36 protein-coding genes, 1 tRNA gene and 1 other annotated feature (1 of these 38 only partly in view) are annotated in these 42,521 nt (G+C 39.7%); of the genes, 33 read left to right on the top strand and 4 right to left on the bottom strand.

Annotation, left to right across the window (positions count from 1 at the left end; genetic code table 11):
• The 3 genes from NHH16_RS07835 to NHH16_RS07825 all read right to left on the bottom strand — a co-directional run.
• Window positions 1-722: IS66 family transposase (locus tag NHH16_RS07835; protein WP_262069034.1), on the bottom strand; the 722-nt coding region annotated here is incomplete at its 3' end.
• Between the two features lie 272 nt (window positions 723-994).
• The gene (tnpB, locus tag NHH16_RS07830) at window positions 995-1,357 is read right to left on the bottom strand and encodes an IS66 family insertion sequence element accessory protein TnpB (RefSeq protein WP_262069033.1); all 363 of its coding nucleotides are present in this window, start codon (window positions 1,355-1,357) and stop codon (window positions 995-997) included.
• Window positions 1,350-1,730, bottom strand: a complete 381-nt coding sequence (locus NHH16_RS07825) for an IS66 family insertion sequence element accessory protein TnpB (protein WP_262069032.1) — start codon at window positions 1,728-1,730, stop codon at window positions 1,350-1,352. The genes tnpB and NHH16_RS07825 overlap by 8 nt, the downstream gene beginning before the upstream one ends.
• A gap of 396 nt (window positions 1,731-2,126) precedes the next feature.
• Here NHH16_RS07825 and NHH16_RS07820 point away from each other — a divergent pair, with 396 nt between their 5' ends.
• The 3 genes from NHH16_RS07820 to NHH16_RS07810 all read left to right on the top strand — a co-directional run bounded on the left by NHH16_RS07820 (window position 2,127) and on the right by NHH16_RS07810 (window position 8,239).
• Window positions 2,127-3,344: an S-layer homology domain-containing protein gene (locus NHH16_RS07820; protein ID WP_262069031.1), complete on the top strand. Its 1,218-nt coding sequence runs from the start codon at window positions 2,127-2,129 to the stop codon at window positions 3,342-3,344.
• Window positions 3,345-3,530: 186 nt separating this feature from the next.
• A complete protein-coding gene (locus NHH16_RS07815) occupies window positions 3,531-6,761 on the top strand; it encodes an alpha/beta fold hydrolase (RefSeq protein WP_262069037.1) in 3,231 nt (1,076 codons plus the stop codon).
• Window positions 6,762-6,787: 26 nt separating this feature from the next.
• A complete protein-coding gene (locus NHH16_RS07810; protein ID WP_262069030.1) occupies window positions 6,788-8,239 on the top strand; it encodes a CAP and S-layer homology domain-containing protein in 1,452 nt (483 codons plus the stop codon).
• A 67-nt stretch (window positions 8,240-8,306) separates the two neighbouring features.
• Here the strand turns inward: NHH16_RS07810 and NHH16_RS07805 are convergent, their stop codons facing one another.
• On the bottom strand, window positions 8,307-8,753 hold the full coding sequence (locus NHH16_RS07805) for a GatB/YqeY domain-containing protein (protein ID WP_262069029.1): 447 nt from the start codon (window positions 8,751-8,753) through the stop codon (window positions 8,307-8,309).
• A 117-nt stretch (window positions 8,754-8,870) separates the two neighbouring features.
• Between NHH16_RS07805 and scfA the strand changes: the two genes are divergently transcribed.
• From scfA to ilvN, 30 genes are all read left to right on the top strand, one after another.
• Complete coding sequence (gene scfA, locus NHH16_RS07800; protein ID WP_262069028.1) at window positions 8,871-9,014, top strand: six-cysteine ranthipeptide SCIFF; 144 nt, start codon at window positions 8,871-8,873, stop codon at window positions 9,012-9,014.
• 79 nt (window positions 9,015-9,093) lie between these two features.
• A complete protein-coding gene (gene scfB, locus NHH16_RS07795) occupies window positions 9,094-10,470 on the top strand; it encodes a thioether cross-link-forming SCIFF peptide maturase (RefSeq protein WP_262069027.1) in 1,377 nt (458 codons plus the stop codon).
• Between the two features lie 16 nt (window positions 10,471-10,486).
• Window positions 10,487-12,628 (top strand): protein translocase subunit SecD, encoded by a 2,142-nt coding sequence (gene secD / locus NHH16_RS07790; RefSeq protein WP_262069026.1) that lies wholly within the window; start codon window positions 10,487-10,489, stop codon window positions 12,626-12,628.
• Between the two features lie 148 nt (window positions 12,629-12,776).
• Entirely contained in the window at window positions 12,777-13,301 is a 525-nt protein-coding gene (locus tag NHH16_RS07785) for an adenine phosphoribosyltransferase (RefSeq protein WP_262069025.1), read from the top strand.
• A 25-nt stretch (window positions 13,302-13,326) separates the two neighbouring features.
• Window positions 13,327-15,672 (top strand): RelA/SpoT family protein, encoded by a 2,346-nt coding sequence (locus tag NHH16_RS07780; protein WP_262069024.1) that lies wholly within the window; start codon window positions 13,327-13,329, stop codon window positions 15,670-15,672.
• Window positions 15,672-16,301 (top strand): MBL fold metallo-hydrolase, encoded by a 630-nt coding sequence (locus tag NHH16_RS07775; RefSeq protein ID WP_262069023.1) that lies wholly within the window; start codon window positions 15,672-15,674, stop codon window positions 16,299-16,301. The genes NHH16_RS07780 and NHH16_RS07775 overlap by 1 nt, the downstream gene beginning before the upstream one ends.
• 1 nt (window position 16,302) lies before the next feature.
• Complete coding sequence (gene hemZ / locus NHH16_RS07770) at window positions 16,303-17,661, top strand: coproporphyrinogen dehydrogenase HemZ (protein ID WP_262069022.1); 1,359 nt, start codon at window positions 16,303-16,305, stop codon at window positions 17,659-17,661.
• The gene (gene hisS, locus NHH16_RS07765; RefSeq protein WP_262069021.1) at window positions 17,652-18,917 is read left to right on the top strand and encodes a histidine--tRNA ligase; all 1,266 of its coding nucleotides are present in this window, start codon (window positions 17,652-17,654) and stop codon (window positions 18,915-18,917) included. The genes hemZ and hisS overlap by 10 nt, the downstream gene beginning before the upstream one ends.
• Window positions 18,918-18,931: 14 nt before the next feature.
• Window positions 18,932-20,716 (top strand): aspartate--tRNA ligase, encoded by a 1,785-nt coding sequence (gene aspS, locus NHH16_RS07760; RefSeq protein ID WP_262069020.1) that lies wholly within the window; start codon window positions 18,932-18,934, stop codon window positions 20,714-20,716.
• 22 nt (window positions 20,717-20,738) lie between these two features.
• On the top strand, window positions 20,739-22,664 hold the full coding sequence (locus NHH16_RS07755; RefSeq protein ID WP_262069019.1) for an LTA synthase family protein: 1,926 nt from the start codon (window positions 20,739-20,741) through the stop codon (window positions 22,662-22,664).
• Window positions 22,665-22,759: 95 nt separating this feature from the next.
• Window positions 22,760-22,832: transfer RNA gene (locus NHH16_RS07750), tRNA-Gly, on the top strand.
• A gap of 78 nt (window positions 22,833-22,910) precedes the next feature.
• Entirely contained in the window at window positions 22,911-24,305 is a 1,395-nt protein-coding gene (locus tag NHH16_RS07745; protein WP_262069018.1) for an MATE family efflux transporter, read from the top strand.
• Window positions 24,262-24,696, top strand: a complete 435-nt coding sequence (locus NHH16_RS07740; protein WP_262069017.1) for a MarR family winged helix-turn-helix transcriptional regulator — start codon at window positions 24,262-24,264, stop codon at window positions 24,694-24,696. The genes NHH16_RS07745 and NHH16_RS07740 overlap by 44 nt, the downstream gene beginning before the upstream one ends.
• Before the next feature lie 120 nt (window positions 24,697-24,816).
• The gene (locus NHH16_RS07735; protein WP_262069016.1) at window positions 24,817-25,413 is read left to right on the top strand and encodes a DUF3793 family protein; all 597 of its coding nucleotides are present in this window, start codon (window positions 24,817-24,819) and stop codon (window positions 25,411-25,413) included.
• A gap of 12 nt (window positions 25,414-25,425) precedes the next feature.
• Entirely contained in the window at window positions 25,426-25,854 is a 429-nt protein-coding gene (locus NHH16_RS07730) for a flavodoxin (protein ID WP_262069015.1), read from the top strand.
• Complete coding sequence (locus NHH16_RS07725; protein WP_262069014.1) at window positions 25,851-26,132, top strand: DUF2325 domain-containing protein; 282 nt, start codon at window positions 25,851-25,853, stop codon at window positions 26,130-26,132. The genes NHH16_RS07730 and NHH16_RS07725 overlap by 4 nt, the downstream gene beginning before the upstream one ends.
• Window positions 26,133-26,268: 136 nt before the next feature.
• Complete coding sequence (locus NHH16_RS07720; RefSeq protein ID WP_262069013.1) at window positions 26,269-28,308, top strand: transglutaminase domain-containing protein; 2,040 nt, start codon at window positions 26,269-26,271, stop codon at window positions 28,306-28,308.
• 17 nt (window positions 28,309-28,325) lie between these two features.
• The gene (locus NHH16_RS07715; protein ID WP_262069012.1) at window positions 28,326-29,717 is read left to right on the top strand and encodes an MBOAT family O-acyltransferase; all 1,392 of its coding nucleotides are present in this window, start codon (window positions 28,326-28,328) and stop codon (window positions 29,715-29,717) included.
• 20 nt (window positions 29,718-29,737) lie between these two features.
• A complete protein-coding gene (locus NHH16_RS07710) occupies window positions 29,738-31,126 on the top strand; it encodes an alginate O-acetyltransferase AlgX-related protein (RefSeq protein WP_262069011.1) in 1,389 nt (462 codons plus the stop codon).
• A gap of 6 nt (window positions 31,127-31,132) precedes the next feature.
• Window positions 31,133-31,894 (top strand): hypothetical protein, encoded by a 762-nt coding sequence (locus NHH16_RS07705; RefSeq protein ID WP_262069010.1) that lies wholly within the window; start codon window positions 31,133-31,135, stop codon window positions 31,892-31,894.
• A gap of 18 nt (window positions 31,895-31,912) precedes the next feature.
• On the top strand, window positions 31,913-33,013 hold the full coding sequence (locus NHH16_RS07700) for a DegT/DnrJ/EryC1/StrS family aminotransferase (protein WP_262069009.1): 1,101 nt from the start codon (window positions 31,913-31,915) through the stop codon (window positions 33,011-33,013).
• A 15-nt stretch (window positions 33,014-33,028) separates the two neighbouring features.
• Window positions 33,029-34,081, top strand: a complete 1,053-nt coding sequence (locus tag NHH16_RS07695) for an acyltransferase family protein (RefSeq protein ID WP_262069008.1) — start codon at window positions 33,029-33,031, stop codon at window positions 34,079-34,081.
• Window positions 34,078-34,926, top strand: a complete 849-nt coding sequence (thyA, locus tag NHH16_RS07690) for a thymidylate synthase (RefSeq protein ID WP_262069007.1) — start codon at window positions 34,078-34,080, stop codon at window positions 34,924-34,926. The genes NHH16_RS07695 and thyA overlap by 4 nt, the downstream gene beginning before the upstream one ends.
• Window positions 34,927-34,940: 14 nt before the next feature.
• A complete protein-coding gene (locus tag NHH16_RS07685; RefSeq protein WP_262069006.1) occupies window positions 34,941-35,429 on the top strand; it encodes a dihydrofolate reductase in 489 nt (162 codons plus the stop codon).
• Window positions 35,429-36,613 (top strand): glycosyltransferase family 4 protein, encoded by a 1,185-nt coding sequence (locus NHH16_RS07680; protein WP_262069005.1) that lies wholly within the window; start codon window positions 35,429-35,431, stop codon window positions 36,611-36,613. The genes NHH16_RS07685 and NHH16_RS07680 overlap by 1 nt, the downstream gene beginning before the upstream one ends.
• A gap of 42 nt (window positions 36,614-36,655) precedes the next feature.
• Window positions 36,656-37,957, top strand: a complete 1,302-nt coding sequence (locus tag NHH16_RS07675; protein WP_262069004.1) for an ATP-grasp domain-containing protein — start codon at window positions 36,656-36,658, stop codon at window positions 37,955-37,957.
• A 12-nt stretch (window positions 37,958-37,969) separates the two neighbouring features.
• Window positions 37,970-39,226, top strand: a complete 1,257-nt coding sequence (locus tag NHH16_RS07670; protein WP_262069003.1) for a polysaccharide pyruvyl transferase family protein — start codon at window positions 37,970-37,972, stop codon at window positions 39,224-39,226.
• A complete protein-coding gene (locus tag NHH16_RS07665; protein ID WP_262069002.1) occupies window positions 39,219-40,103 on the top strand; it encodes a glycosyltransferase in 885 nt (294 codons plus the stop codon). Before NHH16_RS07670 ends, NHH16_RS07665 begins: the two co-directional genes overlap by 8 nt.
• 93 nt (window positions 40,104-40,196) lie before the next feature.
• Window positions 40,197-40,447, top strand: a binding site (T-box leader).
• Window positions 40,448-40,519: 72 nt separating this feature from the next.
• A complete protein-coding gene (gene ilvB, locus NHH16_RS07660) occupies window positions 40,520-42,229 on the top strand; it encodes a biosynthetic-type acetolactate synthase large subunit (protein ID WP_262069001.1) in 1,710 nt (569 codons plus the stop codon).
• Window positions 42,230-42,243: 14 nt separating this feature from the next.
• A protein-coding gene (gene ilvN / locus NHH16_RS07655; RefSeq protein ID WP_262069000.1) for an acetolactate synthase small subunit crosses the window boundary here: on the top strand, window positions 42,244-42,521 show its 5' portion. It continues 238 nt past the right edge of the window; 278 of the gene's 516 nt are visible here — the first part of the coding sequence; the start codon lies at window positions 42,244-42,246; the stop codon falls past the right edge of the window.

Here is a 42,521-nt window from a genome sequence, read left to right as displayed (position 1 = left end):
TCATAAATGATCGCTAGATAACGTTCGCCACAATGAATCGTCCAGTTCGCCATGTTTTGTCTAGTAATAGGCAGACCGTAACGTTCGAACTCTTTCTCCATACGAGCAAAGGGTGCGCCGTTGACGTATTTGCCATTCATAATGGCTGCCTCAAGAGATGGCGAGACAAGGCTATTCCGCAAGAGATAGCCGGGATGATCCGCTTTGACCATCTTGTCCGTTTTCTTACTGGCATACACGGCCACATGATGCTCTTCTACCTCGACCTTTGCTGGAGTGAACTTATAGCGGCTATAGACTTCATCTGGAAGTTGTTTCCAGGAGTCTTCACCGAAGGCTTCTCTCAATTCTTCTTCCGTCATCTTGTGTTCAACTAAAACCTTGGGAAGATTTTTGAGATCTTCCGCTCGCTTACCAACACGTTTCTTTGATCTGGTTTTGGTAGCCGATTGTTCCTTAGCTTCTTCATCAGCGAGAACCTCCGCTTCATTGAAGAAAAGGACAATCTCACCATTGATTTCAGTGAATGATAGCTGATTCGAATCCGTCAACTTTTCGGACGAGGAGCCAAACTTTTTATTATTTAATACCGCCACCTGTTCAATCAAAATCTGTAGCTTATTGTCGATTTCTTTCAGTTGGTCTTGTTGGACGAGAAAGAGTTGAACAAGGGTTGCTTTATCGAAGTTATTTAGTTGTTCTTCTGTATAATTCATCGCCATAACAGACCGCCTTTCCTACTAATTATTATAGCAAGAATGAACAAGTTTGGCGAATTTAAAGCTAGCGAGAATTCGGCATAATGCCTATAAATACAAGGGTTTGTAGACTTGTTCACGGCTCTTAAAATAGAAACTAGAACTTTTATTAAATAAGATGTTTGAACGGGTATAGGCTGAATAACGCTTGCGATAGTCCGCCATTTATAGCTGTTTTTAGCATTTTTATAGGCAGAGAAAACCCACTGTATTTTCTCTGTTTTATACAAAGAATTTTACAAGATATACTCTGGCGGATCCACCCTTTGAATCATTTTCTTCGGTGTGATCGTAAGTCCGGCCATGAGCCATTCGAATTGTTGTTGAGAGAGTTGTTTTACTTCATCGGCATTACGAGGCCAGACAAACCTGCTACCAGCAAGTCGCTTAACCAAGAGTAGCCAACCATCACCTTCCCAGACAAGACCCTTAATTCTATCTGCTCTGCGGCCGCAGAAGAGATAAAGGACATCCGGTCTGAATAGTTCGTTGCCGCTTTTAGATTTGACTAGTGCAGCTAAATTTTCCATACCGTATCGAAGATCCGTTCTGCCGCAAACAATATAAATTTCTTTAAAGCAGGTAGCATTATTAAGCATTGGCAATCACCCTAAGAACTCTATCTAAAAGCTCCATAGAGGTAGAACCATTCACTTTCAGCGAAAAAGCGCCTACGGAAAGTTCAAGATTCTGACTTTCTACTGGTTCTGAATTATCATGTACTGTTGTGATTGCAGTTTTAGCAATCGGTACTTGCACAATAGATGTTTGCTCTTCGGCATCGATACCATTTGCCAGATAAGCTTGTCGTACTTTCTTTAGTCGATAGTAATAATTTGCCTTTGTAATTCCGTTAGCGTCGCACCAATCCTCAACGGTCACCTTATAAGGGCGATTGTTACAATCTTTAATCTGCTCGGCCCATTCCTGCAAACGGTATTGGCGAGCAATCATTGCTTCTGATTTTAACATAGACTGTTCTCCTTGTAGTCGGTCTAAAAAGTTAAGTTTCAACTATTTAGACTTAGTATTAAAAGTTCAGTCTATTGTCTCAAATATATACAAAACTGGCTAGGTACCGACTATGGAGCATTTACATTTAATCCGACTGTAAGGGCTGAAGAAGACGTTGCAATCGCGGACGAGAAGACGTGGATTACGTTAGAAGTAGAGGGCTCAAGCACAGGTGCTGTCATTGTTTATAGTGAGGAAAATGGAAACAACCAAGATTATGCGGGGCGAATTAGCTATGATAAAGAGACAGGGGTATTATCTATCTCGAATTATCAGGACGGAGGAATTTTAGGACTTCGTATGGGAAAGTCGGATAGACCGATGCGGGTTGAATTTTCAGGAGAGAACTCGTTCATGACGATTAATTGTATTGGCAACTGGCGCGATGTGGAAGATTATGCTTCTTACATTTTTAGTGGGGAAGGAAGCGTTAATTGTCACAATATTCAAATTGCCTACAAGACTTTTTTTGAAATTGAATCAGGAGTTTATAATATAGAAACAGATTCTTCTATACCCTCTCCGGCCTATATAGGAATAAGCACAGCGGCAGACACGAAATATTATCAGCGCGTCTGTATTCGAGGAGGTGAGGTAAATATAAAAAATACAGCGCCGATTGTTCCAGAATATGAAGCTGAGCACATCTATGTGGGAATAAATATTTGGAATGGAGATATTATCATTGATAATGCAACTATTAATATAGATCTTGGAAAGAACTCTAGGGCTTATGGAATTGTTGCCGGCGTTACGTGGGATTGGGGATTTGAGGAAACGAGTTGTGGCGGTGTGAGCATATATAATTCTGATCTGAATATTTCTATTCAGGGGGAAAATGCAGAGTATGCTCTTGTCTGCAAAGAACCCCAAGTAGCGGAGAACTTATTTTGCTATGTGGGAAATATAGAAGCGAATAAGAGGATCGTTGCAGATAAGCTTTTCGAAACGTATCCAAATACAAGTGCATGGAAAGGATGCTCCTATTCAAAGCTTGACATTAGAAAACTACCAAAAGATGGAGATATAGCTTTTGTTGATGTACGACCTGATGATTGGTATTATGGAGCAGTAAAAAATGTATATCAAAGAAGGGTTATGACAGGTCTTGATAATAATTATTTTGGTCCAACTGAAGACCTTGTTAGAGCCCAATTTGCGGCCCTTCTTTATAAGTTAGAAGGCAGTCCCAGCGTGGAGTATGATAACCGCTTTAGCGATGTAGCTGATGGGCAGTGGTATACAAAGCCGATTTTATGGGCGGCTCAGAATGGTATCGTTAATGGTTATCAAGATGGTAGGTTTGGCGTTGGTGATAGTATAAATAGAGAACAGATTGCGACAATGCTGTATAGCTATTCTAAGTTTAAAGGGTATGATTTAAGTCAAAGCGGAGACTTATCAGTATTCCCTGATAATAGTAAGGTTTCTGTATATGCGAAAAAGTCACTTCAATGGGCGGTGGGTGTTGGCTTTATTTCAGGAACGAATGGTAAGTTAGACCCGCAAGGTAGCGCTGTAAGGGCTCAATGTGCAGCTATTATGATGCGGTATTTAAATGCATATGAGTAAAAGAGGTGAAGAAGAAGTTTGTAGGATTATTACGAAGGTTCTTTTGTGTAATCTCACAAAACGGGGGGGGATCCCCAAAATGGCTAAAAGAAGCAAATAGTAAAAAAGTTATATTGATATCAAAATATCATATGGTAAAGTTTATCAAAATAATTATTAGAAAAGTAGGAGGACAATGGGTTGAAAGTGCATAAGAAAGTTTTTTCTGGAATGTCAGCAATTATTCTGATAACGATTCTACTAACTACATCTTTTTTATCGGTGTTAGCGGAGGAGACGCCTGAAGAGGGCGTAGAAGTTAACATAATCGATGAAACTGAATTAGAAGAAAATTTAGCATCAGGTGACACGTTGGCAAATGATGTGGACAGCGAATTAAGTAATGGTGGTGATGAAATAAGTACTGAGGAAGAGTTAGGTGATGCTGAAAATGAGTTAGATATTGTTGCGGATGAGAATACGCAAGAGCAAGAAGGGAATGCAGATGAAGCACAAATGGAGCAAGCGGAAAGGACACAAACTAAAATCGCGAATATGGTTTCGGAAATTAGATACATATACTTCGGCTCATGGCCACAAAAAATAGTTTCAGATGATGAGATTGAGAGAAGACTAGATTCAGCGGAGTTTGACGAAAATGGATTGACTATTCTAGATGGTGTTAAATATTGGGATAGTGGGAGGAGCTACTATAAATGTACGCCAATAAAGTGGAGAGTTTTACAAGAGAAGGAAGGCGCGTTCACTCTTTTGGCGGATAAAATTTTAGATACATGTGCGTATCATAAAGATGGACTTGTTGGAAAAAATACAAAATGGGAAAATTCAGATGTAAGAGCCCATTTGAACGGCCCATTTTATAACAAAGCATTTTCTGAAGATGAAAAAAATGATATTAAAATTTCGTATGTGTCTAATGCTCGTGTGTCAGACCATGGACTCAATGGAGGAGCCGACACAGAAGATAAGGTGTATTTATTGTCATGGGATGAACTAAAGAGCGTTGAATTGGGCTTCCCTGTAACCGAGGAAATCACGATAGATAGAGAGGCTAAATATTTACCATATTTAGGTTCAGGGTTTACGACTTCTTGGGTAGGAGACACTTCGCAAATTAATAGCGAGAAGGGCACAGCTTATTATTGGACCAGATCTCCGGAGGTATTAAGCTATGGTTACCTAGAACCAGGGTTTGTTTCAGCAAATGGGTCACTTTCACATGGCGGGAGTTTGATGAACGGAAGAGTATATTGTACTTGGAAGTTAGGATTAAGACCTGTGATTCAGTTGCCTATTGAGTCCGAATTATGGTCCGATACGGATCCAGAATTGAAGAAGGGTAAAATTCCGATTGTGGTTGTTCCGGGCGTTATGGGAAGTAACCTTTTTACTAAGAACGGTGATAAACTGTGGGACCCTAAGGGACTACAGCTTTTTTCGGCGGGAAAGCTTGATTTAAAGACCAATCCTATTCTCTATACTAGAGGTAATGCCAAAGATATGCTACTGACACCAGATGCAGATAGAGAATATGGTGCCCTAAATACTTACAAAGGTTTGATTGACGCACTTTGTAAAGAATTTCCGGATAGGAAAATTTATATATCTTCCTATGATTTTAGACAAAGTAATGAGGTTTCTGCAAACAACCTGGCTAGAGATATATCGCTTATACTAGAACAAAATAACGCTGATAAGGTTGATGTTGTGGCACATAGTATGGGAGGGCTAGTCACTTCTTCGTACGCTAAACAATACGGTTATGAAAAAGTAAGGAAAATTATTACTTGTGGAACTCCTTATGAAGGTTCACCTCTATTGTTAGACAGAGCATTAGGTGAACGTTTGACTGATTCGGAGGATATCGTGTACATGGGCGCTGAAAAAGGTATGTATTTTCTTGGTTTAAACACGGAAGTCAAAACAAAATTTCCTGCTTTAGCAGAACTAATTCCGACACGGCAATATTATGAAAAATATCCATGGTTCCAAGAAAAAAAAGACTTTAAAAAGACTACATATACAGAAATGAGCTATGAAGACTTCGATGCCACGTGCACAAAGATTTTTCTATCAAACATGGATGCAGCTGTTAAGTTCCATGAAGGATTAAAATCAAAAAATTATAATCATTTAGTTGATTATCCGGACTCATATTTTATAGTAGGATATGGTCAAGATACAATGACATATGCATCACTTGATGAAGCAGGAAAAGAGGTGGTGCAGCCAAGGCAAGAATCCAATACACTAGGCACTATTCCGGGTGATGGGACGGTCCCATTATATTCGGCAACAATGTGTGGGAAATTAAGAACTTTAAATTTTGAAAGTGACGTAAAAAGAGTTCATTTTATAAAAACTAATCATGGAGGAACTTGTGGTGGTGAAGGTCAGAAAAAGGGAGAAATTGAGGCGTTAAATACAATTTTCTCTATTTTAAAAGATGAAGAAGCTCAATCTGAGATTATTGAAGAGGTTTTAGATGAAAGAACAAATATATATATCGAATGTCCTGTAGAAGTAAGTGTATCTAAGGGGCAAGAAATTCTAGATTCAAGCCTGGACAATTTTTCGCAAGAGGCTTCTTTTGGGAGTTTGTTGATTTATGGCAGAGATGCAGATAAGAAGCTTTTATCGCTTAAAGATGAAGCATTCGATATTCAATTAGACGGGGCTGGTTACGGAACAATGGACTTAACGCTTGAGTGGTGGGATGCAAACAATAATCTTGTAGATACAAGAAAGTTTTTAGACGTACCAATAACAGAAAACACTAAGATGAATATTAATACGGAGAACTCACAAACGGTTGTTTTATATATTGATGACAATGGGGATGGCACAATAGACAAGGAATTGTCTCCGCTTTTATTTACGGATGTTTCTACTGAAGACTGGTTTTATTCTTCAGTAAAGTTTGTTAGCCAAAGAGGCATTATGACTGGTCTGAATCCAACATTTTTCGGAGCAACCGAGAACTTAGCTAGAGCCCAGTTTGCAGCCCTTCTTTATAAGTTAGAAGGCAGTCCCAGCGTGGAGTATGATAACCGCTTTAGCGATGTAGCTGATGGGCAGTGGTATACAAAGCCGATTTTATGGGCAGCTCAGAATGGTATCGTTAATGGTTATAAAGATGGTAGGTTTGGTGTTGGTGATAGTATAAATAGAGAACAGATTGCGACGATGCTGTATAGCTATTCTAAGTTTAAAGGGTATGATTTGAGTCAAAGCGGAGACTTATCAGTATTCCCTGATAATAGTAACGTTTCTGCATATGCAAAAAAGTCACTTCAATGGGCGGTGGGTGTTGGCTTTATTTCAGGAACGAATGGTAAGTTAGACCCGCAAGGTAGCGCTGTAAGGGCTCAATGTGCAGCGATAATGATGCGGTATTTAAATGTGTATGAATATTAATTAATTGATGAAGGAGACAGACGATAGTGTTTAAGAAAATAGTAGCGAGTTTAGTATGTTTGAGCATGTTGACTTTATGTGTGTATACAAGTTCTAAAGCACAAGATAATGCGAATTATTTAGATACGCAAACTGAAGTGAAGGAGTTAAAAACTGTAAATGAGGATGTGAGAGAGATTGTCGATAAGGCGCAGAATATAGTGGATATATCTGGGCAAGGTGATGTTGACTTGAGTGTTGAAGCTCTTGCAGAGTATTTCGTCAGTGAAGAAAGTTTTCAACAAAATGCTATTTTGGATGCGACGAGTCAATCGAGTTCAGCGGATTTTTTTCACAAGCTAAATCCAAAAGCATTCGGGGTTTTAACTCTAACAAATGCGTATCGTAGAATTTATGGGAATGGAGCGGATGCGTTAGGTACAAGTGAAGCACTTACCCGTGCGGCAGCTAAGAGAGCTGGTGAACTTAATGTTAAATTTGATCACGATAGACCAGACGGCACATCATGCTTTAGCGTTTTATCAGAGTTTGATATTAGTGCGAATTCGGCAGGTGAGAACATTGCTTGGGGGGCAAGCAATTCTACTGATGCGCTGGGGTTATGGATGAATAGTGAGGGACATAGGAATAATATCTTACAATCAGGTTTTTCGGCTTTGGGGGCGGGTGAAAATAATTATAGGTGGGTGCAGTTTTTTATCGGAACGGCAGCACCTAGTAGCATTTCTGTTAGTAATGATTACATATATGTTGTTAACAGAGGAAAAGGAGAAGTTATTGACCACTTAGGAATTGCATTAGAAACACAGGTGGGCAATGATACCTATTATGTTCCCGTAACAGAGTCTATGTGCAGCGGCTTTAATTATAACACAAAAGGATATCAGACGGTCACGGTCAATTATAAGGGGAAAGCGACTACGTTTACTCTCTTGGTCCATCCATTTGTCGATGTGGCAGAGAATGCTTGGTTTTTTGGATCTGTAATGAAAGTAAATGTGGCAGGAATTATGAATGGAATGAATGCAAATTCATTTGGCCCAAATGTTGGTTTGGCTAGAGCGCAATTAGCAGTGATGTTACATCGTTTAGAAGGTCAGCCGGCAGTGACATATACGAATCGTTTTAGTGATGTTGCAAAGGGACAGTGGTATACGAATGCGGTTTTGTGGGCGGCTCAAAATGGGGTTGTAAATGGGTATGAGGACGGACGTTTTGGTGTAGGTGATAATATTAATAGAGAGCAAATCGCAGCGATGCTTTATAATTATTCAAAATATAAAGGATACGATGTGAATTATACAGCGGATTTGCACCAGTTCCCTGATTGTGAAAGTGTCTCGGAATATGCAGTTAAAACAATGCAATGGGCTGTAGGAATGGGCATAATAAAAGGGGTGAATGGATATATACAACCGTCATCTCTAGCGGTTAGAGCACAAGCAGCAGCTATTATGGTTACGTATTTAGGGTTGTAGTTGTAGATGGGCAGTAAAAAAGAAAAGCGTCTTGGAGACTAATCCAAGCGCTTTTCGTATTCTGTCGTTAGTCGATATAATCTTGCACAATCTCATTAACAAGTTTGCCATCAGCTTTTCCCTTGACTTTTGGCATCAGGTTTTTCATGATGTTGCCCTTGTCTTTTCCAGTCGGGGCATCGATGCCAAGGTCAGTAAGGACTTCTTGCACAATGCTACGAATTTCGGCTTCAGTCATCATTTTAGGAGCATATCTTTCTAGGACAGCAATACGCTTTTTGCACTCGTCGATAATATCGGTGCGGTCAGCAGGAGTGGTATCGATGGTTTCTTTGGTTTGCTTTAGTTCTTTAAGAATCACTTGAGTCTCTTCTTCAGGAGTCAAGTCCTCTCTTTTATCAATGGCTTTGTTTTTTAATGCTGCGAGAAGCATTGAGAAGCTTTCTTTGGTATCTTTGTCGCCGGCTTTCATGGCGGCAATCATATCGCTTCTTACTTCATCTATTTTACTCATGAGAATCCTCCGTTTTTGATTTTTTTGACCATTTAATAATAGTATAAATTCTCTTTAAAAACAAGTATACGTATGTTATAATGTTTTAAGCATTAAGCCTAGGAGGTGTAAGGAAAAATGAAACATATCAAGACAGTTAATGCAGAGACTTTGAACAAGACAGTTAAGAAAGGCGGTTGCGGTGAGTGCCAGACTTCTTGCCAATCAGCTTGTAAGACTTCTTGTACTGTAGGTAATCAAGTTTGCGAACAAAAGAAATAAATAATTTCAAATTTGGGCAGCGACTCCCGAGTCGCTGTCTCTTTACGTGTCATCTTTTAGATGGCAAATAGGAGAAAAGATGGTTCATCAATATAAGAATAACGGTTTGAACATTGTATTAGATGTTAATAGCGGTGCTGTACATGAGTTTGATGAGAAAAGTTATGATGTACTAGCGTATGTAAAGACAAAGAATGAAGAGAATCACGATTTCACGGTAAGTGAATTAGAGGGTTTATATAAAGATAGCTTCTTTGAAGATTCGGAAAACAAAGAAATTTTAGATGAATTAGTGGAGCTGACAAAGACAGGGTTACTTTTTGCTCCTGATGTTCACAAAGGGCTCCTAGAGCAGGTGAAAGAACGAAAGACGATTGTTAAAGCACTATGCTTACATATCGCTCACGATTGCAATCTGGCATGTAAATATTGCTTTGCTGAAGAGGGTGAGTACCACGGTCGCCGAGCACTTATGAGCTTTGAGGTGGGAAAGAAGGCATTAGACTTTTTGGTAGCGAATTCGGGGACGAGAAGAAATTTAGAGGTAGACTTTTTTGGCGGAGAGCCGCTGATGAACTGGGATGTGGTTAAGCAGTTAGTTGCCTATGGACGCAGTTTGGAAGAACCGCATGATAAGCACTTTCGGTTCACTTTAACGACTAACGGGGTGCTTTTAAATGATGAAATAATGGAGTTTGTCAATCAGGAGATGGACAACGTTGTTTTATCTTTAGATGGTAGAAAAGAAGTGAACGATCAGATGCGTCCCTTTAGAAACGGTTCGGGAAGCTATGAATTGATTGTTCCTAAGTTTAAAAAGCTAGCGGATTCTAGAAATCAGGAGAAGTATTACATCAGAGGGACATTTACGCGAAATAATCTTGACTTTGGTGAAGACATCCTTCACTTTGCAGATCTAGGATTTAAGCAGATGTCGATGGAGCCGGTTGTGGGAGATGAAAGCGATCCTTATGCAATCAGAGAAGAGGACTTACCGGTTATTATGGAAGAGTATGACCGTCTCGCCAGATTAATGCTTGACCGAGAACGTGTGGGAGAGGACTTTAATTTCTTCCATTTTATGATAGATTTAGAAGGTGGTCCGTGTCTTTCAAAGCGACTATCAGGTTGCGGTTCCGGGACGGAATATTTGGCAGTAACGCCTTGGGGTGATTTTTATCCTTGTCATCAGTTCGTTGGTCAAGAAGAATTCTTAATGGGAAATGTAGATGCTGGAATTACGAGAACAGATATTGCTGACGAGTTTAGAGGGTGCAACGTTTATACAAAGACAGATTGTCAAAGTTGCTTTGCAAAATATTACTGTAGCGGTGGTTGTATGGCAAATGCATACAATTTCCAAAATGATTTAAACGGAACGTATAAAATTGGCTGTGAAATGCAGAGAAAACGTGTGGAATGCGCAATTATGATGAAGGTTGCGAAAAAAATATAAAAGGAAGGTAACAAAAGTGAACAAGAAAAGGGGAACCATAACATTAATATCAGCAGTAATCCTTCTCGGAGTGCTAGTTTTTACAACTGTACTTGGATGGGGAGCAACAGGCTCTGGCGCCATGAAGAATATCAAGCTAGGACTTGATCTAGCAGGTGGCGTGAGTGTTACCTACGAAGCGAATGAAAAAAAGCCATCTGCAGCGGACATGGCAGATACGATTTATAAGCTACAAAAGAGAGTTGAGAATTATAGTACGGAAGCCAGTGTATACCAAGAGGGTGATAACCGTATTAATATTGAAATTCCTGGTGTGACGGATGCTAACGCAATCTTAGAGGAACTAGGAAAGCCGGGAGCCCTTACCTTTGCCCTAGATGACGGGACAGAAGTTCTCACAGGTGCAGACATTGCGAATGCGCAGGCTAGCGCCGGTCAGGATGATTTAAACAATACCGAGTACTCTGTCCAGTTGGATTTGACAGATGAGGGTGCAGTTAAGTTTGAAGAAGCTACCACAGCAAATGTGGGAAAAGCAATTAACATTATTTACGATGGTGATGTTATTAGTTCGCCAGTGGTTAATCAGGCAATTACCGGTGGGCAAGCCTATATAACAGGTAACTTTACCCATGATGAAGCAGAAAACCTCGCTTCCACCATTCGTATCGGTGGGCTTAAGTTAGAATTGACAGAGTTGCGCTCAAACGTAGTAGGTGCTCAGCTAGGAGAAGATGCTATCAGAACCAGTATTATGGCCGGTATTATTGGCTTGATACTTGTAATCCTATTTATGATCTTTGTATATAAATTACCAGGTGCGGCTTCAGGAATCGCTCTGATGATTTATATATGCTTAGTGCTTGTTATTATTAATGCCTTTGATGTTACCCTTACCCTTCCAGGTATCGCCGGAATTATTTTAGGTATTGGTATGGCGGTAGATGCCAATGTTATCATCTTTGCAAGAGTAAAAGAAGAGATGTGTAAGGGCATGAGTGTTAGAGTAGCCTTAAAGGATGGCTTTAGCAAGGCGCTTTCTGCTATCGTGGATGGAAATGTGACGACTTTAATTGCAGCGGCAGTACTTTGGATGCTTGGTTCAGGTACAGTCAAAGGTTTTGCTCAGACTTTAGTTGTAAGTATTATCGTATCCATGTTTACTGCGCTGGTAGTGACTCGTTTAATCGTAAATGCTTTTTATGCAGTGGGAATTCAGAAACAATCCTTGTATTATCGTCCACTTAGAGAGAAGAAGCTTATCGACTTTGTGGGAAAGCGACCGGTATTCTTCCTAATCTCACTTATTGTAATGGTAGCCGGCTTTGCCTATATGGGCTTTAATGCTGGCTCAGGAAAAGGGGCTTTTGCCTATAGCTTAGAGTTTGAAGGTGGTACCGCGACAAAAGTTACTTTTGATAAAGAGTATTCGATTGATGAAATAGATAAAGAAGTTGTTCCAGTGGTTGAAGAAGTAACTGGCGATAATAATGTTCAGATTCAACGAGTAGCTGATAGTAATGAAGTGGTGATTAAGACGGTTACTTTAGATGTGGAAAAGAGAGAGGCGCTGAATACTGCGCTGGTAGATGAATTAAATGCAGAGGCAGAGTCAATTATGGCTGAGAATATCAGTTCAACGGTTAGTAACGAAATGAAACGTGATGCCGTGAATGCATTAGCGATTGCTTCTATTTGTATGCTTCTCTACATCTGGTTCCGATTCAAAGATATTCGCTTTGCTACGAGTGCGATTATTGCACTTCTACACGATGTTGCAATTGTAGTGTTATTTTATGCGATTTCTAGAATTACGGTTGGAAATACGTTTATCGCTGTTATCTTAACAATTGTAGGATATTCGATAAATGCAACAATTGTTATCTTTGATAGAATTCGCGAAGAACTTCGCTTGAAGGCTAAGAGAACAGACTATAAAGAGCTTGTAAATAAGAGTATTAATCAAACACTTACACGGAGTATCTATACAAACTTAACGACAATTATCATGGTTATTGTTCTTTATATTCTCGGTGTTAGTTCCATCAAAGAATTTGCCTTACCTTTAATTGCAGGTATTGCATGGGGAACGTATTCATCTGTATGCATTACTGGTTTACTGTGGTTTACAATGAAAAAGGGATGGAAGAAAAAATAAACTAAGAAAGAGCCGAAAGGCTCTTTTTTGGCAAAGAGGTCCTCACGGCAGTAAAGTTTCTAAGGCTCTGTTTGATATAAGTGTCAAAAAATGGTATAATACATTATTATTTTCTTATATATTTACTGGTATACAGATTGGAGAAACGATGAAAAGAATTGAAGATTACGTAATTAGTATTCCTGATTTTCCAGAACCAGGAGTTATCTTTCGGGATGTAACCGGAATACTAGAAGATGCAGATGGTTTACAACTAGCGGTTGATTTAATGCAAGAGCGAATTAAAGATGTAGATTTTGATATAATTGTGGGACCGGAATCAAGAGGGTTTATTTTTGGTGTACCTTTAGCTTATAATCTGCACAAGCCATTTATCCCCGTTAGAAAGGCAGGCAAGCTGCCACGGGAAACGGCAGCGGTGGAATACGCGTTAGAATACGGTACCGGAACCTTAGAGATTCATAAGGAGTCGATTAAGCCAGGACAGCGAGTGGTTATCATTGATGACTTAATTGCAACTGGGGGTACGAACAAAGGCATTATTAAGTTGGTAGAAGAACTTGGTGGTGTAGTGGTAAAGGCGGTCTTCTTAATGGAGCTAAAAGGCCTTAAGGGACGAGAAAAGCTCAAGGGATACGACGTAGAGTCAGTTATCCAGTATGAAGGTAACTAAAGGTTAAGACAAAGGGAAGGGAGGGATGTGCGTGACGATTAAATACGAATCTTCAGACGGAAAGGTGGCACCGGAATTTCTGGAAAAGGATGCTGCTGTAGGGCTAGAGATTGTGGATGGACATGCGGTAAAAGCACCTGGTGATTACGAAGAGCCAGATGTATTATTTGACATGTTGATTCGTCGCATCAAGAAATACCATCCCTCAGCTGATGTCTCCTTAATTGAAAAGGCGTATGGTATCGCCAAACAAGCTCATGGTGACCAGCGCCGTAAATCAGGGGAACCGTATATTATTCACCCACTGTGGGTAGCAATTATTCTCGCGGATTTGGAGATGGATAAAGAGACGATTGTGGCTGGTCTCTTACACGATGTGGTTGAAGACACCGTTATGAGTGAAGAAGAGGTGAAAGAAGAGTTTGGTGAAGAAGTGGAAATCCTAGTTGACGGGGTTACCAAACTTGGTCGACTCTCTTATAAGGCCGATAAATTAGACGAGCAGGCAGAGAACTTAAGGAAGATGTTCTTAGCCATGGCAAAGGATATCCGGGTTATTATTATAAAGCTTGCAGATAGACTGCATAATATGCGGACGCTAGAGTTTATGACACCTGCGAAGCAAAAAGAAAAAGCTTTAGAGACTTTAGATATTTATGCGCCGATCGCTCAGCGCCTTGGTATTTCGAAGATCAAGACGGAGCTAGATGATTTATCGCTTAAGTATTCAAAGGCGGATGTTTTTTATTCCTTAGTAAGACAATTAAATGACCGGAAGCTTGAGCGGGAAGAGTTTGTTGGACAGATAGTGGATGCGGTTGCTAAGACTATGAAGGAGTCGGGCATTGTGGCTGAAGTAAACGGCCGCGTAAAGCATATCTTTAGTATCTATAAGAAGATGATTAATCAGGATAAGTCTTTAGATCAAATTTATGATTTGTTTGCGGTCCGTATTATCGTTGACTCGGTAAAAGACTGCTATGCGGCGTTAGGGGTTATTCACGAGAAATATACACCGGTGCCGGGACGCTTTAAGGATTATATCGCGATGCCTAAGCCCAATATGTATCAGTCTCTTCATACGACGCTAATGAGTGGTAGTGGACAACCTTTTGAAATCCAGATTCGGACCAAGGAAATGCACAAGACTGCTGAGTATGGTATCGCGGCTCACTGGAAGTATAAAGAATCTGGTGATAATCAAGTTAATAAGGCGACCACAGCGGAAGAGAAGCTGACCTGGCTTCGCCAAATCCTTGAATGGCAGCAAGACATGTCTGATAATCAAGAATTCTTAAATCTTCTAAAGGGGGATTTGGATTTATTTGCAGAGGATGTGTACTGCTTTACGCCCCAAGGAGATGTGATTAACTTACCAAATGGCTCCAATCCGATAGACTTTGCCTACGCGATTCACAGTGCTGTGGGTAATAAGATGGTGGGAGCAAGGGTCAACGGTACGTTAGTTAATATCGATTATAAGCTGGGTAACGGGGATAGAGTTGAGGTAATCACTTCGCAAAATTCCAAGGGTCCAAGTAGAGATTGGCTGAATATTGTTAAAAGTACCCAAGCGAAAAATAAAATCAACCAATGGTTTAAGCAACAGAATAAAGAAAGCAATATTATAAAAGGCAAAGAATTACTGGCTACTTATGCGAAGCAGAAGTCGCTTAACTTAAGTGATCTTACCATCTCTAAATACCAAGAGATTATTCGGCAAAAATATGGCTTCCGTGACTGGAGCGCGGTACTAGCAGCGGTTGGACATGGTGGCCTTAAAGAAGGACAGGTGATAAACCGTCTAGTTGAAGAGTACGATAAGGATCACAAGAAGGTAGTTACGAATGAGGAAGTCTTAGAGAAGGTTGCCGACTCTAGTAAGAAAACACTGCATATTACAAAGTCGAAGAGCGGCATTGTGGTAAAAGGCATTGATGATATGGCGGTACGCTTTTCAAGATGTTGTTCACCGGTGCCGGGCGATGAAATCGTTGGTTTTGTAACGAGAGGACGGGGATTATCGATTCACCGCACCGATTGTGTCAATATGCTTCACCTTTCGAATACAGAGAGAGCACGCTTAATTGCCGCTGAGTGGGAGAGTGATGTTTTAGAAGAGGAAACCGGTTCTTATTTGGCAGAGATTAAGATGTATGCCAATGACCGGCAAGGACTGTTGATGCTAATCTCTAAAGAGTTTATAGAGGCGGAAGTCGATGTGAAGTCGATGAATGTACGCACCAGTAAGCAAGGGAAGGCGACCATTGAGATTGGGTTTATTGTAAATAGTAGAGAACAACTAGAAAAAGTTTGCAATAAGCTGCGAGGGATAGAGGGCATTATCGATATTGAAAGGACGACAGGATAGTGAAAATAGAATGTTTTGAGGTAGGAATTGCGGGAGCTAATTGTTATCTTGTAATTAATGAAGCGACCAAGGAATGTATTGCTGTTGACCCAGGCGGAACTTCGGCAGCTCTTAGAGATTACTTGAATGATCGGAATTTAAACGTAAAAGCAGTCATATTAACCCATGGTCACTTTGATCACATTATGGGGATTACCGATATGATTGGCACAGATTCGAAGGAGCCAGTATATGTATACGTCGATGACCAAGATTTTTTAAAAGATGAAAATCTAAATGCGTCTAAATCTTTCGTACAAAGCGGCTATGTGTATCCTGATGGCATAAGCGTTATTGATGGACAGGAGCTTGAACTAATAGGTTTTACTTTTCAAGTAATTCATACGCCTGGTCATACTCCGGGAAGTTGTTGTTATTACATGAAAGAGGAGAAGGTGTTGTTTTCCGGGGATACTCTTTTTAAGACATCTATTGGCAGAACCGACCTTGCCGGTGGAAGTGATGAGATCTATGCTTCCATCAAAGAGCGGCTCTTCACCTTACCAGAAGAGGTAGAGGTTTATCCTGGACATATGAGCAAGACTACCATTGGCTATGAGAAAAAGTACAATCCGTACGTAAGGTCGTAGAATGATTGAGATAACTATTAATAATGAGAAAAATGCATATAATGTTTATCATTTGGTAAAGGCTTTTTATCCCCAGGAGGAGATTCGTTCTGTTGTCGATGAAAAAGCCTCTCATTTTGTTAAGATTATCTCCCGAGATTTAGAACTGGTTTTTACGGAGATGCCGAGATCTACTCTAGATAAGGAATTGTACCTTGCCTTAGCCCAGCAGACGAAGCGGACATTGCCGTGGGGGCTCTTGCTAGGAATTCGTCCAACGAAGCTAGCGTATCAGCGCTTAAGTGCTGGAGATAGAGAAGAAAGGGTAATCAACTGGCTGGAGAAAGAGAAGTATGTAAGTGCGGATAAAGCCAAGCTCTGTGTAGGCATTGCTTTAAAGGAGCGTACACTACTTAGTAAGCTTGCCAAGGATAAAGGCTATAGTCTTTTTGTGAGCATTCCTATCTGTCCGACGATTTGTAATTACTGTTCCTTTAGTTCAGGCGATTTACGGAGATATGAAGACCGGTTAGACACCTATGTTAAGACGTTAATCAAAGAACTGCGGGCAGTATCTAGTAAAGTGAAAGACCAGCCGCTTAATACGATTTATATCGGCGGCGGGACGCCAACGGTGTTACCACCAAGGCTCCTTGAGCGGCTATTAGGAGAAATTCATGACCTTTTCCCTGCCCGCCAGGTTCTTGAATATACCGTTGAGGCAGGACGTCCCGATGCGATTGATGAAGAAAAGCTTCGACTCCTGAAAACCTATCAGGTGAATCGGATATCCATTAATCCTCAGTCAATGAACCAAGAGACCTTAAGATTAATTGGTAGAGCTCATACAGTCGAGCAAATTCGTGAGAGTTTTACCTTGGCAAGGTCGCTAGGGTTTGATAATATCAATATGGATATTATTGCTGGGTTTAGCAATGAAAAGTTAGCGGATTTTGATTACACGTTAGCAGAAATCAAAAAGCTACAGCCAAATAGTCTTACGGTTCACTCACTAGCCATTAAGCGAGCGGCCAGATTAAATGAAATTAAGATTAGTGCAGACGTGGTTCAGGAGATGGTAGATAGCGCAAGAGAAAAGGCTAGCGAGATGGAACTATTCCCGTATTATCTTTATCGACAGAAAAACAGTGCCGGGAATTTTGAGAATATTGGATATAGCCGTGAGGGCAAAGAAAGCCTTTATAATATTCTAATTATGGAAGAGCTACAGACGATAATCGGTTGTGGGGCAGGCGCAATTACCAAGCTTGTGGATAGAGAGGGCAAAGTAAGGCGAGTTGACAATGTAAAAGACATCGATACGTATATTGAGCGAATTGATGAAATGATAGATAAAAAAGGAGAACTTCAATGGTTTTAAAGAAAAAACCAGTTACCGGGATGAAGGATATCATGCCTAGGGAAATGGAAATTAGGGATTATTTAATTGGTGAAATTAAGGAAACGTATCGCAGCTACGGCTTTCTTTCTATGGAAACACCGTGTGTTGAGCACATTGAAAATTTGACCAGTAAGCAAGGTGGTGACAACGAAAAGCTGATCTTTAAAATTCTAAAAAGAGGAGAGAAGCTGAAATTAGACTCGGCAAAGTCAGAAGAGGATTTGGTCGACGGCGGTCTTCGTTATGACCTAACCCTTCCTTTGGCGCGCTACTTTGCGAACCACATGAATGACTTGCCTTCTCCTTTTAAGGCAATGCAGATAGGTAGCGTCTGGCGGGCAGATCGTCCACAAAAGGGACGTTTTCGCCAGTTTACCCAATGTGATATTGATATTCTCGGTGATGATAGCCCGTTATCAGAAATAGAATTGATTCTGGCGACCACAACGATGCTAGGGAAAATCGGCTTTAAAAATTTTACCGTTTGTATTAACGATCGTAACTTCCTAAAGGCGATGGCTTCCTACAGTGGTTTTAAAGACAAGGATTTTGATCAAGTATGTATTATCCTTGACAAGATTGAGAAAATCGGTGAGGAAAAAGTGGCTCTTGAACTTCAGGAACTGGGCTATACAAAAGAAAATACCGATACTTATCTGAGTCTTTTTGCGGAAGTGACGAAAGACGTAGATGGGATTCGTTTTCTAAAAGACAAGCTTTCTGGCCACTTAGATGGTAAAGTGGCGGATAACCTAGAGTTTGTTATCTCTTCTGTGATGGCAGCAAAAGAGGCAGATTTCCAGATTCGCTTCGACCCGAGCATGGTAAGAGGGCAATCCTATTATACCGGTACGATATTTGAAGTGCTTATGGAGGACTTCGGTGGGTCTGTAGCTGGTGGTGGTCGTTATGATAAGATGATAGGGAAATTCACCGGACAGGATACACCGGCCTGTGGGTTTTCCATTGGGTTTGAGCGCATCGTAATGATTCTTCTGGAGCAAGATTATCAGTTGCCGACGAAGAAGGAGAGCGTGGCTTATTTATTAGATAAGAACCTCCCGAAAGAAGGAATGCTCAAGGTTTTGGAAGTGGCGAAGAAAGAGCGAGAGTTAGGAAAAAGAGTACTGCTTTCAGCAATGAAAAAGAATAAGAAGTTTCAAAAGGAACAATTAGAGGCAGAAGGCTACGGACAGATTGTAGATTGCTACGAAGATACTGTTGAGAAATTATAATTAGGAGAAGATAGATGGCAGAGTCGATGAAAGGTTTAAAGAGAACCCATAGATGTGGAGAACTATCTCTTAGTAACGTTGGTGAAGGCGTTACTATTATGGGATGGGTGCAAAAGAATAGAAATAAAGGCGGTCTTGTCTTTGTAGATGTGAGAGACCGGTCAGGGATTATCCAGGTGGTCTTTGAAGAGGGCAGTATGGATAAAGAGATGGTAGAAAAAGCGGCATCTCTTCGCGGAGAGTACGTAGTGGCCGTGGTGGGAACCGTATCCAAAAGAGCGGGGGCGATTAATGAAAATTTAAGTACTGGCGCGATTGAAATAAGCCCAATTGAACTGCGAATTCTCTCAGAAGCAGAGACGCCACCGTTTCCCATTGAGGAAGCCTCAAAGACGAAGGAAGAACTGCGTCTTAAGTATCGTTACCTTGATCTTCGTAGACCGGATTTACAGCGTAATCTTATGATGCGTAGTGACGTGGCAACTCTTACTAGAAAATTTCTCGCAGATGAGGGCTTTCTGGAAATTGAAACTCCGATTCTTTGTAAGAGTACACCGGAAGGCGCTCGCGATTACCTTGTGCCCAGCCGTGTGCATCAAGGAGAGTTTTACGCCCTTCCCCAATCCCCTCAGCTTTTCAAACAGCTATTGATGTGCTCGGGATATGATCGCTATTTCCAAATCGCGAAATGCTTCCGAGATGAAGATTTGCGAGCGGATCGGCAACCGGAGTTTACCCAGGTGGATATGGAGTTGTCTTTTGTAGATGTAGATGATGTTATCGAAGTGAACGAAAGGTTACTGGCTCGCATCTTTAAAGAGATATTAGATGTGGAGATTGCAACACCGTTTAGACGAATTACTTGGCAAGAGGCCATGGATCGTTACGGTTCAGATAAGCCAGATACTCGCTTTGGAATGGAACTAATCGATGTCAGTGAAGTAGTAAAAGATTCTGGATTTGGGGTCTTTACCCAGGCACTAGAGCTTGGCGGCACTGTCCGGGCAATCAATGTGAAAGAAAAGGGAAGTCTCGGAAGAAAGCAAATCGATAAGCTGGTGGATTTTGTTAAGGATTATGGCGCGAAAGGTCTTGCTTATATCGCTCTTGGAGAAGATGAAAGTATGCGGTGTTCCTTCCAAAAGTTTATGACGGAAGCACAGTTAGAAGAACTTACGAAAGCTTGTAATGCAGAAGCGGGAGACTTATTACTCTTTGCTGCCGATAAGCACAAAGTGGTCTGGGATGTATTAGGGGCTCTTCGGCTTAAGGTGGCAAAGGAAATGGAGCTTATTGCTGATAACACCTTTGATTTCTTATGGGTTACGGAATTTCCATTACTGGAGTATAATGAAGAGCAAGAGCGCTTTGTAGCAATGCATCATCCTTTTACCATGCCAATGGAAGAAGATCTGGAGCTTATCGATAAAGACCCAGGGAAAGTACGAGCAAAAGCCTATGATATTGTGCTAAATGGCAATGAAATTGGTGGTGGTAGTGTACGTATCTTCCAAAATGATATTCAGGAAAAGATGTTTGAACTTCTAGGCTTTACTAAGGAACAGGCAGCGGAACAGTTTGGATTCCTACTAGATGCCTTTAAATTTGGAGTACCTCCTCATGCAGGTCTTGCTTATGGTCTTGATCGGATGGTTATGATAATGACAGGCGAGGATAGTATTAGAGATGTAATTGCGTTCCCGAAGATTAAGGATGCTTCGGATTTGATGACAGAGGCTCCTAGTGTTGTGGATGAAAAGCAGTTGGATGAACTGGGAATTAATCTGAACGCTAAGTAGATAGTATGGATGGGGTAATGATATGTGGCGTATTAATTCGGAATATTTAAGAGAAAAGAATCTGAAGAAAAAAATAAGAAATAAAAAGGTTTTTTTAAAACGTGTAATGGTCATTCTAATATTTGTACTCTCTTTTGTATTAATGCTTGGAACATTATCGTTGTTTTGGTTAAATCGAACTTGGCCTCATCTATCCATGAGTGAACTCGTGTATACAATTACAAATTCGATTAAAGGGACAGATTCTCAAATAATTAATGGATTTATTTTTACTGTACTTGTACCGACGCTTTTTCTGTTCGTTATTATGATTATTATTCCGGTTAGATATATTCGTACAACAAAAGTCGTGGGAGTTGTTGCTACTGTATTAATTATTTGTATCTTTTCTCAGAGCATCTCTTTAGCATACACATGGAAAAAACTTGATGTGTCAGGGTACATTAATGCTAAGAATAGTGACCAGTCATTTATAGATGAATATTATGTGGATCCGTTATCGGTTTCGGTTGAATTTCCAGAACAGAAAAGGAATTTAGTTTATATTTTCTTAGAATCTATGGAAGTAACATATTCTGAAAAGCAGAGTGGTGGCGCATATGAAGTGAACTACATTCCGGAGCTGACAGAGATTTCATTGAAGAATGATAATTTCTCAGAAGATGAGAATATTCTTAATGGGGCACATTCTTTGGAGGGAAGTACATGGACTGTAGGTGGTCTTTTCGCGCAGAGCGCTGGTTTGCCTTTGAATATTCCGATTGATAAGAACAGCATGGATACACAGGAGTCTTTTTTTAGTGGCGCAACACTTATTGGAGACATCTTAAAGAGAGAAAATTATAATCAGGCGTTTATGATAGGGTCAGAAGCGAGCTTTCAAGGCAGAGATTTAATGTATAAAGAGCATGGTGGTTATGAGATTTATGATTATGTTAAGGCGCAAGAAGAAGGGTGGATTCCCGAAGATTATCGTGTTTTTTGGGGATATGAAGATTCAAAGTTGTTTGAAAATGCCATGATGACGATTTCTGAACTGGCAGAAGAGCCAGAACCATTCAATTTTACAATGCTAACGGTTGACACGCATTTTGAGGATGGTTATGTTTGTGAAAAATGTGTCGACAAACACGGTGAAAGAAATCAGTACGGGAATGTAATAAGTTGTTCGGATCGTCAAGTGTCCGATTTTGTAAAGTGGATACAAAAACAAGACTTTTATGAAAACACTACAATCATTTTGTGTGGAGATCATCCAACAATGGATTCGGATTTTTGCAACGAAATCGGAAGTTATGATCGAAGAGTATATACGAGTATTATTAATTCTGCAAAGGAATCTGTTATTAAGACAACACGACAATATTCAACATTTGATATGTTTCCGACCACACTAAGCAGCTTAGGTGCGAATATAGAGGGCGGACGTTTGGCGTTAGGGACGGATTTATATTCAGATAGACAAACATGGGTTGAAGTTTTAGGGAAAGAGGAAATAAATCTTGGACTTCAAGCAAATTCAAAAATTCTTGATAACCTTTCGCAAATAAAAACAGATACGACGAAATTGTTCATACGTGATGGCGGGCAAAATGAAGTTGAAATATTCGTGGGTGCATACAAAGAAGAGACCGGCGAGGTACAGGTTACGTTAAGAAATATACCGACTGGGATTGTGGACTTGGATAAAATTGAAGCTATAATTTTAAGTCGAGATGGAGAACAAATAATAAAACGAGTGGAGATGGTACGGGGAGAGGACACGAATTATAATTGTACTCTTGAGCTGAGTGAATTGCCAGAATTAGAATTTGCTTTAGAAATCTTAATGTATGAACAAACGAAAGGGAGTTACCAGCTTTATTATGGCGTTCTTGAAAAAGGTTTAAATGATGAAAAAGAGGTTTCGGATGAAGATGTTCAATTTATGATAAGCGAAATGGAATAAAATCAGTAAAAATTAAAAAAATATCATTTTTTAATTGACAAAAACAATTGCATATAGTATTATTATCAATGTTCGGAAGAACGCTATATGCATTTGCGACAGTGGCTCAGTTGGTAGAGTACGACCTTGCCAAGGTCGGGGTCGCGGGTTCGAACCCCGTCTGTCGCTCTTAAAGAATCAGGATAAAACCTGGTTCTTTTTTTGCCTTTCTATGTTACAATAGGTAGTGGAAATTAGAGGTGGAAGATGGAAAAAAGTCATTTGGAAACAGAAAAGATTGGTAAGCTAATGCTTAAGTTTGCGATACCGGCAATTATTAGCATGTTAGTGGGTTCGCTTTATAATATCGTCGACCAGATATTTATTGGACAGGGCGTGGGTATTCTGGGAAATGCGTCCACTAATGTTGCCTTTCCTATCAGTATTATCTGTGTCGCGCTAGCTCTATTATTTGGCGTTGGTGGAGCTTCTAACTTTAATCTAGAGGCAGGGGCAGGTGATAAGGAGAAAGCCGTGCATTTGGCAGGGAACGCCCTTTTTATGCTAGCTTTTTCAGGCGTGGTAATCGGGGTAGTGGTATTGCTCTTTTTGGATCCGATTTTAGTCCTGTGTGGAACGACGGATAAGGTGATGACGTATGCTGCGGACTATACAGGGATTACAGCCTTTGGTATTCCCTTTTTAATCTTGTCAACAGGGTCTAGTCACTTGATTCGAGCGGATGGTAGCCCTGGGTATTCCATGGCCTGTAACTTGACTGGAGCCATTATTAATACGATTTTAGACCCCTTGTTTATCTTTGGCTTTGACTGGGGAATTAAGGGAGCCGCTTTGGCGACAGTGATCGGACAAGTGATTTCAGGGCTAATGGTGGTGTTTTATTTCTTTAAACTTGCGGATATGCGCTTACATAAAGGCTTGTTTAAGCCGGAAGCAGGCATTATTAGAGCAATCGTAGGTCTAGGCTTTGCTTCTTGTATCAACCAGGTATCGATGGCCTTTGTTCAAGTGATTATGAACAATACCCTACGTCATTACGGTGCTCAGTCGGTGTACGGACCGGAGATTCCTTTAGCGGTCGTCGGGGTGGTCTCAAAAGTAAATATGATCTTTATTAGTATCTGCGTAGGTATTAGCCAGGGGTGTCAGCCGATATGGGGTTATAACTATGGGGCAAAGAATTATAAGCGAGTAGAAGTGACGTATAAAAGAGCGGCGACGATTTGCCTAGCGGCAGGAATCACCTTTTTTATTCTCTTCCAGTTGATGCCGCGAGGAATAGTCAGCATTTTCGGCAATGGTACAGAAGAGTATTTCCATTTTGCGGAACGATACTTTAGAATCTTTATGTTCTTTACTTTTATAAATGCAATTCAGCCCATGAGCTCTGGGTTCTTCACTTCCATTGGTAAGGCCTTCTTAGGAGCGACAGTGTCGCTTACGAGGCAAGTATTGTTCTTAGTGCCGCTGATATTAATCTTCCCACTTTTTATGGGAATAGACGGAGTGATGTATGCAGGACCGATTGCTGATTTGGCAGCGGCAATAGTAGTAATCACCTTTGTGACGCGCGAGATAAGGAGGATGAGAAAAGAGGATGGCAACCCTAAAGCAGGAACTCCCCTTGGGAATCTTAATTAAACGAATCAACAATGTATATGAAAAAGAATTTAATATTCTGCTTAAAAATATTGGGATTACTTCATCTCAGTGTGCAGTGCTAGATTTCCTTTTTTACACGGAGTTAGAGGAAGTGAATCAAAAGGATGTGGAGGAAGCGCTTAGTTTGCAGAATCCGACGGTTACGGGCTTATTAAAGCGCCTTGACGCAAAAGGATATATTATCATCGTGCCTAGCAATGTGGATCGGCGCTGTAAAAGTATCCATCTCACCGAGAAAGCATATGATATTAGGAGAGTAGTGGAAAGTAGCCGCAAAGAAATCGATAAGAAGCTGACGGGAAAGCTGACAAAGAAAGAGAAAGAAGCGGTAAAGAAAGATTTAAAGAAAATGTTATATAGTATTTCCTAGATAGTAATGGAGAGGCTCTGCAGTTTTTGAAAAAAATTGCGGGGCCTCTCTTGCATTTCGGGAAGTATTATGCTAAATTATAAATGATAATGAATATCAAAATCACAAAGGAGATGTGCGATGTCACCTAAATCAATCTGCACGATGCTGGCAACAGGAAGCGAAAGCCAGAAAGTAGCCGCCAAGGTTATCTTACAGTGTGCCCCTTTTCTGAAGGGGATTAAAGTGTCTAGTATCTTAAATATCGAGGCAGGTAGTTGCCGTGAGCTTAAGGAAGTCTTAACGAATACGGATATAAAGATGAAATGCCTAGCATCGAGAAAAGGAAAGTGTCTAGTCTTTCTTTATCGTCAGGAAAGTTTCCGTAATCATATGAAAAGAGCGGATATTCGTAAGTTCTTAAAAGGATTTGGCTATCGTGAATTTGGAGAAAGGGAAGTATTGGCGCATTTACAGAGTCGGGTGGAAGCTTTCTCTGATGAGAACATTGGCTTTCCTCATGAAATCGGTATCTTTCTTGATTATCCTTTGGCGGATGTTAAAGGCTATATTGAGAATCTGGGGCAAAATAGTCTGTACGCCGGTTACTGGAAAGTCTATCACGACTTAGAGAAAGCAAAGGCGACGTTTACCTCTTATCAAGAAGCACGAGAAGAGGCTGTAAGAGAGTATTTATTAGGCAGAACCGTAGTCGATATCGCACGACAAGCACAATAGGAGGATGATGAAATGGCAGTATCAGTAGTTTATTGGAGTATGACAGGTAATACAGAGGCAATGGCTCAGGCCGTTGCTGAAGGCATTAAAGAAGCTGGCAAGGAAGCGAGTGTCTTAACGGTGGATCAAGTAAATCCTACGGAACTTGCTACGAGCGAAGCCTTTGCTCTAGGGTGTCCGGCGATGGGCGATGAAGTTCTGGAAGAGGGTGAGTTTGAACCTTTTATGGAAGCTCTTGAAGGAAAGATTATGGGAAAGAAGATTCTGCTATTTGGCTCCTACGACTGGGGTGATGGAGAATGGATGCGTCAGTGGGTAGAACGAGTGACGGGAGCGGGTGCAACGGTCATTGGCGGCGAAGGGATTATTGCGAATAACGCTCCTGATGATGCAGCAAAAGCAGCTTGTAGGAATGGAGGAAAGGAACTGGCGAGTGTATGAGCGTAGTTATTATCGGTGGCAACGAGCGGATGGAGCACCAGTATATTAGTATCTGCAAGAAGCACAAATACAAAGCCAAGGTCTTTACCCGTATGGCAGGAAATCTAAAGACGCAAATCGGTCAACCGGATTTAATTATTCTCTTTACAGGGACGGTTGCCCATAAGATGGTCCACTGTGCTCTTAAAGAGGCAGAACGCTTTAACATACCGGTAGAGCGTACCCACAGTGCTAGTGTGAATGCGTTGGAAACAATACTATATAAGCGTAAAATGTAATATGTTCATGTAATAAAAACCTGAAGTTCGAAATAGAACTTTAGGTTTTTTTAGAGAACACAGGCTTTAAGGAAAGAAAATTGTGTGGTATACTAGAGATTGTGAAATTTATTTTTTGAAATGGGGGTAAGTGACTATGAAACGTCGAGTGTATGCATTATTATTAAGTTGTACGTTGCTTGCTAGCTTATTGACACCAGTAGCAAATACAAAAGCAACAACTATTTATCCTGAAGATATAGAAGGTATCGCTGTTGATGCATCTGCAATACAGAACAGTTATACTTCGGAGGATTCAATTTGCGAGTTGAGATTAGTGGGAAAAGGTATCCCGGAGACATTAAAAGAGGAATCATGGACGAATGATGATGTGAAATCTATTACAGAGCTAACTTTATTTTCGGATATGTATCAATTAACAGTTCTTGATTATGAATACTTAGAGAAGAATTTTACGAATTTGCAAATATTAAGACTAGAAGAGTGTCAATTAGAGCTAGATACTTATTCATTATTCTTTAATCAAAATAAGTGGCAATGCACGTTTTCAGACGAGATTGAAGATGCTCAAGGCATAATTGAGGAGCTAGCAGAACCTGAAATGGAAACGCGTGCTTATGAAGAAAATACGAGTTATTCGTTTGTGTTTAAGGGCTTTACTTGGCTTTATGATCAATATGCTATTAAGGTCGGAACTGCGTACGAAACAAAAGATACCAATGTTTCTTTTGTTTTTAAAGCGTATAATTTGTCTACAAAGCAGTGGAAGACTATTAGAGAAGCAAATCCTTCAAATTGGACAGAATGGCAACCTAAAAGAGGGGATTATTGGTTACATGTAGAGGCGAATTTATCAAATGGCAAAAAAGTTACTCAAACAATAAATTTTTCTGTAAATCGGGATTATCCGTACCAACTGAATATAGATGGATTGACATGGCAGCATCGTGATACAGAAATCGCAGTGGGAGCAGCTTATACTTCCGATGATCCTGCAGGGGTGGATTTTAAATTTGAAGCATATAATACACAGACGGGAAAATGGTCAACAATAAGAAACTTTGCTTCGGGGAATTGGGCTAGTTGGCAACCAAAAGAGGGAGTTTATTGGTTGCATGTAACTGCTAAGTCTGCATCCGGCGCAACAAAAACAAGAACGATTCCATTTGCCGTTGACAGAGATTATCCGAATTTTGTTAATATAAAAGGGCTGACATGGCAATATGTAGATACAGCGATAAATGTGGGAGTTGCAGTTGAAGCTAACACGAAGGAACTTGAGTTTAAGGTGGAAGTATACGACTTAAGTACAAAGAAATGGGAAGTTGTTAGGGATTATGCTAAAGGGAACTGGATTAGTTGGCAACCTAAAAGAGGGAATTATTGGTTGCATGTATCAGCACGAGTGAAAGGTATGAGCTCGATTCAAACAATGACAAGAAGTTTTTCGGTTGCTAGGGATTATCCTTACTATTCAAACATAAATGGAATGACCTATATAAAACAAGGAAACAACTTTAAATTGGGATTTGCTTACTCGAGCAATGTGCCGGATAAAGAAAAATTATCTTTTCGCTGGATATATTATAATCCGACTGTCTCGAGTTGGCAGGAAATCTCGAGTTGGTCAAAGAGTAACTGGGCAGAATGGCGAGATGCCCCTCGAGGTTCCTATATGTTGGCAGCGCAAATTGAGTATCAAGGAAGGATAACACAAAAGGTTTTTGGGTTTACAACATATAGCGAGGGCGAGGCGAAAGTAGACAGTTATACAGATGCAATTATTGCTCAAACTGGTGGTGATTTGTATGCAATTTACAACTGGGCGGTAGGACTCAGATATCAAACCATGCCAGTTCCGGTGAATCCGCCGTCAGGATACACAAGGCAACAATACTACTTTACCTATGCGTATGAGACGAGGAGAGGAAATTGTTTTTGCTACGCATCGGTGTTTTACTGGTGTGCAAAGAAATTGGGTTATTCCGTGCGTCTTATAGAAGGAAGAGTTGCAACTAGAAGTGGCTCTAACCCTCATGGCTGGGTTGAAATAGATATTAATGGGACAACCTATATTGTGGATCCAGAGTCGAGAGCTTCGCTAGGATTAAACGTATATATGTCTACATATGCTAATGCACCTCTAATTTATTACCCGTATATGCCAGCGTACTAGAGGAAAAGGAATGAGTTATGGTATTTAGTTCACTAACTTTTTTATGCGTATTTCTGCCAATTTCTTTTTTGATATATTATATATTGCCAAGTATAAAAATAAAAAATTATTTTCTATGTCTTGTAAGTTTAGTCTTTTATGCGTATGGTGAGCCTGTTTATGTATTATTAATGGCGTTCTCGGTAGTAATGAATTTTTCTTTTGGCCGTATGTTGAGCCGAGAAAAAAATAGAAAATCGAAGATTATCGTAACAACTGCAGTGCTCATGAATCTGGGTGGATTGGCATTCTTTAAATATATGCCTTGGTTAATAGGGAACTTTAATGAGATAACAAGTTGGAAAATTCCAATTCCACAAATCGTTATGCCTATTGGCATTTCCTTTTATACCTTCCAAGCATTATCATATGTTATCGATGTGTATCGTGGGACTGTAAAAGCACAAAGAAAATTATTATATGTAATGCTTTATGTGTCTTTTTTTCCACAACTTATTGCAGGCCCGATTGTTCGTTACCATGATATTGAAAGTCAGATTTCCTGTCGCGAACACAATCTGCATAATGTTGCGTCAGGATTGTGTCGTTTTATTTGTGGACTTGCAAAAAAAATATTAATTGCAAACCAGATGGCAAATGTTGTTGACTATTTGTTTGGTATTCCGACGGATAATTTAAATATTTTGTCATCATGGTTGGCGGCTATAGCCTATATGCTACAAATATATTTTGATTTTAGTGGGTACAGTGATATGGCAATTGGTCTTGGTCGTGTGTTTGGATTTGAATTTCTAGAGAATTTCAGATATCCATACATTGCCCAAAGCATACAAGAGTTTTGGCGTCGATGGCATATTTCGCTTTCTACATGGTTTAAGGAATATCTTTATATTCCTTTGGGCGGAAATCGCAAGGGAAGAATACGAACGAACATTAACCGAATGATAGTTTTTCTTTGCACAGGCCTTTGGCATGGGGCGAACTGGACATTTTTGTTTTGGGGGGCATATCATGGGTTGCTATTGTCAATGGAGAATATTGTATCAATCAAGCGGTTTCCGAAGATTTTACGTCATTTTTATGTATTACTTACAGTGTGTTTGGGGTTTGTGATATTTAGAGCAGAGACTTTAAAACAGGGGTTAACATTTATTAGAACAATGTTTGTGGGAGTTGACTTCAATTATCATAAAATGCAGATTTTTGTGAGCCAGTTAGGTCCTCGCTTTTTAACTGCGTTGTTGATGGGTATCATTTTATCTGTACCGATAAAGGAAGTGCTAGCAAAAAGATTAAAGCCACATACGTATGAGCTGTTCGGGTTAGCAGGAAGTACTTTGTTGCTAGTTTTATCCATATTAACCTTATCAAGTGGAGGTCACAATCCCTTTATCTACTTTAGATTTTGAATTTGGAAAGAGTGATAAAAATGAAGATTATATATCGAATATATATTTTCTTTGTGGTGTGCATATTGTTTATACCACTTTTAGGTATGCCTTTATATAAGCAAAAGGGTGTGCCAGAGACAGAAGAAAAAGCCAAAGAACCCCACGTGTTAGATAAGGGAAAGGTTAATTTGAAATATTTGCCAGAATTGGGAATGTATTTCGAAGATAACTATGCTTTTCGTGATGAGCTAATCACAATTAATGGCAAGTTAAATACCATGCTTCTTAGGGAATCACCGCTCCATCAGGTTATTCAGGGAAAGGAGGGGTGGCTGTTTTATCGTGAGACTGTAAAGGATTTCACCGGCGAGAACAAATTATCAAATGAAAGTCTTGCATATATCACACATAATTTGGAACTGATGAATAGGTATTCTATTGCAAATAATGCTGAATTGATTTTTGTGATTGCACCAAATAAAAATAGTATTTATTCTGAAAAAATGCCATTTTATTTTCTCGAAGATAAAGGAACTAGTAATGCGGAAGAGTTAATGGTTAAATTGGGCGAAAAAGGAATCAATTATGTAGACTGCTTTACGGAATTTATAAAAAGTAATGAACAGCTATACTATAAAGAGGATACCCATTGGAATAGTAAGGGAGCTGCCATTGTTTATCAAGAAATCATGAAGAAAACGCAGCAACTAAACTTCCAGACATTTGATGGTATTTCCTTTGATGAGATGAAAAATCATTCGGGTGATTTGGCGGAAATGCTATATCCAACGATGGTAAAATTAGAAACAGACTTTGAGCCTGTGAAAAAACCAGAGTTTGTATATACGAGCAATGATACAGAGCCGATGAGCGAATGGATTACAACGGAAAACCTCCAGAAAAAAAGAAAATTACTCTTTTATAGGGATTCTTTTGGTTCGGCTTTGTATCCCTATTTGGCAGGAGAGTTTGAGCAGTCGACGATATCAAGACTTATTCCGTATGATTTTGGAAACATCTCGAAAACATCAGCAGATGTTGTAGTTGTTGAAATTGCAGAACGCAATCTTGAGAAGTTAATTATGGAACCAGCAATTTTACCAGCGGCGATGAAACAGCCTTTAGAGTATAATAATGTTATGCTTGATTCGAATATTGAGATTGCAGTTAGAGACGATGGCGGCTATACTATAATCGAAGCGTATTCAAATGGAATGATAAGTGAAGAGGAGTCAATTTATTTAAAAATCATTTTTTCGGAGGGAACAGAAATAATGTTAGATCCCTTGTATTTATCAAAAGATAAAAAAAACAGCACGTTCAGGGGATATTTGAATATGGAGTTGTTTACGGAACAGATTATGCAAATTGAAGTAATTAAGACTACAGGTGATGAAGTATCGTTAATTGGATGTACTGAAGAATAGGAGCAAATGATGAGAAAACTAGCGTTGTTATTTTTGGTTTGTATTGTTAGTTTTGCAGGTTGTCAACAAAAAGAGCAAAACAATGAAACGAATGAGAAAAAAGAGGAAGTAGAAAAGAAAGAAGATAATTTGGTGATTGGAGAAAAGATTGATGGTGCCGTAAAAATTCAAATGATAAATAGCACGGACAAGATAATTACAGAATTATATTTGACAAATTCGGAAAATGATTTTGACAAGAATTTAATGAAAACGAAAGAAAAATTCGAAAAGAAAAAGACGGCGGATATTTATTATGTAGTTGAAAAAGCTTCAAGCAAAAAAGACACAGATCGAATCATTGTAGACAGCTATAAAGCCTTGATTCGTTTTGAAGATGGGAAGGAGATAGAACTATCAAACTTCCCTGTGAATGATATAAAAGTGTGTGAACTGAAAATCCAGAGCGATTATGGGTATTTAGAATACGAAAGCATTTCAACAAAAGAGGTGGTTAACACTTTAGAGAGTGAAAAAGCGCATCGAGAAATGGTCGCGGCACAGGCAGCGGAAGCACAAGCGGCGGCAGAGGCACAAGCAGCAGCGGAAGCACAGGCAGCGGCGGAAGCGCAAGCGGCCTATGAGGCACAAGCAGCAGCGGAAGCACAGGCAGCGGCGGCACAGGCTAACGCGATGACTCAACAAGAAGAGTATTACGCACCACCAGCTGAAAGTGGTAGCCAAGGTAGTGACAGTTGTCTAAATCCAGATGATGTAGTGATACGATAATGCTGAGAAGGAAGTGGAATGAATAAGAAGATATTAGTTACAAAGGCTATGTTACCTCCGTTTGAAGAATACATTGCTGAAATAGAAGATTTATGGGATAGTCATTTTTTAACTAATATGGGAGAAAAGCATCAGAAGTTAGAAGTGGCGTTAAAAGAATATTTAGATATTGATGAGCTGTCGTTAATGGTTAATGGGCATATGGCCTTAGAATTAACACTTCAAGCGTTAAAGTTAAAGGGAGAAGTTATTACAACTCCCTTTACTTTTGTATCTACAACTCATGCGATAGTGCGCAATGGTTTGACACCTATATTCTGTGATATAAATGCTGAGGATTATACAATTGACACGAACTTAATTGAATCGCTTATTACGGAAAGGACATGTGCAATCGTACCAGTACATGTATATGGACATGTCTGTAATGTTGAAGAAATCGAGCGAATTGCCCGAAAACATAACTTGAAAGTTATTTACGATGCTGCCCATGCATTTGGAGAAAGCTATAAAGGCGTTGGTATAGGCAATTTTGGTGATGCCTCAATGTTTAGTTTTCATGCGACTAAGGTTTATAATACGATTGAAGGGGGAGCGGTTTCGTACAGAGATAAGGACTTGGGTATAAACTTATATCGTTTAAAAAATTTCGGAATACGTGGACTTGAAACGGTTGATCATGTTGGTAGTAATGCGAAGATGAATGAATTTCAGGCGGCAATGGGGCTATGCAATTTAAGACACATTAAAGAGGTGATTGGGGCTAGAAAACAAGTTATTAATGAGTATAAAAAATATCTTATCGACATACCAGGGTTGATATTTTCCAAAGAACAAACAGATGTTGTATCTAATGCAGCATACTTGCCTATTCGTGTGAAAAAGGAAAAATATGGATACTCAAGAGATGAAGTGTATGAAAAATTAAAGAGGGAGAATGTATTTGCAAGAAAATATTTTTATCCTTTGACTACTGCGTTTAATTGTTATGAAAAAAAGTATGATGTTAATCAAACGCCCATAGCAAAAAGAATTTCAGAGGAGATAATTACATTGCCATTGTCTGCGGATTTGAAGTGCAATGAAGTGAAAGAAATATGTATGTTACTAAAAAAATAGAGCAAGGGGAAAGCGATGAAAAAAGAAAGAGTTTTTTACTTAGATTTTATTCGTGCAGTAGCGGCAATATCGATTATTATTACACATTATAATGCGCGTTTTTTATATATGGATCCAGTACCTTATAAAAAGATGATCATTACCTCGGAAATAGGCGGTGTATATATTGGCGCATGGGGAGTGTCACTTTTTTTTATTATTTCAGGGGCAGCATTAATGTATGTATATCAGGATGCGATTGATTTAAAGGTATTTTATAAAAAGAGGTTTTTAAATATTTATCCTATGTTTTGGCTAGCTTATTTTGTGGCATTGTTACTACTTTTTGTATTGAACAGAGGTATTGTGTTTCCAGATGTCCCTAAATATCGCTTCTTGTTTACACTAATAGGCATTGACGGCTGGTTATCTCAGATTATGGGAACATTTTATATTTTAGGTGAGTGGTTTTTAGGTGTGATAATTATGCTTTATATTTTTTTCCCACTTCTGCGTAAAGGCCTTATTAAGGCTCCGAAGGTGACAGCTTTATTTGCATTTACATTGTATATAGGGTTGATTTTCTTTTTTGGAAATGGGATAAAAGGGATTGCGTTGGATACAATAATACTTAGTCGAGTGCCAGAGATATTATTTGGAATGTGGTTTATAAAGGAAAGGCGTAAAGTAAGTATATCGGCTGCTTTAATCGGCCTAGCAATAGTAGTTGCAAATTCGTTTTTAAAACCATCTACCATACCTCAAATGTACCAAATAACATATGTAGGAATTTCTTCATACATAGTCCTTATTTATGTGGCCAGTATTGTGGAACGATTTCGTATTGTAGATTGGTTCGTTTCCCTCATAAGCAAATATTCATATGCAATCTTTTTAGTGCATCACGTTATAATTGAAAAAATCAGGAGCCGGTTTGATTTAGCGGCCCTTTCGGCATTCAAAAGTTATATTCTATTTTTAGCTATTTGTCTCTTTATTGCCATTTTTTCAGGTCTGCTTTATAAAGCGCACGATGTTATGATGAAGATTATAAAGGACAATTTTTTGCAAAGGAGTAAAACAGTATGAGTTATGCAGATAAAGTCTTTATTGATATGTGCCGTGATATCATCGATAACGGTACGGATACAAAAGGTGAGAAGGTAAGACCGGTGTGGGAAGATGGGACGCCGGCCTATACAATTAAGAAGTTTGGGGTAGTTAATCGCTATAATCTGGCGGAGGAATTTCCGGCGCTGACCTTACGTCGTACGGGAATTAAGAGCTGTACGGATGAGCTTCTGTGGATTTGGCAGAAGAAATCGAATAATATAAACGAGCTAAATTCCCATATCTGGGACAGCTGGGCAGACGAAACAGGTTCTATCGGTAAAGCGTACGGCTATCAGATGAGTGTGAAGCATCAGTATAAAGAGGGTATGTTTGACCAGGTGGACCGAGTAATTTACGATTTAAAGAATAATCCCTATAGCCGACGAATTATGACTAATATGTATGTGTATGAGGACTTACACGAGATGGCACTTTATCCCTGTGCTTATAGCATGACGTTTAATGTAACAAAGAAAGCAGGAGAGGATAAGCTGACCCTTAACGGTATTTTAAACCAGCGCTCTAACGATGTACTGGCAGCCAATAACTGGAACGTTTGTCAGTACTCGGTGCTTCTTCATATGCTGGCGCAGGTTTGCGATATGCAGGTGGGCGAGCTGGTCCATGTGATTGCTGACGCTCATATCTATGACCGTCATGTGCCGATGATTGAAGAGCTGATTGGGAGAGAACCCCTTAAAGCGCCGAAATTCTGGCTTAATCCTGAGGTGAAGGATTTCTACGAGTTTACCCCCGAGGATGTGAAATTAATTGATTATGAGACCCATGAGCAGATTAAGGGAATACCAGTAGCGATTTAAAAAGGAGAGTACACATGAATTTAATTGTTGCAGTTGATAAAAACTGGGCGATAGGTAAAGATAACAAATTGTTAGTGAGCATTCCGGCGGACATGAAGTATTTCCGAGAAATGACTACCGGTAAGGTGGTAGTTATGGGGAGGAAGACTTTGGAGAGCTTTCCTGGTGGTAAGCCCTTAGCGAACCGGACCAACTTAGTCCTAACCACTGATAGTAGCTATCAGAAAGAGGGAATTACCACGTTTGCCAGTGTCCAGGAGCTTCTAGAGGGGCTTAAAGAGTACGCAAGGGATGAGGTTTTTGTTATCGGCGGCGAGAGTGTATATAAAGAGCTATTGCCTTATTGCCAGAAGGCCTATGTGACCAAGATTGATTTGGGTTACGATGCCGATACGTATTTTCCTAACTTAGATGAGGATAAAGAGTGGAAGTTAACGAAGATTAGTGATGAACAGACTTATTTTGACTTAGAGTACGTCTTTTCGATTTATGAGAGAGTGTAATGAAAATCTTGAGTATTCTGGCACAAAAACCCAATAGCACAGGCAGTGGGATATTTTTGACGGAGCTAGTAAACGGCTTTTCTAAGCTTAACTGTAAGCAGGCGGTGATTGCGGGAATAAGTGAGGACGACCGGGTGATCCTTCCTGAAGATGTTTTATTTTATCCGGTGCATTTTGACAGTGAAGCCTTACCCTTTCCGGTGGTGGGTATGTCCGATGTGATGCCCTATAAGAGTACCAGGTATAAGGAGATGACACCAGAGATGACCCAGTCGTTTAAAGAAGCGTTTCTAGCGGTTATCGACCAGGCAATCAGCGAATTCAAGCCAGATTTACTGCTTTGTCATCATCTTTATTATTTGACTGCTCTCGTTCGCGAGCGGTATAAGAAGCTTAGAATAATCGGTCTTTGTCACAACACAGATCTGCGCCAGCTAGAGAAGACGGCCTTTATGAAAGAATTTATCTTGTCACAGATAAGCCAGGTAGATGAAATTCTCTGTCTTAATGAAGCTCAGGCTCTAAAGGTGCAGGAAGTTTTTGGAACGGAGAAAGACCGGGTTCACGTAACGGGAGCAGGGTATAATGAGAATCTATTTTATCCTGGAAGCCAGAGCGAGGCAGAACGAAAAGGACAGCTGATATACGCGGGTAAGATCGCCTATAAAAAGGGCGTAGGGTGTCTTCTTAAGGCCTTACAATACTTGCCATATGAAAAGGAAGACGTAACCGTAACGCTAGTTGGTGATGGTGGTGATGAGAAAGAGTTTTCTGAGATTAGGAAGCTGGCCCAGGACTTGCCTTACCAAGTAGAGTTTACGGGAGCGCTAAGTCAAGGTGCGTTAGCGGAACACTACCGGCAAAGTGAAGTCTTTGTCCTACCTTCTTTTTCAGAAGGATTATCTTTGACCATGATGGAAGCGATTGCTTGCGGCTGTAAAGTGGTGATTAGCGATTTGCCGGGCATTAAGGAGTGGCTTGCCGTAAATATCCCTGGAAGCGTGGTAGAATTTGTTACCTTGCCGATGCTATATGATAACGACGAAGCCAGAGCAGAGGATTTGTCGGATTATGAACGGCGAATCGCTGCCGGAATTGAGAAAATCAGGGAGAGAGAGTATCAAAAAGTGGAGATGAAAAGCCTATCGTGGCTAGGAATATGTAAAAAAGTATTACATATGTAGTGACTGAGCAATAATAGAGTATTTGAATTAAGGGAGGTTCTGTTGAACAATCGAAGTAAAGAAGCAATAAAGATAATGATATTTCCGGCTGGGAGCGAAGTGGGACTTGAAATTAATAATGCTTTAAAGTATTGCAAAAATATAGAGGTGTGGGGGGCAACTAGTGTCGATGATCATACAAAATTTATATATGAACATGTGTCGCCACAACTCCCTTATGTTACGGACGCTTCTTTTATTTATGAATTAAACAAGGTTTTAGAAAACTTGAAAATTGATTTTTTATACCCAGCCAATGATGAAGTTCAGTATATTTTAACAAAAGCTGCTGAGGATATTTGTACGAGGGTAGTAACGAGTCCTTTAAAAACCATTGAGATTTGCCGTGACAAGCTGTTGACATATAATTTCTTTTCGACAGAAAGTTTTATTCCACGTATGTTCACAAGTAAAGTGGAAGGTAAAGAGTTTCCTATTTTTATCAAACCACGAATTGGTCATAGCTCTATAGGTGCGAGAAGAGTTGAATCAAGAGAGGAATTGGAACAATTGGTGGATAAGGATAGTTATTTATTAGCTGAATATTTACCAGGTGAAGAGTACACGGTTGATTGTTTTACTGGATCTAATGGAGAAATTGCTTTCGTACAGCCTAGAGTAAGGAAACGAACTCGTATAGGAATAAGTGTTCGTTCAAAAAAAACTGCGTTGGACGTAGAATTATTAGATATCGCCAAAACGATAAACAGAAAACTAGTGTTTATTGGCGCATGGTTTTTTCAAGTGCGCAAGGATACGAATGGAGATTACAAGTTATTAGAAATTTCTGCAAGAATTCCAGGAACCATGGGTCTGTCTAGAAACCAAGGTGTAAATTTTCCGTTATTAACTATATATGAAATTTTAGGAATTACTCTTGATATCAATTGTAATGATTATGATATTGAAGTCGATAGAGCATTTATAAGTCGTTATCAAATCGAACATTATTATAATGCAATATACGTGGATTTTGATGATACTTTAGTAATTAGAGATCGTCCAAATGTACTTTTGATTGCAGTTTTATATCAAGCAAAGACACAGGGCAAAGAGATATATCTTTTGACCAAGCATGACGGAGATATACAGAAGACTTTGGAAAAACATGCAATAGCGCAAGAGTTATTTACAGAAATTATTCAAATTGAACGAAGCGACAAGAAGTGTAGATATATAAAGAAAAAAAATGCTATTTTTATTGATGATTCCTTTTCAGAAAGAAAAGAGATAAGAGAAATACATGGGATACCAACTTTTGATGTAGATATGATAGAGAGTTTATTGGATTGGAATTTTTTTTAGCGGAGGACTTTAATGATAGGATATGTCGGACCATTTGGTGATATGAATTTTGGTGATTATGCAATGTTGGTAAATGATATAATGAATATCAATACTAAGGAAGGGCTTCTGTTTACCTATAATAAAGCTGGGGTTAGTGCTGTGATAGATGAGTATTTTCCGACAGGAGATTTCAATGTAATACAAGTAGAAGTAAATGATACATATCAACCAATATTAGGGAGGGAATATCAAGTTGAGTTTGCGGACGAGACGTATATGCCGCTTGATATTGTCGAGCGAATTGAAAATAGCACAGATGTAAAAGAACAGTTGAAACGGCTTGATGTGTTGATTGTTACGGGAGGAGGCTATTTTAATAAATTATGGTTGGCTCGCCATCGTTTGTATAAGTCTTTATCGATAATGGGTACTATTCTATTAGCTAATGAGATCGGAATTCCCATTTTTTTTCTTGGGAATACATTTGGACCGTTTGATGATCAGTCAGAAACGTTTCGTGCTTTTTTCTCTACACTTAGAAACGTGAAGTATGCATCAAGGGATAATTATTTGTCCCCTAGTTTTATGCGGAGTATAGGTGTTTCCGAAGAAATTGAAGTGATTATAGATGATTTGTATGGTGTGACGTCTGATTTATTTAGTCGCAAAAGATCACTCGATTTACCAGCGAAATATATAGTTATAGAGCTTAGCAGTTCGTTAGTAGAAATGGAAGATTTGACAGAAGATATCCGGGAATTCGTTGATTATTTTTTAGAGGTGCACAAAATCGATGTGGTTTTTCTTCCGCTGGATAAAGAATACGGTGGAGAATATCAGATGAGTCATCTTATAAAGGAAAATGTAAAAATTAAAACAGTATTTAATTTTGAAAAGAACTCTTTTCTCCCAATTGAAGTTGCGTTAGAAGTGGTATCTAATGCTGAATTTGTGATATGTCAGCGCTACCACTTGTTTTTATTAGCGTTAAATAACAAGATACCATGTATGCAAATAGTAAAGGATGTTTTAGGCGACAGTAGATACTACTATTGCAAGAGTTATGGACTTTTGAAAATGCTAATAGATGATACTTATGGAGAGGACTTTATATGTAAAAATGTTAGGCATGCATTGAAACGCGTTAAAAATGACTTCGAGGAAATTATTAAATCTATGAGTAGTCAGTTGGCTGATGTATGTAAAAAAGAAAAATTATTGCATATAGAGAAAATGAATTATTTTAAAAGGATTCTTGAAAGAGGGGAGGGGAGAAATAATGTATAGGAAAAAAGTTGTTGTGGCAATGATTACGTATAACCATGAAAAATATGTAAAGCAGTGTCTTGAAGGTATTTTTTCACAGAAATATAATGGTAAATTAGAATTAGTTATTTTTGATGATGCTTCCACAGATAGAACTCGAGAAATTATTGAAGAAACAATTCATGAGTGGAATCGAAAACATAAATATAAAATTACTAGATACTATAATGCATACAATCTTGGCCCTGACATCGCGCCTATATATCGTAGCCAGATGTATAAAAATTTTGATGGCGAGTTTTTTTGTAGAATAGAAGGGGATGATTACTGGACAACACCCTTCTTTATAAAAAAACATGTGAATTTTTTGACGGCAAATAAAGAATTCTTAATGAGCTTTAGTAAAATGAATTTATTATTTGAGGAATCTGGAGAAACTTTTATACATCCTGAGCAGCAAGAGTTGTCAGAATGGGGTGGCGTAAGATATATAACGGACGAACAACTTTCAAAATATAATCCTATTGGAAGTGTCAACAACTGTTTTTACCGCCAAGTGACATATAATCAATATCCGATAGAATTAGTATATATTGCTACGGGAGATTGGTTAACGCATTTTGTCATCTCTTGGAGTGGGAAAATCGGTTTTTTAGATGAGGTTTTGTCAACGTATAGAATTCATAGTAAAGGTATGTGGAGTGGTAGGAGTGAAGAAGAGAGGCGAAATCCACAGCTTAAAATCATTAAGTTTTTTGCATATATTTTAAAGTCTAAGCCAGGAAAATATGACGAGAACCTTATTATGTATCTGGACCGTTTCTACCCAGAGAGAACGATAGCTTTGACTGTAGCAGATGTTATTGAATATGTGCAACCTGTTATAAACGATATATAGTAAATTATCGTCCAAAGGCATTATTTATAATATCTTCTGCGAAAAGATATTGACAATAAACTAAAGATTTAATATAATGGCTTTAATTATCAGACAAATGCAATGACAAGGAGGAGTACCTCTACTACGGAAGCAAAGAGAGAAGATGGTTGGTGAGAATCTTCGTGATGGGTATTGGGAAGTAGCCTTTGAGCAGTGGACCGAACGAGTAATCTTTAGTAGGCTTCAACGTTATCCTCACGTTACCGAGGGGCAATATCGGAAGAGATTCCCGTATTGGCATGAGTGCAAAGAGCAATCTTTGAATTTAGGTGGTACCACGGATAGTATTATTCGCCCTAAGCTGTTTAATTGAACGGCTTAGGGCTTTTTATATGCACTAACGGGTCACCTTACATTAGAAGGAGGTAGAGAGAATGAGGAAGATTAGCGGAAACAAATTATTGGTTAAGGCTTTACGAGAAGAAGGGGTTGATACCATCTTCGGTTATCCCGGAGCCTGTACCATTGACATCAGTGATGAACTGTATAAACAAGACTATACGAAGGTCATCCTGCCTAGACAAGAAGTGGCCTTAGTCCACGAGGCAGATGCGTATGCCCGGACGACAGGTAAGGTGGGGGTTTGCCTCGTTACTAGCGGACCGGGAGCTACCAACTTAGTTACAGGGCTGGCGACAGCGAATTACGATAGCGTGCCACTGGTGTGTTTTACCGGACAGGTTGCTCGTCACTTAATCGGTAATGATGCTTTCCAGGAAGTCGATATTGTGGGGATTACCAGACCGATTACGAAATACGGTTTGACGGTGCGTAACCGAGAAGATTTAGGAAGGATCATCAAAGAAGCCTTCTACATTGCCAGAACGGGACGACCGGGACCCGTATTGATTGATTTGCCAAAGGATGTGATGGCTGAGCTAGGCCCAGCGGAGTATCCAGAAGAGGTAAATATTCGGGGATATAAGCCCAATACGAATGCTCATATCGGACAGCTTAAGCGAGCGATTAAAATGCTAGAAAATGCCAAGCGGCCATTATTCCTAGCCGGTGGCGGGGTTAATATTGCAGATGCCAATAAGGTCTTTAAGAAGCTAGTTGAGAAGACAGGGATTCCGGTAATCACCACGATTATGGGAAAGGGAGCGATTCCTACGGATCATCCTCTTTATATTGGGAATCTGGGAATGCACGGAGCTTATGCTGCCAATAAGGCGGTAAACAGTTGTGACCTTTTGTTTTCGATCGGGACTCGATTTAATGACCGTATTACAGGAAAGCTCCATTCTTTTGCGCCAAAAGCAAAGATTGTCCATATCGATATCGATACCTCGGCAATCTCTAGAAACGTGCAGGTAGAGGTGCCAATCGTTGCCGATGCCAAAAGCGCCATTACCAAGATGCTAGAATACGTAAGCGAAAACAAGCAGGATTCATGGCTTAAGGAGATTGATGAGGCTCAGAAGGAACACCCTTTGACGGCTAAAGAAAAGCCTTACATGACACCAAAAGATATTTTAGATGAGATGAATGATTTCTTTAAAGAAGGGATCTTTGTTACCGATGTAGGTCAGCAGCAGATGTTTACCGCCCAGTTCTTAGATTTAAATGAAAAGAAGCGGTTGGTAACTTCTGGTGGTCTGGGCACCATGGGCTTTGGGCTTCCAGGGGCCATCGGGGCGAAGATTGGTAATCCAGACGCGACCGTAGTCTCGATTTCTGGTGACGGCGGCTTTCAGATGAACTCCCAAGAGCTGGCTACCGCGACGATTCAAGAATTACCGATTATTAACTGTATCTTTAATAACAACGTGTTAGGAATGGTAAGGCAGTGGCAGAAGCTTTTCTACGGTAAGCGTTACTCCATGACGAATCTCCACGAGACGCCGGGGAAAGCTGGGGAGAACGGGGAGTGGGAGTATACTCCGGATTTTGTCAAACTAGCAGAAAGCTACGGGGCCCTAGGTATTCGGGTGACAAAGAAGGAAGAGATTAGACCGGCTTTCGAAGCAGCTGTAAAGAGCAAAAAGACCGCTGTAATCGAATTTATTATTGACCCTGATGACTTGGTTTATCCCATGGTGCAACCAGGGGGAACCCTAGAAGATATGATTATGGATTGTTAGAGGAGGAGAAGACGATGAGTAATGAAACGACGATTAGAAAACGCTGGATTTCTCTTTACGTAGAGAACCAAGTGGGTGTATTATCAAAGATATCCGGACTTTTCTCGGGAAAATCCTATAATCTAGATAGTTTGACGGTAGGGACGACGGAAGATCCGAGTGTGTCGCGGATGACGATAGCCACGGTCAGCGACGATGAGACGTTTGAGCAGATCAAGAAGCAACTGAACCGGATGGTGGAAGTGATTAAGGTGATTGATTTTACGGATATTTTCGTGCGGATGAAGGAAAT

It is taken from the genome of Ohessyouella blattaphilus, from assembly GCF_024721265.1.
Lineage (GTDB): Bacteria > Bacillota > Clostridia > Lachnospirales > Lachnospiraceae > Aequitasia > Aequitasia blattaphilus_A.
This window is presented reverse-complemented; position numbering and strand designations above follow the sequence as displayed.

Bases quoted from the DNA above. Each gene is read 5' to 3' on its own strand.
- NHH16_RS07665 (WP_262069002.1), top strand. From the start codon at position 39,219: ATGTATAGGAAAAAAGTTGTTGTGGCAATGATTACGTATAACCATGAA.
- tnpB (WP_262069033.1), bottom strand. From the start codon at position 1,357: ATGCTTAATAATGCTACCTGCTTTAAAGAAATTTATATTGTTTGCGGC.
- hisS (WP_262069021.1), top strand. From the start codon at position 17,652: ATGGTTTTAAAGAAAAAACCAGTTACCGGGATGAAGGATATCATGCCT.
- NHH16_RS07670 (WP_262069003.1), top strand. From the start codon at position 37,970: ATGATAGGATATGTCGGACCATTTGGTGATATGAATTTTGGTGATTAT.
- NHH16_RS07695 (WP_262069008.1), top strand. From the start codon at position 33,029: ATGAAAAAAGAAAGAGTTTTTTACTTAGATTTTATTCGTGCAGTAGCG.
- NHH16_RS07710 (WP_262069011.1), top strand. From the start codon at position 29,738: ATGAAGATTATATATCGAATATATATTTTCTTTGTGGTGTGCATATTG.
- scfB (WP_262069027.1), top strand. From the start codon at position 9,094: ATGGTTCATCAATATAAGAATAACGGTTTGAACATTGTATTAGATGTT.
- thyA (WP_262069007.1), top strand. From the start codon at position 34,078: ATGAGTTATGCAGATAAAGTCTTTATTGATATGTGCCGTGATATCATC.
- NHH16_RS07730 (WP_262069015.1), top strand. From the start codon at position 25,426: ATGGCAGTATCAGTAGTTTATTGGAGTATGACAGGTAATACAGAGGCA.
- NHH16_RS07780 (WP_262069024.1), top strand. From the start codon at position 13,327: ATGTGCGTGACGATTAAATACGAATCTTCAGACGGAAAGGTGGCACCG.
- NHH16_RS07680 (WP_262069005.1), top strand. From the start codon at position 35,429: ATGAAAATCTTGAGTATTCTGGCACAAAAACCCAATAGCACAGGCAGT.
- NHH16_RS07825 (WP_262069032.1), bottom strand. From the start codon at position 1,730: ATGTTAAAATCAGAAGCAATGATTGCTCGCCAATACCGTTTGCAGGAA.
- NHH16_RS07740 (WP_262069017.1), top strand. From the start codon at position 24,262: ATGGCAACCCTAAAGCAGGAACTCCCCTTGGGAATCTTAATTAAACGA.
- NHH16_RS07725 (WP_262069014.1), top strand. From the start codon at position 25,851: ATGAGCGTAGTTATTATCGGTGGCAACGAGCGGATGGAGCACCAGTAT.
- NHH16_RS07745 (WP_262069018.1), top strand. From the start codon at position 22,911: ATGGAAAAAAGTCATTTGGAAACAGAAAAGATTGGTAAGCTAATGCTT.
- NHH16_RS07715 (WP_262069012.1), top strand. From the start codon at position 28,326: ATGGTATTTAGTTCACTAACTTTTTTATGCGTATTTCTGCCAATTTCT.
- NHH16_RS07735 (WP_262069016.1), top strand. From the start codon at position 24,817: ATGTCACCTAAATCAATCTGCACGATGCTGGCAACAGGAAGCGAAAGC.
- NHH16_RS07820 (WP_262069031.1), top strand. From the start codon at position 2,127: ATGACGATTAATTGTATTGGCAACTGGCGCGATGTGGAAGATTATGCT.
- ilvB (WP_262069001.1), top strand. From the start codon at position 40,520: ATGAGGAAGATTAGCGGAAACAAATTATTGGTTAAGGCTTTACGAGAA.
- scfA (WP_262069028.1), top strand. From the start codon at position 8,871: ATGAAACATATCAAGACAGTTAATGCAGAGACTTTGAACAAGACAGTT.
- NHH16_RS07805 (WP_262069029.1), bottom strand. From the start codon at position 8,753: ATGAGTAAAATAGATGAAGTAAGAAGCGATATGATTGCCGCCATGAAA.
- aspS (WP_262069020.1), top strand. From the start codon at position 18,932: ATGGCAGAGTCGATGAAAGGTTTAAAGAGAACCCATAGATGTGGAGAA.
- hemZ (WP_262069022.1), top strand. From the start codon at position 16,303: ATGATTGAGATAACTATTAATAATGAGAAAAATGCATATAATGTTTAT.
- NHH16_RS07685 (WP_262069006.1), top strand. From the start codon at position 34,941: ATGAATTTAATTGTTGCAGTTGATAAAAACTGGGCGATAGGTAAAGAT.
- NHH16_RS07705 (WP_262069010.1), top strand. From the start codon at position 31,133: ATGATGAGAAAACTAGCGTTGTTATTTTTGGTTTGTATTGTTAGTTTT.
- NHH16_RS07755 (WP_262069019.1), top strand. From the start codon at position 20,739: ATGTGGCGTATTAATTCGGAATATTTAAGAGAAAAGAATCTGAAGAAA.
- NHH16_RS07720 (WP_262069013.1), top strand. From the start codon at position 26,269: ATGAAACGTCGAGTGTATGCATTATTATTAAGTTGTACGTTGCTTGCT.
- NHH16_RS07785 (WP_262069025.1), top strand. From the start codon at position 12,777: ATGAAAAGAATTGAAGATTACGTAATTAGTATTCCTGATTTTCCAGAA.
- NHH16_RS07700 (WP_262069009.1), top strand. From the start codon at position 31,913: ATGAATAAGAAGATATTAGTTACAAAGGCTATGTTACCTCCGTTTGAA.